30 protein-coding genes and 1 tRNA gene are annotated in these 52,446 nt (G+C 43.2%); 17 read left to right on the top strand and 14 right to left on the bottom strand.

Features of this window, described 5'->3' with window-relative positions; all coding sequences use genetic code 11:
- From H524_RS17575 to H524_RS0105245, 4 genes are all read right to left on the bottom strand, one after another.
- Window positions 1-221: hypothetical protein (locus H524_RS17575; RefSeq protein WP_027939467.1), on the bottom strand; the 221-nt coding region annotated here is incomplete at its 3' end.
- Window positions 222-341: 120 nt separating this feature from the next.
- Entirely contained in the window at window positions 342-554 is a 213-nt protein-coding gene (locus tag H524_RS0105255) for a DUF805 domain-containing protein (protein WP_027939466.1), read from the bottom strand.
- Between the two features lie 524 nt (window positions 555-1,078).
- Window positions 1,079-1,153: transfer RNA gene (locus H524_RS0105250), tRNA-Arg, on the bottom strand.
- Window positions 1,154-1,297: 144 nt separating this feature from the next.
- Window positions 1,298-2,476 (bottom strand): flagellar assembly protein T N-terminal domain-containing protein, encoded by a 1,179-nt coding sequence (locus H524_RS0105245; RefSeq protein WP_027939465.1) that lies wholly within the window; start codon window positions 2,474-2,476, stop codon window positions 1,298-1,300.
- Between the two features lie 445 nt (window positions 2,477-2,921).
- On the opposite strand from H524_RS0105245, the gene H524_RS16425 reads away from it, so the two are divergent.
- From H524_RS16425 to H524_RS0105210, 6 genes are all read left to right on the top strand, one after another.
- On the top strand, window positions 2,922-4,268 hold the full coding sequence (locus tag H524_RS16425) for a FlgO family outer membrane protein (protein ID WP_156907547.1): 1,347 nt from the start codon (window positions 2,922-2,924) through the stop codon (window positions 4,266-4,268).
- A 26-nt stretch (window positions 4,269-4,294) separates the two neighbouring features.
- The gene (locus H524_RS0105235) at window positions 4,295-4,753 is read left to right on the top strand and encodes an LPP20 family lipoprotein (RefSeq protein WP_027939464.1); all 459 of its coding nucleotides are present in this window, start codon (window positions 4,295-4,297) and stop codon (window positions 4,751-4,753) included.
- A 278-nt stretch (window positions 4,754-5,031) separates the two neighbouring features.
- Window positions 5,032-5,502: a flagellar protein FlgN gene (locus H524_RS16420; protein WP_052338925.1), complete on the top strand. Its 471-nt coding sequence runs from the start codon at window positions 5,032-5,034 to the stop codon at window positions 5,500-5,502.
- Window positions 5,503-6,398: 896 nt separating this feature from the next.
- Entirely contained in the window at window positions 6,399-8,903 is a 2,505-nt protein-coding gene (locus tag H524_RS0105220; RefSeq protein WP_027939462.1) for a hypothetical protein, read from the top strand.
- Between the two features lie 102 nt (window positions 8,904-9,005).
- Window positions 9,006-16,082, top strand: a complete 7,077-nt coding sequence (locus H524_RS14370; RefSeq protein ID WP_044121540.1) for an AAA family ATPase — start codon at window positions 9,006-9,008, stop codon at window positions 16,080-16,082.
- Between the two features lie 729 nt (window positions 16,083-16,811).
- Complete coding sequence (locus H524_RS0105210; protein ID WP_027939461.1) at window positions 16,812-18,386, top strand: methyl-accepting chemotaxis protein; 1,575 nt, start codon at window positions 16,812-16,814, stop codon at window positions 18,384-18,386.
- A gap of 511 nt (window positions 18,387-18,897) precedes the next feature.
- On the opposite strand, the gene flgM is transcribed toward H524_RS0105210, so the two are convergent.
- Together flgM and flgA are read right to left on the bottom strand one after the other, a co-directional pair.
- A complete protein-coding gene (gene flgM / locus H524_RS0105205) occupies window positions 18,898-19,227 on the bottom strand; it encodes a flagellar biosynthesis anti-sigma factor FlgM (RefSeq protein WP_027939460.1) in 330 nt (109 codons plus the stop codon).
- A gap of 1,108 nt (window positions 19,228-20,335) precedes the next feature.
- Window positions 20,336-21,094 (bottom strand): flagellar basal body P-ring formation chaperone FlgA, encoded by a 759-nt coding sequence (gene flgA, locus H524_RS0105200; protein ID WP_027939459.1) that lies wholly within the window; start codon window positions 21,092-21,094, stop codon window positions 20,336-20,338.
- A gap of 1,094 nt (window positions 21,095-22,188) precedes the next feature.
- On the opposite strand from flgA, the gene H524_RS14365 reads away from it, so the two are divergent.
- The 4 genes from H524_RS14365 to flgC all read left to right on the top strand — a co-directional run bounded on the left by H524_RS14365 (window position 22,189) and on the right by flgC (window position 27,931).
- On the top strand, window positions 22,189-23,157 hold the full coding sequence (locus H524_RS14365) for a chemotaxis protein (protein WP_044121539.1): 969 nt from the start codon (window positions 22,189-22,191) through the stop codon (window positions 23,155-23,157).
- A 1,450-nt stretch (window positions 23,158-24,607) separates the two neighbouring features.
- Window positions 24,608-25,918, top strand: coding sequence for a CheR family methyltransferase (locus tag H524_RS14360; protein WP_245580442.1), 1,311 nt, complete (start codon window positions 24,608-24,610; stop codon window positions 25,916-25,918).
- Window positions 25,919-26,870: 952 nt separating this feature from the next.
- On the top strand, window positions 26,871-27,299 hold the full coding sequence (gene flgB / locus H524_RS0105180) for a flagellar basal body rod protein FlgB (protein WP_027939458.1): 429 nt from the start codon (window positions 26,871-26,873) through the stop codon (window positions 27,297-27,299).
- 173 nt (window positions 27,300-27,472) lie between these two features.
- Window positions 27,473-27,931 carry a flagellar basal body rod protein FlgC gene (gene flgC, locus H524_RS0105175; RefSeq protein WP_027939457.1) on the top strand — a complete coding sequence of 153 codons (459 nt, stop codon included), beginning with the start codon at window positions 27,473-27,475 and terminating at the stop codon, window positions 27,929-27,931.
- Window positions 27,932-28,012: 81 nt separating this feature from the next.
- On the opposite strand, the gene H524_RS0105170 is transcribed toward flgC, so the two are convergent.
- On the bottom strand, window positions 28,013-28,198 hold the full coding sequence (locus tag H524_RS0105170; RefSeq protein ID WP_027939456.1) for a hypothetical protein: 186 nt from the start codon (window positions 28,196-28,198) through the stop codon (window positions 28,013-28,015).
- Window positions 28,199-28,464: 266 nt separating this feature from the next.
- A complete protein-coding gene (locus tag H524_RS0105165) occupies window positions 28,465-29,043 on the bottom strand; it encodes a flavin reductase family protein (RefSeq protein WP_027939455.1) in 579 nt (192 codons plus the stop codon).
- A gap of 432 nt (window positions 29,044-29,475) precedes the next feature.
- Between H524_RS0105165 and H524_RS0105160 the strand changes: the two genes are divergently transcribed.
- The 5 genes from H524_RS0105160 to H524_RS0105140 all read left to right on the top strand — a co-directional run bounded on the left by H524_RS0105160 (window position 29,476) and on the right by H524_RS0105140 (window position 35,751).
- Window positions 29,476-30,618 (top strand): flagellar hook assembly protein FlgD, encoded by a 1,143-nt coding sequence (locus tag H524_RS0105160; protein ID WP_169726131.1) that lies wholly within the window; start codon window positions 29,476-29,478, stop codon window positions 30,616-30,618.
- A gap of 1,429 nt (window positions 30,619-32,047) precedes the next feature.
- Window positions 32,048-32,794, top strand: coding sequence for a flagellar basal-body rod protein FlgF (locus tag H524_RS0105155; protein WP_027939453.1), 747 nt, complete (start codon window positions 32,048-32,050; stop codon window positions 32,792-32,794).
- Window positions 32,795-32,809: 15 nt separating this feature from the next.
- A complete protein-coding gene (flgG, locus tag H524_RS0105150; RefSeq protein ID WP_027939452.1) occupies window positions 32,810-33,595 on the top strand; it encodes a flagellar basal-body rod protein FlgG in 786 nt (261 codons plus the stop codon).
- A gap of 229 nt (window positions 33,596-33,824) precedes the next feature.
- Window positions 33,825-34,517: a flagellar basal body L-ring protein FlgH gene (gene flgH / locus H524_RS0105145; RefSeq protein WP_052338924.1), complete on the top strand. Its 693-nt coding sequence runs from the start codon at window positions 33,825-33,827 to the stop codon at window positions 34,515-34,517.
- A gap of 130 nt (window positions 34,518-34,647) precedes the next feature.
- Window positions 34,648-35,751, top strand: coding sequence for a flagellar basal body P-ring protein FlgI (locus H524_RS0105140; RefSeq protein WP_027939450.1), 1,104 nt, complete (start codon window positions 34,648-34,650; stop codon window positions 35,749-35,751).
- Window positions 35,752-36,425: 674 nt separating this feature from the next.
- Here H524_RS0105140 and H524_RS0105130 read toward each other — a convergent pair.
- Window positions 36,426-36,788, bottom strand: a complete 363-nt coding sequence (locus H524_RS0105130; protein ID WP_027939449.1) for a MarR family winged helix-turn-helix transcriptional regulator — start codon at window positions 36,786-36,788, stop codon at window positions 36,426-36,428.
- A gap of 619 nt (window positions 36,789-37,407) precedes the next feature.
- On the bottom strand, window positions 37,408-39,921 hold the full coding sequence (locus H524_RS0105125; RefSeq protein ID WP_027939448.1) for an FAD-dependent oxidoreductase: 2,514 nt from the start codon (window positions 39,919-39,921) through the stop codon (window positions 37,408-37,410).
- A 702-nt stretch (window positions 39,922-40,623) separates the two neighbouring features.
- Between H524_RS0105125 and H524_RS0105120 the strand changes: the two genes are divergently transcribed.
- Window positions 40,624-41,391 (top strand): basic amino acid ABC transporter substrate-binding protein, encoded by a 768-nt coding sequence (locus H524_RS0105120; RefSeq protein WP_245580441.1) that lies wholly within the window; start codon window positions 40,624-40,626, stop codon window positions 41,389-41,391.
- A gap of 808 nt (window positions 41,392-42,199) precedes the next feature.
- On the opposite strand, the gene H524_RS0105115 is transcribed toward H524_RS0105120, so the two are convergent.
- The 4 genes from H524_RS0105115 to H524_RS0105085 all read right to left on the bottom strand — a co-directional run bounded on the left by H524_RS0105115 (window position 42,200) and on the right by H524_RS0105085 (window position 50,254).
- Window positions 42,200-43,420: a galactose/methyl galactoside ABC transporter permease MglC gene (locus H524_RS0105115; RefSeq protein WP_027939446.1), complete on the bottom strand. Its 1,221-nt coding sequence runs from the start codon at window positions 43,418-43,420 to the stop codon at window positions 42,200-42,202.
- 10 nt (window positions 43,421-43,430) lie between these two features.
- Entirely contained in the window at window positions 43,431-44,933 is a 1,503-nt protein-coding gene (locus tag H524_RS0105110; protein ID WP_027939445.1) for a sugar ABC transporter ATP-binding protein, read from the bottom strand.
- 941 nt (window positions 44,934-45,874) lie between these two features.
- Entirely contained in the window at window positions 45,875-46,903 is a 1,029-nt protein-coding gene (locus H524_RS0105100; RefSeq protein WP_027939444.1) for a galactose ABC transporter substrate-binding protein, read from the bottom strand.
- Between the two features lie 1,623 nt (window positions 46,904-48,526).
- Entirely contained in the window at window positions 48,527-50,254 is a 1,728-nt protein-coding gene (locus tag H524_RS0105085; protein ID WP_027939443.1) for a proline--tRNA ligase, read from the bottom strand.
- Window positions 50,255-50,649: 395 nt separating this feature from the next.
- Between H524_RS0105085 and H524_RS0105080 the strand changes: the two genes are divergently transcribed.
- The coding region (locus H524_RS0105080; RefSeq protein WP_027939442.1) for a transposase at window positions 50,650-52,446 on the top strand (1,797 nt) is incomplete at its 3' end.

The raw sequence follows: 52,446 nt of genomic DNA, 5'->3' as shown, positions 1-52,446 counted from the left end.
TCAGCAATGTGCTGCGTGTCATGTGGTTGGGCATCATCGCTTACATTTGACTGTTGCTTTCTAAAGGCTTTCAGGTTGTCCTCGATATAACCACGCAAACTTTCAAAGTCGAAGTTTTGGTCGAGTGCTAGCAGAATAGGTTCATTTGCTAGTATTTCCTCTCTGGAAGATGGAATAAGTTTAGTTGCATTTGGGTGATTAAAAATGTATACTGTTGACATGTTTTTGTTATCCTTGGGGTAATGTTTTTTGTTTGTTATTAATGATGTATTATATCATTGTACCCCAAGGTTTTCAAGCAAAATATCACGCCTCCGCCTGATATATATCATGTTTTTGATTTATAGAAGTTCCCTAAAGAGAAAGATTACTACAGTACCCATCCAAGCGACTAAAGCACCGTAGCTGCCAAACATAGCGCCACCTCTGCCTAAAACGCCCATGGCAATGACGCAAACAGGGTAAACAAACCAAAACTCAGAGCGTATGGCTCGACCTTCCATAGAGATGCCTTTACTAAAAGCACGTGAAAAGGCTTCGTTAATACTGAGCATGACGCCTCCTAAATACAGCAAAGTAAGTTAATTATAAGGCAGAGCATGGCTAAAAGTAGGCTTTGTATAGACCACAGTGCTCACATAATTGTAAAAGACTTAATAGTTGCACTTAGTTTGGATAGATTTAGTTAAGGGGCTAGCTGCAATCTTAAAGTTGAACTTAGCTTGGATAGATTTAGTTAAGGGGCTAGCTGCAATCTTAAAGTTGCACTTAGTTTGGATAAGTTTTTGTTAGGCGGCTAGCTGCAATCGAGAGTAGGCAAATTTAGCAGCATACAAAAAAGCAAGACGTTTTATGGGGATGTGGATTGACGATCTAACGCAAGCATAGACTAAGCATACATGAAAGTCAGTGTCGCGAAATTGTCAGATCGTGGTGCTAACGCGGTATGAAAAGCTTGCTTAGGGGTGGAGTACTTGTCTTTGCAGATGAGCAAATGTGTGGCGCGCTTAAGGCTTTAAGAAGTGATGATGGGGATATTGGTAAGAAGATATATACATGAGTATATAAAGGATGAAGGTGGCGCCCCCAGTAGGAATCGAACCTACAACTAGCCCTTAGGAGGGGCTTGTTATATCCATTTAACTATGGGGACACGGCGCATATTATATGCAAAAACACGACACGTTGAAAGTGTTATGCGTGCATGGTTTATAAGCCTTAACAAGGAGTGCAAAAGAAAAGAGCTGATCTAAGATCAGCTCTTTTCAATAGCCTAAATAAAGCTTAATAACTTAAATTACATCTCTTCTTTTAACACTACTAGGTCGTCGAGCATTACGTTAATTAAGGATTTGTTCATATCAACAGGTGCTAAGGTAGCAGCATTTGGAGATACGTCGATTACCTTGTAAGTGCTCTTAGTGGTGTTGTTCTGGAAGTAGGTCATAGAGTGACGATCGGTGTAATCAGTGCGGTGAATTACACTAAATTTCATACCAGGCTTGATATTAGCACCTTCACCGAGGTTGATACGGATTAGCTCGTCATTAATTTGTACAACACGTGCGTATGGAACCTGGCAACGTAACTTAGAAACGATGTCAGCAATCGCGTACTTGGCGATCTGATTAACTCTCTGACCGTAGTCAGATGAGGCAAAACGATCAGTACGAATGTTTACAGCACCCTTAAGATTCCACTCAGCATCTCCGGTGTATTCCTTATTTAAGATCTGGCGGCCGTTGTAGACGTCATAAACCTGAACGTTAAAACGAATGGTACGTACAGGGCTGAACCACATCTTAGTTAACTCATTATTGCCGGTATCGGACTTAGCAATAGAGCTAATATTGCCAACAACGATGAACTGAGCCTGAGTACGACGAGAGATAGAGTCTAAAGTACGCTGTAAGTTGTAATCTGGACCTGATGAGCCTTGATGAGTCAGAAGTCGGGATTTATCAGCAGGTAAAATGGTTAAAGCAGGGCTTTGTGCGATACCAGCGTAGATGATCTTACTTAAGTACTCATCAAAGTCCTCTAAACCTGCTGCACTTGCTGAAGCCTCAGGATCTTGATAGCGGAACTTAAAAGGTAAGATAGTCTTCTTAATGTTGCCTGCATAGCAGTCTAAAACTGAATCATCATCAATGAGAGCCTTAACTAATACGGTGATAACCTTGCCGTTTTCTTGCTCTTCAACTACCTGCATACGGCGGATAGGTGACTTAGCCTTAATACGGAGCTTTTCATCAAGTAAGGTACCGTTTTCTAAAACCTGCTCGATGCTGATGTCAGCACCTGCTTGTAACGAGGCATTGCGTAATGCATCGTCAATAGCAGCGCGACGTGCTGCAGCTCGATCTCCATTAATAATGGCTGCTGATCCATGGGATGTATACCAACCTGCAAATGCTGATTGGCTAAACAGAGCCATAAACAGAGCAATACATAAAGCTTTTAAAGAAGCTCGCATTTTAATCTCTCCGATGATTACGAGATTGCCTCATGATCCTGCAGCATTGGATCAGACATAAAGCCTGTGCCCATCTGACATCAAAAGATCATTGCTGATCGGGTCATTGTTTGAATAGAAGGTGCAAGTGAGTAACAGCAAAGTTATCTACAACACATTCTTGCTCAAGTACGACAACTATATGCAGTGATATTACAAAATGTAAGATACGCTGTACAAAAGATGTTGCAAGACAACAAATTTTTGTCTGAGCACAGTTTGTCATATTTACTGCTATACCCACGCAATGGCTCATAAAAAAGCCATTGAAGCGGCAATACACTCAACTAGCTTTGGTATAGAGCAAGAAATATGCAAACATTTGTAAGATGAACACAATAGTGCAATGACGCGAATTAGGCGATCGTAATCGTCAAAAGATCTGCTAGACAGTTGTCATCGTATCATGGCACTGTTATTGCACCTTGTCGCAATATTCATTTATAGATGCGGCGGATATAATGCTATCCGCAGCTATGTGCTGCTCAAAGAGATTGAGGTTCAGGAGATGCAATTTAAGTCATCATTGCTCGTAGCTTTATGTGCGAGCTTATTACTTCCTGGCTGTGTTGCGGTTAGTAATAATCAATCAAACATACCGTCTAACGCTCGTATTCAGGGAGTTAGCTCCGTTCAAAGCGATAAGTCTGTATACCAGCAAAAGGGTATGGAGATCAGTGCTGTTACCTCTCGTATGGCTACCACCATGCAAGAGCACATGCTCCACTATCTGCTCCCATATGCTCCAGTAGATCGCACTTCTGAGAAAGGCGATGTCAAAATTGTGACCATGCCACGCATCGCTGTTACCTCATTTGTAGATACTGATACTTTTGAAAATGCAGGCTACTTAGGTCGTGCATTAGCTGAGTTCTTCACCCATGAGATGTCATCACGTGGTTTTGAAGTAACTGAGTACAAGTTAACTGGCAGCCTTTCTGTTACTAAGGATGGCGATTTCATTCTGTCTCGTAACTGGAAGAAGATTGCTAAGGATACCAATGTTAAGTATCTGCTTGGCGGTACCATCACCCGTAACAACTCAGGTGTGGTTTTAGTGTCTCGTGTAATTAACATGCAGACTCGCCAGGTCATCTCTTCAGCAACAGATTTCATCCCATACAATCTGTTACCAGCTTGCTATCGTACTGTAACTAAGCAGTGTGATTTTGCTGGTGCTGGCGGCTATCTGTCAAAAGAGCAGATTCGTGAGGCCAACTACTACAAGACTAAGTATGTCGAGGCACAGAGCAAGCTTGATGCTTTAACTGCTAATAGCGCTGCTGTTAAGGCAGAACGCGCCCGTGCTCAAAAGGCTATTACCAAGGCTCAGATTGTTTCTTCTAATGGCAAGCCATTAGGCGGTGTATACCTTTCTGCTGATGCTGCTCCCAGTGTGGCAATGACCACAACTTCAAGCGCTAACGGTTCTAAGGCAACCACCAGCTCAGGTACTACTGGTTTTACCGCTACCCCAGAAGAGCGTAAGAACTACAATTTCTTTGACAGCTCTGATGAGGGCCCAAAGACCAAGCCTGATCCACGTTTCAAGGATAATGTTGTTGTAGGCGCTACTTCACGCGGTAACTACGATGTATATCTTGAGGATACTGCCTCAGATAATGTTATGCCTACCTGTATCTTAGGTAAGTGTAAGGATCCAGTTGTTTATCCTGCTAACACTTATCTGCACAACACTATGTTAGTTCGCGATACTGCTGATGAAAGCGGTTATAGACGCGTTAGCAAGTAATGTAGGGCATTAAGGTAGATTGAATTATGAATAAGTTTCTAAAAGCATCACTTTTATGCGCCGCATTAGTAATGAGCACCACTGGCTGCAGCACTATTATGAAGAATGCATCCATGGTTGTTCACTACACTGACACTGGTGTTAATGAATTAGACGACTTCCCAATTTTACGTGCTACAGGCTATGCTCCTTTATCACGTCAAAAGGGTGCAACCTTAGCTGAGAAGCAGATTAATGCCATGAGAGCTTCTAAGATTGAAGCATATCGCGAGTTAACCGAGCAGGTCTCTGGCGTATATATCAAGGCTATGAATCGCAATTCTGACAACATCGAGCGCGAAGATCGTTTAAGCGCTGAAGTTGAAGGCTTAATTCATGGTGCACGTGTAGTTCGTCAGTATCCACTGGGTGACACTTATGTTACCGAGCTTGAGATGGATACCAAGCGCATTTACGAACTGTACCAAATCCGTGGCGCACTCTAATTGCCACTGATTTTGCAGAGCACATAGCATTAATGGCAGAGCTTCGGCTCTGCCTTTTGCGTTTATGGGCCTTTCCATGTATCATATTTCACGCTGTCTTTTGTAATTGACAGTGCGTGATTTGCTAACAAGGTTGGATGTATTGTTACTTTTAGCGAGCAGTTTGTTTGGCATTAAGATCAAACACTCAGGCTCACTAAAATCATTGTCTGCCTTTGTTTGACTGTTCACGATAGGTTTCTTTTTGGCACTTTTCGGCCATAGTCATAGGTACTCTCATGATTACACGTCGTTCAATCAATAAAGCAAAACCTGTATCAGCAATTAAGTCATTAGAAGACTACTTAACTGAGCAGGATGCAATATTAGATGCCGTAATCCGTATCCTCGGACGTGAGTACACCGCGATTAAAGATCGTCGTTTAGAAGATCTCGAGACCATTGCTGAAGATAAGTCATCATTCATGTTAAAGCTTCAGGCCAATGATCAACGCCTTAAGCTGCATCCTGATGCTCCAATGCTCAAGACCGTATATGCAGATCGTGTCAATGCATTAAAAGAGAAGCTCAATCAGTGCAAGACCATGAATGAGACCAACGGCAAGCTCATTTCCTTATGCTTAGCTGCAAACCGTCGCTTAACCTCAGTGCTCATGTCAGCACGTGATCGTATGTCACGTAACATGACTTACAACGACAAGGGCAACACTGTAGCTACAGGACCACTGCGCGTTAACATCAATGCCTAAGATAGCGATCTTCTTTCACTCAAGATTCTCATACAAGGCCAGCATCATGCTGGCCTTCGTTTTTCTATCCTGCCATAACGATAACAGCCATCAAAAAGAGTTTATAACCCACCTCTCGCCGCATTTAGGTATCAATCTAACTAAAAGCTGCTCATCATCTCTGTCCAAGCAATCTCGTTTAGCGCCACCAACCAACCAACCAACCAACCAACCAACCAACGAGCAAACTAAGCAGTCCCAACTCATTGCAGCCAACCAAGCGAGCAACCGATCGAGCAACCAACCAATCAATCCACAGCATTAATATCGCTTCCGTCGTGGTTTTATTGTGAGGGCACTAGCCTCAGTTAAAAGTTGTTACATAAGAGTGGCTTATTTATGGGTTTTTTGTGTCTAACAGTAGTTTGATTTTGCAGATCCCTTTTTTGCAAATAAGTCAAATCGTTATCTTGGAACCATCACTGAGATTAATAGCATCAGCATTAAACGCATTTTTTAGCATTAGTTTAATGATTATGCTAAAAATTGCGATTTTTGCCACTTTTAGTACATTTTCGTGGAAATTGTGAGTATTTCATTTCTAATGGTCAAACTTTATGAGGCGAAAATGTGTGCGTCTCAGACCTAAAAAAGATCGAAATTTACCAATTCAATTTTTAAATTACCAAATTTTTACGTACAAAAATACATGATCAATATCGCAAAAATTTTGTAAAAGTTGATAAACATCAGCTTTACAAATGCAAAAAATCGCGCTTTAAATAAGTATAATTTATAGTTTAATTCTGCCATCAATTGAAAGGTGCAAGATAAAAGGCACGAGCTGATAGCAAGGTGCTTATACCTTGATAGCAGCTCAGGACCTAAATCTTAATTCTGAGTTCGATGGTATAGGCATGTCTTGTAACAATACTTCTACTCAGTGCGGCGTTGTAACCTCTGCACCGAAGATCAAGCGCGATAGTAAAGGCAGAATCTATGCTGAAGTACATGTGCGCTTTTTAAGTTATGAAGAGGGATCTCTGCATAGCACCTTAGTTGATAGTGGCTTTGAACTTAAGCCAGCAGAGTTCTTTGAAAACTACTCGCTCAACGCTACAGCTAAGATTAAAGACGACTTATCAGTAAAAGATCAGAGCACTAAGAGCCAAGATAGTAATGCACTCATATTGCCTTTAGCAGAGTCACAAAAGAAAGCGTGTGCATCCAATAAAGCTAAGCAAAGATCATTAGATAAAAGCGGTGATCTCGAGCTCTTCGATCGTGCACAAAAGCTCACTGAAAGCTACTCAAAGCTTATGCTCAGTCATGGTGTGTTACCTCATGATCTGATGGATAAACTTATTGAGGCAGCCAAGCTTGATGAGAAAAGTGCAGCGGCATATCGACGCCCGCGCCACAACGGCAAAGATAGTGATGCTACTAAGACAACTAAGAGTGCTGCCAACACAAAAGATCTCTATGCTAACAGCAATGCCTTGGCATCGGCTCTTGCTAGTGCTTATAGTGCTTCAACTTTCATTCCCAATAATCGCTACCACGCTTTAGATAGCTGCGATCTTAAGGATGAGGGCAAGTCATCTGCACTTGTTGAAGAGCTTGATGCGCTCAGCTCAGTAGCGCCATCTAAATTTAGCTTGGGGTCTAATAATCTAGATAAGCTCTCATATCTCAAATTCTTAAGAGATACCAAGGATAGTATTGCCTCGGTGCGCTCGCAGAAGTCTAAAAAAGCCTCTGATCTTGTCCAGATCTCAAGTGAGCTTAATGCTATAGAGAAGAACCTTGAAGATGAGATTACTAAGTGCGAGTACTCCTTAGAGCACGCAAGAGCTACAGACTTACTTCTAGACTACGCCAAGAGCACTACTGATGCTCAAAGACTTAAGCCTAATTGCGATAAGAATCAGGTAGTTACTGAGCGCTACTTGCGTTATTACGGCAGCAAGGACGAGCTTGAGAGACTACGTAATGTCATAAGCTCACTCCTGCCTTGCCAGATAGTCGCTTTGTGCAAGCTCAATAGTGTACTGCCATATGGTCAAGACAATAGAGATAACCCTTACTACGATGCTGTTGTAAATGTCATTGTGAAGCTCTACATCAAGTCGGCCTCCCCATGCTCACTTACATCATATGTCTACGACACTAGCGGCATGCTCAGCAATACCAGCACAAGCACCATGCTCAGTTCTAGCCGTGCCGCAACATCATCAGACTCATCAACTAGCACCTGTGTCTCTACATCATCATTTGTAGAGTCAAAGGACTCTAGAGCAAGCAGCGCCTCTCAGGTGAGCAGCGCTACATATTCTCTTGATGAAGAAGAGATAGTGCCTGCTAAGCTGCTTGGGCTTGATGCTCTTGTTCCAATGCCTTGTGTAGCTGCTACAAACAGTGATCAAAGCATCTTGGATAAGGATTTGACTGCATCTAAGAGTGCTAATTGTGAAGGTACTAATCAAGCTAGCCTCAACCTTAGTTGCGATCTTCCTAGCTTAGTTAAAGAGATTGATGCCAAGAGCGGCCAAACTGAAGATGACACAACGTTAGAGCAAGACACAAATAGCAATGGTGATCGTAAAAATGACCCACTATGCGTATCTTTAGGGGAAGAAAAATTTAGATCTTGTGATCGTGTTGGCAAAAATCAAGAGTCATCAAAAAAAGTTTTTAGCGCTCCTAAAGATGATAAACACCAGTTTTTAGATGCAAATGAACGAGCTGAGAATACCTCTGAGCATAGCGCCGCTATCGCAGCTGCTGATCACAAAGTATTCGTAGATGATTCATATAACACTTCTAAAAATTTATCAGACCAAGAGAAAAATAACAGCTCACAGACTAAGCAAACCTCCACTGATGTAGCTGCAGCTACTAAAGCAAGTGCTAGAGAGCTAAGCAGCACTCAGTTAGCCACAACCTCAACAGCAGTAGATGCTAATGCTTGTGAAGTCTCAAGTGCTGATGGTGCTATGAGCTCTTCAAGTGTAGAGCATGTATCTGTAGATGCATGCAAGGAGAAAGCAGTTGCTGCAAATACTGCTATTAGGCTTGCTGATCAGCTCATTCTCTCTGCTGATCTTAAGGGCGCTTTAGCTGAGTTACTTGCCAAGGAGTTAAGAGAGCCTCCGGTTAAACCAGAGGTTTTTAAACAGTCATTAGACAGCATTGTCGATTGTGAGGCCTTATATAAGTCACAGCATGACAGCCAATGCCATCATGGCTGTACTGTAGCTGCTAGCGACGATGCGATTAGTAAACGTCTACAGAGCATAGGTTTAAGCCCTCAGCCGCTTAAGAGTGTGCTCATAAGTAAGATTCACGAGCAAATAGCAACCCAAGAACAGCCTCCTACCCAGACTGCTCGGCAGATAAGTGCATCCCAAGCTACTCCGTAGTCATGAGGCGCAAAGTTATCTAGCTGTATCTGAGAAGAGTGCTTGGCTTAGTCAGTTCAGCACTTAGTAGAAAACATCGTTGTTCTTGAGGTTTGTTTATTCATGTTACGCGTTTTACCAACAACTGTTGCATCAATTACCACTAGCTCTGTAGGTACGGAGATCTTTTACAAATTTGCCGCCAAAGATCTATTAGAGGATGCTGCTGTCGCTGCTGATCCCGAGCTCTTGGCTCTAGCTGATAATCAGGCTACACATAAGGTCAACATTAGTGATCTCTATATGCCGCTCTTTACTCATGATGAAGGTAAAGAAGCCGCTACAAGCAATCCTGCGAGTGCCACCAAGATCGCTGCTACTAGCTCATCCATGAGTGATCCTGCTAGTGCCACCAAGATCGCTGCTACTAGAACATCCATCAGTGATCCTGCGAGTGCCACCAAGATCGCTGCTACTAGAACATCCATGAGTGATCCTACTAGTGGCACCAAGATCGCTGCTACTAGTTCATCCATCAGTGATCCTGCTAGTGCCACCAAGAGCGCTCAGAGCAGCCTATCAATTAGCGATCAAGCTGATATGGCAAGCGATGCTCAACGACGTGCAAGTGATCTTAATGTAATTAATGCAGATCACGATCTAAGCAATCTTGTTGAAGATCTTAAGATCGCAGCTAGTGATGAAACTAAGTGCACTTCATTAGATGCTGATAATAGCGCTTATGTGTCTCCATATGATCTTATGCCTAACGAGTCTGAGCTTATTGATCTTGCCTTGTTTGCAGCGCCCGCTCCAAAACAGAGATCGCATGAAGCTCATCTTGATGCTCCTTGTGTGTTTGACAGTACCAAGTACATTCATCTGCCAAATGAAGGTGACTATCCATATTTTGCATACGCTGATTTGTTACTAAATGCAGAGCAGCAAAGCTTATACAGAACTGTAGTAGATCAGCATGATTGCTTTAGACCATGCGTTGATGTTCAAAGGCATGGTGGTAGTGGCTGGTATCTGCAGGCAGGTTCATATGTCATAGCCATGCCTAAAGATAAGCGTCCGTTAACCTTCGGTATTTATCAGTACTTAGCTAAAAGTACTGCTGTACAGCGTTGTTGTGATCTTGAGGATTTGCATATTGCGCCACGTGCATTGTCATTGCAGAGCTGTTCTTATGCATATGCAGTAGCTAATGCCCGCTTTGAGTGTGTGTTTGAAGATAAGACGGTAGATCAGCACACCCTTAACCTGCATACAGACCTGAGCTTGTCCTTTAGAGACTTTATGCTGCGCTATAGCGGTGTGTTCTTAAATGATCTCGACTCTATCAGCAGTGCCTATAAACCTTATGTAATCACATCAAAGGAAACTACATCTACTGATCTTAGCTATGGCGATGTTGAACTTGGTAAAGAACTTACTGATCCAGATCAAAGCATAAACCTGATCTCTAATGAGTACGGTGATTTTAATCATGTGTATGCAACCTCACTTAAGAATCGCTCTTGGTGTGTGCAGGATGATTTTGAACGCGTCTTACTACAGTGCTTGAAGGTACCAGCATCTCAAGTGACTGCTAACTCAGAGGCATTGTTCTATGAGGAGCTCTTAGATATCAATCCTTATGCCCAAGTAATTGAGAGAGCGCCTGAGGATAAGACTAGTGCTAGTGCAGAAAAGCATCTTGCAGATAGGCCTCGTGCTGCAGTGAACATATTTGCTGATGAAGATGGCGATCTTAATGACTTTATAGCAGGTGTGCAGGTTAAAGAAGTAGCAGGACGCGACGCGGGCTATGACTTTGGCCTGGTAGCTAAGGATCGTGATCTTTTGGGCCGCCCAAAGTTTTTTAATGCAGCAGCTTGTGTTGCTACTTGTTGTTCATTTGATGACTTATCTGACTCTTCTATCTATGGCTTAGTTGCTAGCAGAAAGGTTAATGCCGCCATTCTAGGCATGCATAGAGGTGATCTTAAAAATGATTCATTTCCACTAAGAGCGGGCGCTGCTGAGCGATCTTCCATCTTTAGTCAATTAGATATCTCAAATAGCTTATGTCCCAGTCTAGGTTCATTAGCCTCTCATGATTTGAGTACCGACCATAGCACTAGCGTGCTGTTAATCATTCCTCTAGTTAGATCCACTAATGATGAGCAGCAACCTGACAATGAGTCTATTACTGATATCGATAAGCAGCTAGCTAAGTCACTCAAGGCACAAGCTTTACTGAGTGTGGATAACTCACTAAACGAGGGTAGGCATGAGCAGCTCAAAAGAGAGCTCGTAGCTTTAAGTGCTACAAGTGATAAGCCACAGAGCGTTGCTGCTAATAACGATCTTAGTTCGTTTGAGCCGTGCTCCATACCCGTCATTTTGGCAGGTAATAGCCAGGTTAACTCAGATAGTAATGCAGCTAGAGCCTGGGGCTATGGACAGAGTGATGACTCTATACAAGCTCATGATGAGCAGCTCGTTGGCAAGGATGTCACTTTTGAGATCTTAAAAGAACTACAAGAGGATCACATCAAAGATGTTCCTCTGTTACAAGCGGCTAGAGCAATTGAGAAAACCCATGATGTAGAGGCAAAACCACCTCCCATAAATTCAAAAGCAATTGCGCCCATGAATACGCGAGCTAGTGCTCCTTTAAATGTGAGGGCTAGTGCTCCTTTAAATATGGGGGCTAGTGCTCTTATACCGACAGAGGCTAGTGAGCATAAACAGCAGGCAGCAAACGATAGCTTTACATATGTGGGTAAGTCAGTCACTACAACAGTTGAAACACAAAGGAGCTTAGAAGACAGCAAATTTAAACACATATTGACCATTACACCGTATAGCGGTGCTGATCAAGAACGGCACTCAAATGAGAGTGTCACTTTTTTAGAGTGCCAAGCACTCTACGGCTATAACCTCACTAATCTTCTGATCACTAACACTAATCGCCTCAAGCGTCTTGCAGATATCTGTGCCATTGGTCCTAGTGAACAGTTCATTCCTGAGCGGCCGCGTTTCTACGACAGAAAGAGCCTCATGTGGGCTGTTATGCCGGTCGAGAAAGAACGCAAATCAATTGAAGAGATCAGAGTCAGTGCCTTTGAATACTTTTTGAGGACACTGCTCAGGGAGACATATATGAAACTTGAATCTACCTCCAATGGCATGGGCGTAAACAGCACTGCTAGTGCTGAAGAGCTTGCTTTTATGAGCGACGTTAAGCGCATGCAGGTATGCAACTCATCTTTAGCTGATGAGGTAAACCCATCCTCAGCTTCTAATGCAGACAGCGTAACTTTAGCTTCTAATGCAGGCAGCTCAAATTTTGTTGATGAGAAGTCTACTCATGCTTTGCATGGTGATGTATATGGAGCTGATGCTTCTAATTGCAAGACAGTGGCTGCTGCCCCTCAGGATAGTAAGAGCAACTATGCTCAAGATCTTGAGGAGAGCATAGCTTCAACCTTTGGTGCGGGCGTTGATTTATCTGATTTTGATGACCACGTGAAAGTCTCATTAGAAGATGATCTTAATGATGAAATCAACGTTGGTGAGCTTGAAGAGTTTGAGCTAGATGAAATGGAGCTTGAAGCGGAGCTTTCTGGCGAGTCTGATCTTGATGAAGAGGGATCAGGCAAACACTGGTATGAGGACGACGAGGTTAGTGAGCGTTTTTATAACCAGGCTATGGAGCGCATTGCTAATGCAACTTTCCATGAAAGTAAGCGTCATCAGATGGTCGGTGCATTAATGGATAAGCACTCTGATAAGACCTCCAAGTGCAATTGCGATCGTCGTGAGATGGATGAAATTAGCATCACTAACGAAGCGGGCGCTCCATGCTTTGGCATGGCTATCTTTAACCAAACTCCTAATGCTGCCATGAATAACTTTACTCAAGGACAGACTATGGATCCTCGTACCATGGCTTACTCTCCACTGCCAAAGGGAATGAACTCCAATAATTCTGCACGTCCTCTAAATAACTATGTTACCGGCTATGCTCGTCCTAATGCTCCTTACAGCCAGGATCGTCAGATAATGATGAACCGACCTGACATGGCTGCAAGCAATTCAAAGTGGAATGAGCCAGCGATACAAATGCGTAACACTCCTGCTGTAAACAATAACTATCAGCAAATGCCAAAAGGTAGAGCACAAGCTCCATATGGCAACGTGCCACAGCAAGTAAACCAGCCTCAAACAGCAAATCAGCCTCAAACATCAAATCAGATGAGTCCAAAAAACTATGGCCCATCTGCAGTTTATATGAATCCTTATGCTTGTATGCCTCAGGCTCAGCATTACGACTGCACTGCTGACTACAGTGTTAACAGCTCATTTAAAGACGGCATGAGCGCAAGTAATTCTGCCAATGCATGGAATTACCCTCAGGGTGGTGCCCAATACAAAGGTGCACAAAACAGCGCCTGCATGAACAACACCATGCAGCAGCACCCAGTTCCACAGCAGCCACGTGTTGCAGAGCCAGTACAGCAGCCACAAGTTGCAGCTTCAGCGCAGCTGCAGCCACAAGTTGCAGATCCAGTACAGCAGCAGTCACGTGTTGCAGAGCCCGTACAGCAGCCACGTGTTGCAGCTCAGCCTCAGCAGAGATCACAAGAACTACAGCAGCAGCCCCAGCTTGCAGCTACCACCTCTACAGCTTCAGTGGTAAGCCAAGTTACTGCTCAAGTTCCAGTGCCCGTTCAAGCATCAGCTCAAATGCCAGCAGCTAATGCTGCAGCAATTGGTGCAGCAAGTGTTGCTCAAGCCAATGCTGGTGTAGTTGCTGATGGTGATTGTGCAGATCAGGGCCTGTTAGATGCTAATAGCACTTTAGCTCATGCCAATAACGAGTATTTAAACAAGCTCAACGCAAAGATTCAGTCACACGCTACCGTGCATAAGATGCAAGAGCTTAAGGCTCAAAATGCAGCCTATGTACAGGAGCACATGAATGAGACTAATAAAGCCGATGCTGATCTTGTAGCTGTTTCAAATGAACATCAGAATACTCATTCAAGTGTTAATGCAGATCCTGATGACAAGAGTGCTACTCATAGCGCTAGTGTCGCAGTTTGTAATGAGCATATGGATGACAAGGCTTGCGGTGCTGCAGTGTTGTCTGGTGATCTAAAGGCCTGTGAGGTAGCTGATACTGCTGATACTGCTAAGGCTGATCTTAAGGAACTGGGCAAAGATGTAGCAAGCACTGATAGTGCTGCATCAGAGGTTTATCAAGGCCGTAGCGTGAAGAGCCTTCTTTCCAAGAAAGTAGAGAGCGTGCTTAAGAGTGGTGCCATGTCCTCAGAAAGTGAGAGCGAGGAGCAAAAGCCAAAGCTTGTCGACTGTAATGCAGCCTTTGGTATGTTCGATGGCAAGCTGCCTATGGTTAAAGTCCCACACCATGCTCCTGAGTGCTTAAGTAATGTGCCTCTTATTAACCACAGCTATGTCTTTGAGCCTGAGTTACTTACCAACATCTTAATGTTCTTAGACAATCCAGGTCATGACTCCTTGTACTTAGCAGGTCCATCAGGTTGTGGTAAGACCTCAGTCGTGTTTGAAATTGCTGCGCGTTTAAAGTGGCCTTTAGAGTCCATCACTTTATCGCAAAGAACTGAGGTGGCTGACTTAATTGGCCGCAATGTGCTGCGTAACGGCGAGCTTACTTATGAGTATGGCCCACTAGCTAAAGCCATGATTTATGGTGAGATCTTATTACTCAACGAAATTGACTTACTTTCTCCAGGTGAGCTCTCTGCTCTCAATGATGTGCTTGAAGGTAAGACTTTAACTGTAGTTGGTAATGGTGGCGAGAAGCTCTATCCAGGTGAGGGCTTTAGAATTATTGCCACTGCAAATACCAAAGGCTTTGGTGATGACACTGGCTTTTATCAGGGCGCAAGATCTCAAAATCAGGCTTTCTTAGATCGCTGGCATTTTATTGAGTGCAATTACTCAAGCAACAAGCAAGAGTTTGCCATGATCAGCGCTGCATTCCCTTCTATCAATCAGGATTTTGTGAAGCTGTTATTACGCTGGGCAAATGTAATTCGTTACGGCAGTGACACCATTCCGCACAGCGCTCGTAACTCAGTGTTAAAGACCTTCATGATCTATGATCGCTTCTTAACTGAGAAGAGAGCAAACCAGAGCAAGAGTAGTGATCTTTTAACTGAGGACTTACCGGACATTGCTGCAGCTATACGTAATGCCGTAAATAGCAGCAACGAGGAAGAGGAGGCTAACAAGCAAGAGGATCAAGAGTACTTAAAGCTCTTACGTGAAAAGGGTGGTCCTAGCAAGGTAAAGGGCAAGCGCAAGAAGTTATCTGATGATGAGAGCGCTTCAAGCAACGAGAGTACTGATCTTAGTGATGCTGAGATCTCAGCAACTCAAGAGAGTGAGCTTACTGTTGATGTAGTTAAGCGTGCCATGAACATGACCTTGCATGAGTCAGTTAACTACTCGGGTAATCAGATCTCAGCTCCTTTATCTGAGCGTTCATTACTGCGTATCTGCCGTTTCTATGTCAATTACCCTCATATGTGCGTACAAGAGTGCATTGATGCTGGCTTTGCTTCTCGTCTCCCTCCTGATGAGTATGAGTTTGTACTGCGTCTTAGCTACGACATCTTTGGTTATGGCTCTGGCTTTAATCAGCTGCCACACAATGTTGCCATGGATGACAAGTACTTAGCTTTACGTGCTAATTATCCTGCTATAGATCAGGCTATGCGTAACTTTGAGGACTTTGATGGCGAGCATAAGAGCGCAAAGGATGACAAGATCACCTCAAGCAAGGCTAAAAAGTCAAAAGCCAAGTCCAAGAAGACAGACTCCAAGTGCGTATCTGAAACATCAGACCAGTGCTCTGATGACACTGCCTCAACTAGTGCGGGCGCTGATGTCGCTGCTACTTGTGTAGCAACTGCTAGCGCTGATGGTTCAGCTAAAGTAGCCGATAGTGCTGCTCAAGCTAGCAATGAAGTAGCAGCCAAGCCAAAGCGTACTCGTAGAACTAAGAGCGCCAAAGCAAAAGAGGCTCAGCTTGAGGAGAGTGTTGAGTCCTCAGCTGCAGCATCTGAAGTATCTGCAGCTGCCTTTGCAGAGCCTGACTCAACAGCATCGACCGCTCTTTTATCTGATGCATCCGAGGAGACTGAAAAGACAGAGTAGGTTTAATTAGAACATTGGGCTTTTGTGCCTATAGCAAGCGCTAGTTAACGTACATCTGCTTTATCTATGACTAAGTAAGCTGTCATCTTGAGTAGAAAGTGTGTTGTTTTCTAGCGCCTGCTATGTGGATCACAACGGCATTGTGAATCTTAGTAAGGTCTTGTGAGAAGCAAGAGGCTTTGCATATAGCTTTGCTAAGAAATAGTGAATGTTTTGGACGGAGATTTTGATATTTATGGACTTGCTTAATTTTTTATTAACTCACAAACAAAGTGTCATGTTACCTGCTAAAGACGAGTGTTTGGCAGTATAGAGGCGGTTATTACATACAAATCTGCTGTATCTAGATCACATCTTGAAAAATAATTATGTTTGTAATGTTTTGCCAGCAAAATAACTAAGTCTAAGCTAAGTTTACGCAATTATACTCACACCATTCGATGGCATAGATACATAATGCAGTATCTTATGAGTGGAGAGTTGTTAAAAATCTCTGCATCTAAGTGTGTGAATTGGAATTTGATGCTCAATTTTTAGTTAATTGTGCTCAATTAGAATCGCCATCTTGAACCCGATTAGAGGATAAGATGGTCGACTCTCGACACAATAGATCTGATCTCATTGTCAGTTGGGGGATTGACCTTATTGATGCGAAGTGCCCGTCTATATTTGCAGGCTTGTGTTAAGGCCTGATATCCCATACTTTTTGCGCTGCTGTGAGTTCGATAAATGAAAAATAATGGCCCTGTAACAGATTTTGAGCACAAGTTTCCTAGCGACCCCAACGCTAAGATCATTTCGGTGACGGATAGAGAGGGTATTATCACTGAGGTTAATGATACTTTTGTACAAATGAGTGGATTCTCTCGCGAGGAACTCATTGGTCAACCTCAAAACATTGTGCGTCATCCTGACATGCCTGCTCTGATCTTCGCAGATTTGTGGAAGACCATCAAATCTGGTCGTCTATTCATGGGCATCATCAAGAACCGCTGCAAAGACGGTAGCTATTACTGGGTTAACGCCATGATCATGCCGATTATTCAAAATGGCGAGATCGTTGGCTATGAATCAGTGAGAACTGCAGCTAGTGAAACTCAAATTGCTCGTGCAAAGCATTACTACAAGATGATTAATGAAGGTAAGGTTCCAACTAGCTTACGCTTTGAAATCCCATCTTGGTGTTTCTATGTCTTCTTTGCACTAGCCTATATCTTAACTATCGTGATGCACGATCAGTATGTGACCACTGCAAGCTTTGTGGTCTTATTTGGCCTGCTCATCTACGGCTCTTATCGTCGCCGCTCTATCTTAGATTTCATCACGCGTGTTTTCCCAGCTGAGCCTAATGTCATTAATACATTGATCTATACCAATCGTGCCGGTAAAGAATCAGAGCGCGTTTACAACGTCATGTATAGGCTTAAAGAGATTGATACGATCTTAACTCGAGTACGAAGCTCGGCTATGCATATCAATCAGGTAGCTCAAGATCGATTAGAAGATCAGTCCAATAGCTTAAGCGAGGCACAAAGACGTAGTCGTTTTACCACTGATCTTATGAATGAGATGAAAGACATTGGTCAGAACATCTCCCACATGGTTTTTGATATTAGCTCTTTAGCTAGAGAGACTGCTAACAATACCACTGCCGCCCGTGATCTTGTGGGTTCAGGCAAAGAGGTAGCCTTTGCCACTAAGGATGCTATTAATGACCTACAAGAAGTATCCGATCAAATTCGTACCTTAATTAACACTCTGGCAGCCCACGTGGATGATATTGAAAAAGCCTCAGCCTTAATTAAGGGTATTGCAAGTCAAACCAATCTCTTAGCTTTAAATGCATCCATTGAGGCAGCTCGTGCTGGTGAGGCTGGTCGCGGCTTTGCTGTGGTTGCTGATGAGGTGCGCTCCCTCTCCTTACGCACTGAGAGCACCACCGTTCAAATCCATGATCTTATTAATGAGTTTAAGGTCATTGCAGGCAAGACTGTCGCTATGGTGGAGTCAGGGCACGAGCATGTTAACAATGGTGTTGAGCAGGTAGCGCTTACCAATCAAAAGCTCGATGAGATCTTAGATGCGATTAGTAATATTCAACGATTAGCTAATGAAGTAGCTACACGAACCCAAGATCAGTCCTCAACTGCACAAGAGGTGAATATTAAAGTTCAGCATATCTTGTCTATTACGGAGGACAACCTCAATAGCTCAGAAGAAAGCTTTGATGGCTCGCATATGATCAGTAGTTACACTAGCGATTTAACCTCTATGGTTGATCGCTTCTCCAATCGTCACAACTAAGCTTCGATAGCCACAAAGTGGCAAATAAGCACGTCATGCGCTAAGACATACAAGAGCACCCCATGCATTCGTTTAAGGCACAAGCTCATTGTCCTGGCGCATACCATAAGTACGTTTAGCCTGGTCTTTGGCTAGACGTACTTTTATCTTTGTATACGCAGAGCCGAACTACAAGGCTTGCTTATGATCTTATCTTTTATATGTTGCGGTAAAGATGCCAAGGCGTCGAGTGCAGAGAGGCTAAGTAAATGCATCAGACATTGCGGGTAAGTGCGCAGTAATGGCATTTAAATGCATCAGAGATAGCTGGTAAATGCTGCAGTGATGGCGGGTAAATGCATCAGTGATTGCGGTAAATACTGCAGTGATGGCGGGTAAATGCATCAAAGATTGCGGGTAAATGCTGCAGTGATGGTGGGTAAATTTTGGGCACAAAAAAACCGTCTGCTATAACACAGCCGGTTTTTTCGCTGATAGCGCAGGGGCTACCACATTGACCTGTAAGACGAGTCTAGCCCTCGAACATCTCAAGAGAAGTTTCGATAATGCTATCTGCCATACGATCGTAATCGAACTCTAAGGTGCCGTCGAGAAATTGCTGGCGTAAGAGTGCTACCTTCTCAGCATCAACACCGCTAGAGGACATAGCTACTTCAGTAGCCTTAGCATAGAGCTTTGCCTCAGGAGTAAGAGATACGTCAGTATCTGCTACCTTAGGTGCTTCAGCCTTAGTTACAGCTGCGCTTTCGCTAGCTGCCTTAGCGGCCTTGATTTTTTGGGCATAGGCCAGGTTCTCGGGCATGGCCTTAACTGCGCGATCACGCAAAAAGTCGATTGCCATGGTTGTATCCCTCACGAATCAAACGTTACAAGCATTACAAAAGCCGCAATCTATGGCTACAAGTGACTGTTTCACTAAAGTAAATGCTTAATAGAAATTGATTGAGAGTCAGCTAATTTATGAACTCTTATTATTCAGCAGTTATAAGCTAAGGATTAATCTCTTGCTTAGTTACGACCTTCAAGCTTTAAAACAAACTTCAAGGCGCTGCTGCGCTGATTTATTCTCTCTCTTTGCTTTCTTATACGGTCTGAAAATATATTTGTTGAGGAACAATGGCTAAAAAACTAGATCCTTGATCACAAAAATGGTGCAAATCTTATTTCTTACCCCCATCATAAAACTCCCCTCTAACTAAGCATTTTCCAATGCATAGTGTATGTAAAGCCCATATATAAGCGTTTGCACAATGCCATCCTATCTCAAAAATCGCCTCTTCTAACTCCTGAGAGTACCTAAGTTAATCCTCTATGGTTTTGTTGAATAGTAATGAAAAATGTGTTTTAAACACTGTGAAACATTTATCTAACTCTAGTTACAACATTCATTGACTACAAATGTGATTGTTATATAGATACAACACTGAAATGTAAGTATCTATACATGCCGCGTATAAATCGTGTTTAAGCTAATTTACACATGTATTCATACAGGTGGGTAATTAAGCTTAAAAGCGATACCATAGATACAACATTTTGTACTTAAAAATGCTTACAAAAATGGCTATTACGTATGGTTAAAATTTAAAAAAATAAGACATAAAAGCAATCACAATTCACGCAGCATACGGAGTCATCTAGTTTGAGCCCATGTATAAAATCTTGGTGAATAAACCATCATAGAATTTGGCTTGAGTTGTAACTATATGCTTAAGGTTGTAAGGCCATAGCAGATTGTGCCTCAACCAAATGCATCTATTTGAACCCTTAGATAATAGATATCCAAAGTGAATTAATGGCTTTTTGGCAAAAGATAGAAAGTGTGCTCAATAAAAGGGGGCAACGCTACAGGACTAGCTTTTAAAGGGTAGGTCGTGGATGTTGGTTTGAGCCTGACAGAGCGCCAGGCTCGAAAAGGGTATGAGTGTTTCAAAAGGGTAGCAGTGTTTTTAGAACACTACTTCAACTTCAGCAGGTGCAGAAACTACAGCTGAAATGATCTTTTGGGTCTTGAGATTCTTAACACGAACTGACTGATTGACGGTGCCATCATCTAATGCGATGCCACTGGTCTTTAAAGAAAGACCGCCGCTTCTAGCAATGATATTAATCTTGTCGTTCTTGCAGACTACGCAAAATGAGTTGGAGCGAATCTGATCGCCTTGTTTAACATCACGCTTGAGGCGGGAGCCTACGAGCATGTCAGCATCTGAGACTGCAGTAGTAAGATTAGTATCTTCATTTAGATAAATTGTTTCTAAATCTGAAGGGGCAATAACTTGGCCTCGGCTTAGGTTACGAGAGGCAACTAAAGCAGGGCTTAAAATAGAGACCTTTACCGGGATGTAGAGGGTGTACTGATTGCCAGGCTTAGAGCAGGTGATCTTAACTTGTGAGGTGCTCTTAATCTCAGAGCCTCTTAATTCTGCAGTTAAATAGTCGGTGCAGCGGCCACCATAGTTACGTCTATCATCAAGCTTGCCTGCAGTTACAGAAATCTTTTTGTTGCCCATGTCCTGATGTTCAAACTGAGCCAAGATATATTGCTCTGCTACAGTACGTAAGAACTCTGCCTCTTGTGGAGTAGCCATGGCATTAGGAGTTGTGGCTGAGAAAGCTACTGCGCCCATAACAACAGCACCTACAGATCTCTTAGCTGAGTGTGCGGCGGCTCTGAGTTTTGTTGCAAAGCCTGTATTCTTAATCATGTTAACAACGAGCTCCTAATACTAATGCCCATTTAGGTAGGGCTAATATAGCTAGTCTTAAGATAGACGGGCCAAAAAGGCTAGGGTGCCAAATACGCTTAAGATAAAGCGCAATGCTCTAGAGCGTATGGTGCTGTACTGCTTTAGATTGGTAATAACGCAAGTTAACTACAGCGCGTCACTAAGTATGCATACAAACGTTAAGACATGCAAACCATGAAACAAAGTACTTAGTGCGCTGCCACGATTTGGGTCAGTAGCGCAGCACCAAGCAAGATTTAGGTTGGAATGCAGCTTAAAGGTTTGTGTTGGGAATGCATCGGTACGATTTGTGTCAGTAGCGCAGCACCAAGATTTGTGTTGGTAATGAAGCGTATGCTGCTCTATTGCTGTTAGCATTATCGCGCTATTAACTTATCTGAAGCTTAGGAAATTGCTCGCGGCGGCTAAAAGTTCTTGTAGAGCAATTAACAGTATAAAGTCAGGTAAATTATTAAGTTTTGCTCTTTTATCCACGAGACGAGGTTAGTTGCTAAGAGGTTAGCTGCTAATAAGTGGGCAAAGTTGCGACTTTAGATGGTTATTGCCCCATAAAAACGCGTAACTGTCATACATTTTGTGCAGAAAAACTAGGATTTCTTATCATTTTGTATCTAGATTGTAAGTTTGTAACTTTAAGCTAACACTTTATGTAGATTGCCTTGTTTATCGTATCTTTAAAAGATGTGACCTAGGCAACGTTGCATGATTTCTGTTATACCAAAAGTGTAATCTAAGGCCAGTTTTGTGCGCTAAAGCATCAGTTGTGTTTGTCAAATAATAGTGCTTTTGCAATAATACTTACTCTACTAAGTAAGATGAGCGTGTTGTGTTCATATTGCTTTACTTGTTTCTGATAAGCTCCTTACCTAAGGCTAAAGCTGAAATCTGCCGCATCGGCTTTTGACATGCTATCAGTAGGTGCTTCTAAGCGGATGCCCGCTTGGGAGCTGTAAGCCCATGGTCGCATCTAACGGGCATGCGCTTACAGCTTCTTTCGGGCTTGGTTGTTTTGCTGATGACCTAAGTCAGTCATTGCAAATATAGGGGAATGTATGGCAGGCGTAATGGATAAAGTCAATCAGCTCACTGAGCTGGTTGGTCAAAACCGTATGGAGCTTTTGCTCTTTAAGTTGTCAGGTCTTTCACAGCGTTACGGTATTAACGTGTTCAAGGTACGTGAAGTTTTACCTTGTCCAAAGCTGACTGTAATGCCACGTCTTCACCAGTTCGTTATTGGTGTAGCTCACATCCGTGGTAGTACTTTAAGTGTTATCGATCTGGCTTATGCTATTGGTGGTCGTCCAACCAAGAACTACGAAAAGTGCTACATCATTATTGCTGAGTACAATCGTTCTACCCACGCCTTCCTCGTTTCAAGTGTTGAACGCATCATCAACATGAACTGGAATAAGATCATGCCTCCTCCAAAGGGTGCTGGTCATTCCAATTACATGACTGCTGTTACCGAAATCGATAACGAGCTCATCGAGATCTTAGACGTAGAAAAGATCTTAGACGAAATTGCTCCTATTAGTGGAGCTTTAGAGTCCGACGCTATTAAGAAGCTGTCAGTACCTGAAGGTACCCGCGTATTGGTTGCTGATGACTCTAAGATCGCTTTAAAGCAGATCAAGCGTGCATTAGTTGAAATCGGTGTTGATGTTATCGAGTGCCACGACGGTAAGGAAGCTCTTGATACTCTGCACGATATGGTTAGAAACGGCCACAACATTAAAGAGACCCTTACTCTGATCATTTCAGACGTTGAAATGCCTGAGATGGATGGTTACACCTTGTGTGCCAACATCCGTAACGATCCAAACCTCCGTGATCTTTACGTGATCCTCCACACCTCCTTATCAGGTGTCTTCAATGAGTCAATGGTATCTAAGGCTGGTGCTAACGACTTCATTCCTAAGTTCAACCCAGAAGAGCTTGCAGGTGCTGTAGAAAGAGGCCTGGAATTAACTGCCAGTGGTGTATCAGGTGCTGACTGCGGAATGCGTCGTAAGTCTAATTAATCGTATCTAGCGATCGTTAGAAATTGAAAAAAAGCCCTGTGATGCTCAGCATCGCATGGCTTTTTTTGTGCCTAAAGATCACGGCTGCTATAGCGATAGTTTGAAGTCGCTTTTTCTAAGTGCTCCTTCATAAAGGTTAATTTTGTGTAGAAATTTAAGCTGTGATTAAGGTGAACGTTACCTTGCTAAGTGCACATCTGTAAAATTTGGAAAAAAAATTTTATCTTTGCTTTATCTAGTGTTGGTTGAAGTGATTAACGGTGCAATTGGTAGTTTTTTGCAAAACTTTGCAAGAATGTCTATTTTAATATGTATTGTCATAGGGCAAAATTTGTAAAAATAGCTATTTTGCCAAGCTACTTGACGGTCGTCATATAAGTTAAAAGGCTTGCAAAGTAGGTATATATCGTACTTATGCATAAAGTCTTTTCTAGATACAGAAAAATATTTCCAAAACAGGTATACTATAGCCCGTATTAGGGTATGTCTTTAGACAGACAAGTGAACTAGTCTAGCCATTGATAATACATATGCTCACAAGCGTGTGCTATGTCAAATTAATTTGCTTTGATTAGTGACTTGATATGGAAAAAAGTATCCTTTTGGGCTATATTCAATCATTGCAAAGCACACTTTCATTTAGATATTGCGAGCATTTATTAAGATGCAAGTGCTTACTTTTAGTAAGCTTCACTGAAAGTTAGTGTGTAGAATGGTTGTAATCTCACATGTCAATGCCTATTGTTAACCAATTCTACTGTGCTTTAGCACTGATAGAACGGCTATAAAGTTTGTGTTGTTAAGTTAGATTTAACAAATAGGCGTAATTCTCCACCTATAACTCGAAGAGTTTAGGTGGAGATGTAAGCCTAGTATCTTTCTAACGTTAATATCATTAGAAAAGTATTCAAAATGCTTCTGTAAAGAAGCTATTTGATAGCGGCTGCGTGTTTCAGCCGATATGGGTAACTTGTTAACCGTATGAGATTTGGCGCAACGACGCCATGAAGCTCACGCCATAATCGTAAGATTTGGCCGAAGCAATTCACATCTAACTAAGTCTAAGTTTTGTCAGTGTCTATATAGGCTAAACTTGAACTTTGCATTTGCTAGCAAGCATATAACTAAAGTTCGCCACCTTGAGTGCATGAACTAACGCAGCTAGCTTAACTAAAGTTCATCTTCGAAGCTTAAATGTAGTTTGACAGTCAACAGATGTCAGTTGGTTATTGATTCTGTACTGCTTAAGTATCTTTGATACTTGCCCTTACAGGTGTGATTGAAGATTCTTTGTGCTTTAGCAATGCATAAGGACTATGAGAACGACAATCAAAGGGATTAAGCGTATTTAGTTAATGAGATGTACTGATCTTCTCAACTTAATGTGTATAAGTAGTCAGAATAATGAAAAGACAAAGTTAAGCACATTGTCTTTTCTATCGAGGTAAGTATGTCTGATAATACGCGTAATCGTTTCAGTAGCGATCGTCCTAGTTCTTTTTCAAGAACCGACGGGTCTTTATACTCCAGTAGCAGATCACCATCATCAACAAGTGATCTTCAGGATAGCTCCATAGGAGCCGCTCGCTCTATTTCATCATCAGCAACAGCTGCTTCAAACAACAGCAACGCTTCAAGTTTTAGAACCACGAGTTACATGCAAAACAATAATTCTCCTTTTTCACGTTCCCGCACTTCGGGTTCATCTGCATTCAGCAGTAGTTCTACCTCTCGTCACAGCGGCAACGCTATTGCTTCCGTTCTGAAGAAAACTGCTGATGTGCCAAACCGTGCTCAGTTCACTCCTAGCACCTACCCAGGCGCAGGTCGTCTGGCTATCGCATCACAGCGTGCAGGTTACGACTCTGTTGCAGCTCGAAACCCTGGTTTCGTTCCTACTACTACTGATCGCCTCAATGTTAAGTCACGTAGTGTTTCTGATGAGCAGTACAAGCGTTTTGCTCAGTATGTTGAAGAGCAAAGCGGTATCGTATTAGGCGATAACAAGCATTACTTAGTAAACAGCCGTTTATCATCACTGCTGCTCCGTTTTAAGGTGCCAACCATTGATGAGCTCATTAACCGTGCAATGCAGCCAAACATCTACAAAGAGATCAGTGGTGCTGTAATTGACGCAATGACCACCAATGAGACCTTATGGTTCCGTGATACCTATCCATATGTAGCATTAAAGAACATGATTCTTCCTGAGCTGGCAAAGGCTAACAAGAATCCAGTTCGTATTTGGTCTGCAGCATGTTCATCAGGTCAGGAGCCTTACTCTATCGCTATGGTCGTACGTGAGCAGGCTACCTCTGTTGTACGTGTAAATCCTGATTCATGTCAGATTATCGGCACCGACATCTCCCCTGAGATGCTCGAGCGCTCCCGTTTTGCCCACTATGACAACCATGCTCTTGCCCGTGGCTTAAGTGCTGAGCGTAAGGCTAAGTTCTTCAAGCCAACTGAAGATCCAAACGTAATGCGCGTGGATGACGTAGTTAAGAACATGGTTACCTTCAAGCAGATGAACCTCTTAGGTTCATACAGCTTATTAGGCAAGTTCGATGTTATCTTCTGCCGTAACGTGCTCATTTACTTCTCTAATGAAGTTAAGGCACAGATCTTAGAGAAGTTCTCAGCTTGCTTAAACCCAGGTGGTTACCTAATCTTAGGTTCTTCAGAGTCTATTCAGGGTCTGTCAGATAAGTACGAAATGGTACGCTGCAACCCAGGTATCGCTTACCGCCTGAAGTCATAATTACATTTTAAGAACACAAACTTACCTCACGTTCAGCTGTATGTCTGAACACCCACAGCTCGCCAGGTCACCTCCTTGCGGGCTGTTATTATTTTACCCCACCACTTTTGCTCACGCAAAACCAAAGCCCCAGCTCAGCCTAAGCCTTATCATCATCCTCCGCAGCAGTCAGAGCCACAGCCTTAACCTCATCTGCAACCTTAGACTTTGCCTTTCCAACTGAGCACCCACCTAGAATTCGCAAAGCTTTCAAGCTTTTTAGGTTTATCTCAAAATCTTTCTGGATTGTTCATAGCTTCTATATGATCTTTCTTTTTGCTACACACTAAGCATCTTGGCACCTCACCTTTTAAGATCGCAAGATCAGTTGTAGCAACACGAGAAGGTACGTCATAAGATCGCCAAAAGCCAGGATCACAAGTGTCTACTATAAGAGCTTAAAGCCAAGATCTAGCAAGTAAAAGCGTGATCTTAAGATCTCACGATCTTGTTTTTGACGATCGTAAGATCTCAAGATCTTGAGATCTCATATTCTTGCGATCTGACAATCTTGAGATCTCATGATCATGCGATCTGACGATCTGTCGACAGTCTTGCGTGTTGCATAAATACCACTAAGTGAGATCTTTTGGCTTAAGATCGCGAAAGTTTTAAAGATCTGAAAGCATGTGTGAGATTGGTTGATGAGTAGCAGTTAACAGTATGGCGTCTAAAAAGTGGGGTAGGTGTTACTTTTTACTTCGTTCGATATTACTTTTCTGTTTAAGTGAGAAGGGTTTTTAAAATTATTAGTGGCGTCCTTTTTCGGGTGTTAAAAAGTCGTCAAAAGCCTTAAATATTGCTTGATAAATGGCCTATATATCGGCTTTGTATGACATGGCACGCCTTTTGATACTTATGGGTCATATGCTTGTACGCGTTCAGAAAGTTTGACGCGTCTTTGGAGGTTTAAATGGCTCTTAGTTTCGATCAAGTATTCGGTGTTCATCAGCACACCATGCGCGTACGTAACAATCGCGCAGAAGTACTTGCAGGTAACCTTGCAAATGCTGATACTCCAGGCTTCAAAGCTCGTGATCTCGACTTTGCTGAAGCTCTGACTCAACAGTCAAAGTATCTTCAGACTGTCAACAACAATGCACCTATGACCAAGACTACTGCTGGTCATATGGATCTCTCTGATTTGGATGCCTTAAAGGATCCAAAGCTGACCTTAAAGTACCGTAATCCATTCCAGCCAGATACTGGTAACGGTAACACCGTAGAAGTCAGCACCGAGCGTATGAACTACGTTAGCAACAATATTGAATACCAGGCCACTATGCAGTTCTTAAACGGCCGTATTTCAAAGCTGCGTTCTGCTCTCAAGGGCGGTCAGTAATCGAGCCCAATTAGCTAAGTACTTTTTGCTTAGTGCTTAAAACAGGCTTAAAACTCTAAGTAGAGTTGAGCTTAAACAGAATTTTGGCCCGCTAGTGCTATGCGATGTCACAAAAGTGACAAGGTAAGACTACAGCACAGCAACTAGGCCACGACAGATTTTTAGAGTGCATCATGAGTGTTTTCAGAATTTTAGATATCGCTGGTACTTCAATGAACGCCCAATCAGTTCGTCTGAATGCTACTGCTTCTAACTTAGCCAACGCCGAGTCCGTTAGTTCTTCAGTTGAGACTACTTATAAGGCTCGTCGCCCACTGTTCTCTGCAGCTTGGGAAGAGGCTATTGCACGTAACAACCAGCAAGGTGAGCCAGTAGATCCAGTTTCAGGTGAGCCATACGGTATTGGTGTTTCCTTAAAGGGCATCATTGAGTCTGACGCTCCAACCATTAAAGAATACAACCCAAGCCATCCTTTAGCTGATGCTGATGGTTACATTTACCGTCCAAACATCAATCCGGTTGAAGAAATGGCCGATATGATGAGTGCCCAGCGTTCTTATCAGACCGCTGTTCAGGTAGCAGACTCTGCTAAGAGCATGCTCCTGCAGACCTTACGTTTAGGTCAGAGCTAAAACCAGTTTTTGATAGCAATTGCTGTCAATTCCTCCAAGCATATACAAATACAAAGCCCAGCCTTGTGCTGGGCTTTTTTTTTAGCGCAAGACAAAAATGGGGCACATAAAGCCCCAAATGAAAGTGTTGATGATTTCAAGCATCTCATCAACATCCTTATCGCCGCGATCGTAGCTTACTAATTCACACCACTTATCTACAACATCCTCAAGATAGTCGCACATCAAGAGCTTGACGCCCATTTCATCTAGAGCTTCAACTGACAAATAGCCAATTTGCCTATCATAGATCACGGCTGAGTAATTAAATAATCACTGTAAATAGCGGATGTACAGCTATTAATATTCAGGATGGGCTTGCAATAACGTGGCGAAAATAGGCCAGGTTATTTAGGCAATGCATGGCGCTACAGTGTAGCGCCACGTTGTGATCTTTTGCGATCTGGAGAGTTTAAATCCTCGAGCTCATGACAATAACAGCTCGGATTCAATCAAGAGCTGCTTGTGCTTCATGATTGAAGATATTGATATCATTAGTCACCATATTGAGGGAGCACAAGCTCCTTGCCGATGGTGTAGAAATGGCCACCTGCTACGTAGTGCAGGGTACGCAGCTCATCTGGAGCGCTATCAAAGTGCCAGTGGTTATCGCGATAAACACGTGAGTCTGTAACTACACGTAAGCACTTACCAAAGAACATGTCGTACTCATCTTCCATATGAGGCTCTTTAATTACCTCATACTCTAAGTAAGCTGAGCAGCCTTTGATCAGTGGCAGAGAAAAGCCTTCTTGCTCGATGAACTGAGCACCTGAAAGCTCAAGCTTTTTGCTCTCATCATTCTTTGAGACAGTGCCGAGCTTCATGACTGTTTCAACAATGCCAGCACCAGGGTAGCAAAGTAAGAAGCGGCCTGACTTTTCGATGAGCTTACGAGTGTAGTGATCTTTTGCCACTACAACGTAGCCCTTATCAAAGTCACTGACGCCAGCCCAGGCTGCAGCCATGTAGTTAACATCGCCATCAAGCGCAGCACCAACTAAGGTAGTAGCGCCTAAACCTAAAATACGATATGACTTGGCAACGTCCTGTTCTTGTAAAAGCTCTGACATATAAACTCCTTAATACCTAGTTTTGATGATGATTCTAGGCAAATCGTTTTTGTTTGATTATAGCCTCGTAATTTAAGATCTGTGCCTAAATAGCCGCATGAATATGCTTGTGTGAAAAATATACTTGTTTGAAAAATGTCTAGAGATCAGATTGTGGCTACATGTATGGCCGTGTTTTTGACAGATCGTATTAGCATGAGTAAACACATATAAAGCTGAGACACAGACGCTGAGTTTAAGGAAAATTGATGAGGCTTAAGTCTATGTGCGAGGCTTATCTATCAGGATTGTTTGCAAGGTTAGGTGTTAGGGCATAATTTGGCACAAAAAGTGTATATAACTGAGTAATCGTATTGGCTAAAGCTATGTCAGATCATCTGTTGCAAATCGATCTATTACTTAGCTTGGGCACAACAATGCTTTGCTATGTTCATGAGGCATAGCTTACGCGCAGAATTTATTAGCGAGGAAATCATGCCAGGCTTTAATCCATTAAGTAGTGGCCAAAACGGCGGATCCGCATGGGATCCATACAATCTTGCTAGAAACACCTTAAACAATGCAGGTGCTAAAGCAGATACTGGCTTTAACCCAATGGGCCGCACTTCTAGTACTAACGGTGGTGCCACTGCACCAGCTCCTGACCAGAGCCAGGGCGGCAATGGTAACTTTGATTACGGTTCTGCTGGTCTTAAGCCACAAGAGGACATCAAAGACGCTGCTAGTAAGGTAAAGGATCAAGTCCTTACCCAGAAAGACTTCTTATTACTTCTGACTACCCAGCTTCAGGCTCAGGATCCTACCAAGCCTGCCGATAACAACCAGCTGGTTTCTCAGATGTCACAGTTATCCATGGTTGAGAGCTTAAACTCCATTAACAGCAACATGGATAATGTGCTTTCATCTGTAGGTGCTTCATCTGCAATGAACGCAACTAACCTTATCGGTACTTACGTTTACACCGATAAGAACCAGGGCTACTTCGGTGGTTCCCCATCATCACCTGCCTTATGGTCAATTGACGCAGGCGATGAGACTTACTCCGATGTTAAGCTCACTATTAAAGATTCTGTTACTGGTCAGGTTGTTTATACTGATACTGCTGAGTCCATTACCGGCGAAATCAAGTATGCATGGCCAGGCATTTTATCTCCGGATGGTCCTGTTAAGCCTGAGGGTAAGCCAGAGGGCAAGCCTGATGGTGGTACTACCGAAGGCGGTACTACTGGTGGCACCACTGGTGGCGATAAGGATCCAGCTACCAAGCTTGCTGCAAACGGTTCAGGTACCGATGCTGATGGCAAGCCAACTGATCCAAATGCAAAGCCAGAAAGTAAGCCAGATGGCGAGACCAAGCCAGAAGGTGAAGAGAACAAGTACACCTACTGTAACCCAGGTCGCTATGTAATCGAAGTAACTGGTACCGCAAGCAACGGCCAGTCAGTTAACTTAAAGACCAAGGGCTTAGGCTTCGTATCCTCAGTTACCCTTGGCAAGACCTTAAAGGACACCATGCTCAACCTGTCAGGTTTAGGCGAAATGTCCTTCGAAAAGGCAAACCGCGTTACCCTGTAGTCTTATCTTATTTGATAGACAAGGCTATTGTTTGCAACGCAGTAGCCCTTGCACAGGGCTTCACGCCACTATCCTCGCACAAGGCCAGCTCATGCTGGCCTTTGTTTTTTGAGCGCAACCAAAACACCCACTAACTGCAACTACTGCTCACCTAACTAAGCTAAGCTAAGCTAAGCTAAGCTAAGCTCATGCTCATGCTCACGCTAACGCTAACGCTGAGGCTTTCGCTTACATCCCACCTTTCCAAGCCTAGCATCAGGCTCTCTAAAGCTCTCGAAGCACACTTCTAACCATTAATGTCATGAACATAAGATCATTGACCAGCTCTTCGACAAAGTAACACTATCAAGCCCTAAGCAAGATCGCGTCATCGGTAATGAATAAGATCACGGCCTTTATAGCGTCATGCCTGTCTAATTGAGCTTATTGACTCACGATCTGAAAATACAGTCGTATAGCTATTTCTTCATAAGATCTCACTAGGTATAGACGAAGTGGTGATCTTAAGATTGCTAGCAGCTATCGGTATAGGCGATCTTAAGATCTCTTTTAGCCGACTTATTGGCGATCTTAAGATCTTATGTAGAGTTTAGTAGTAGTCACTCCTAAGATCTTATTTTGAATTGGTGGTGACCTGTGATCTTGAGATCTTATGTGGAGTTTAGTAGTCATTCCTAAGATCTTATTTTGAATTGGTGGTGACCTGTGATCTTGAGATCTTATGGAGAGTTTTGTAGTAGGTATTCCTAAGATCTTATTTGAACTGGTGGCAGGCAGTGAACTTGAGATCTTAGAGAGAGTAGGGTTGTGACGGTTTTTAAGATCGCCAAGGGTGAATGGCTGTGATCTTTTGAGTGGATGTGATCGCTTTCTTGACACTCATAAACCTAAGCGTGGTCTAGTGTCGAGGGCCAAAATGTTGGCACTAGTGATTTGCAGATCAAAGATCTTAACTAAGCTTTGGGTCGCTATTAGAGATCTTTTCTACCTGGCCGTATGGAGATGCGCTGTAAACACGAAATTTATGGGATCTTCTCTCGTGGATAAAGCTTTAGTTGTTAAGTGAGCTTAGATGTGAATATTGATCTTGGGAGTTGCGCTGTAGCTGTAGCAGTGTGCTTGTGAGTTTGGGATTGTCATCTTACTAGTGGTCAAGATCTTAACAATGATCGAGTGATCAGCGTTAAGGATGATCTTTTTGAAGAAGTTTGATATTCGAGATGGATGCGATATTTATCATGTTTTAGTGGTGGCTGTGGGGCGGTGGTGAGAATATTTTTAAAATGTTGTGAAAAGTATGAGTTTTGGGGTGTTTTAGATTCAAAAAAATGACTTTTTATGCCTCATAAACGGCTTATATATGCTGTTTAACAAGTATGGCACATCAGTTGCACAATTAGGTGTGATCTAATGTTTTTCGGAGGTCCAAATGGATAATTTGTTATGGGTCGCAATGGCCGGAGCCAAGGAAAATTTCCATTCCTTGTCCGTACGTTCAAATAACCTTGCTAACGCTAACACTACTGGCTTCAAGGCAGAGTTTGAAAATACCCGTGCAATGAGCGTCTTTGGTGATGCTTATCCTACTCGTGCCTTTGCTATGACCGAGTTGCCTGGTTACAACTTTGACGGTGGTGCCATGCAGACTACTGGTCGTACATTGGATATCGCACTGCAAGGTGATGGTTTTATTGCAGTTCGCGATAAGACTGGTGGTGAGGCATACACACGCTACGGTAACTTATCTTTAGGTTCCGACGGTGTGCTGCGTACCTCTAACGGTCTTGACGTTCTTGATGAGGACGGCAATCAGATCGTACTCCCAGCTCCATTAGATCAGATCGATATTAACTCTGATGGCTATATCACTGGCAAGCCAATGGGCGCAGATGCCAACGTGGTAGAAACCTATCAGCGTATCAAGCTTGTAAACCCTGACGTTCGTAGCATTGAAAAGGGCTATGACGGTCTGTTCCGTGGTCGCAATGGCGCACCTTTAGATCAGGACGACACAGTAGCAATTCGCAGCGGTATGCTCGAAGCTTCTAACGTTAATCCTGTCGAAGAATTGACTAGTCTTATCCGTATTCAGCGTCAATACGATACTCAGGTAAAGATGATGCAGTCTGCCGGTGAGATGGACGACGCGCAGAACCGTTTATTAAGCTATGATTAAAGAGGCTATGTAATCATGATCCCAGCTTTATGGATTTGTAAGACTGGTTTAGATTCACAGCAGACCAATATCTCTGTGACTTCTAACAACCTTGCTAACGCATCAACTGTCGGCTTTAAAAAGTCACGTGCAATTTTCGAAGATCTGCTCTACCAAAAGGTAAATCAGCCAGGTGGTCGTTCCACTGCTGACGCTTTCTTACCTGAAGGCTTAATGGTAGGTGCAGGTTCCCGTGTAGTTGCAACTCAGAAGAACTTCGCTCAGGGTGACGTAGAGTCAACTGATAACGTTCTTGACATTATGATCAACGGCTCTGGCTTCTTCGAGATCGAAATGCCGGACGGCACCACTGCCTATACCCGTAATGGTCAGTTCACCAAGAACGAAGAAGGCACCATTGTAACTGCCGAGGGTTATACCCTTTTACCTCAGATCACCATTCCTGAGGACGCTACCGGTATTAGTATTTCTATCGATGGTCAGGTTTCTGTTCAGACTGCAGGTCAGACTCAGTCTCAGGACATCGGCCAGATTACCGTAACCAACTTCATCAATCCGAGCGGTCTTGAGCCAATCGGTAACAACCTCTACTTAGAGACCTCAGCATCTGGTAACCCAATTCAGGGTGTAGCAGGCGAAAACGGTATTGGTACCATTCGTCAGGGCCAGCTCGAGACTTCTAACGTAAAGGTTACCGAAGAACTCGTTAACCTGATTCAGGCTCAGCGTGTTTACGAAATGAACTCCAAGGTTCTGACCACCGTAGACACTATGATGGGTTCTTTAATCCAGTCAGTTTAAAGCTTAGTAAGTGCTTAAAGCTAAGCTTTATATGGCTTAGCTTAACTTGCAAACTAAAGCATAGCCTCCAAAACTTAGGCTCAGTGTTAATAAATCTGGGCCTAGTTAGAGGCGCTTTTTAGTTTATATGCTAAGAAACCAAGCTAAAGATTTGCTGCCACTAAACAGCAACGCTGTAGTGGGGATCTTTGGATTTGGAAAAACTGATAGTTTACCGATGGTGAAAGCTATGACGAATATTAAGGTATGCGCTATTGCTGCGCTCATGCCATTCATCCTGACAGGCTGTGCACTCGATGCTATGGGGCCTCAGCCAGATGATCCTGACTTTGCTCCTGCTCTCCCTGAAGAGGACTACACCACTGCTGTGCCTACAGGAAGTCTGTTCAATCCATATTCGTCGAATAATGGCTTATACACAGATACCCGTGCGCATAAAGTTGGTGACTTAATCTCTGTAGTATTAGAAGAGCGTACTAGCGCCTCTAAGAATGCAGGTACCACTTTAGGCAAAGAGAATAACGTAAACATCGGCGCAGTTACTGTGGGCGGTCGTCCAATTACTGCAGGTGGTTACGATACTTCTTTAGGTCTCTCTAACTCATCCGATTTCAACGGTACTTCAGATGCTAACCAGTCAAATAGCTTGAAGGGTAACATCTCCGTAAGTGTCGTAAAGGTTTTAGCTAACGGCAACCTCGTAGTACGCGGTGAAAAGTGGCTGATGCTTAACAATGGTAACGAGTACATCCGTGTAACCGGAATTATTCGTGCTGAAGACGTAAGCTCAGACAACACTGTTTCATCACAGCGTATTGCTAACGCTCGTATTCAGTACGGTGGCACTGGTGACTTTGCTAACACCCAAGAGCGTGGTTGGTTAAGCCGCTTCTTTAACAGTGCATTCAACATCTTCTTCTAGTTTTGTTTTGTAGCTACTTTATGATGATGCAAGAGCGCATCATCTAGAGGATGTTGTGAAGCGCTGACAAAACTCATTTGCACAGATGAATCAATTTGCATGACAGCTTTTGTGGCTGCAAGGATTCAATATGCGTCTTTTTAAGATTTTAGTCGCCCTTACTTGTATAGTTGGTCTGGCTATGACTGCAGCTCAGTCTGCACGTTTAAAGGATCTGGCCTCTGTACAAGGCGTAAGAAGCAACCAGCTGGTAGGTTACGGTCTGGTAGCTGGTCTTACTGGAACTGGTGAGAGTAACTCAAAGTTCACTGAGCAGTCTTTCCGTTCCATGCTCAACAATTTCGGCATTAAGATTCCTGATAACACCAGTATCAAGATCTCTGACGTAGCTCCGGTAGTAGTTCACGCTGAAATGCCTCCATTTTCAAAGCCTGGTCAGACTATTGATGTAACAGTATCTGCCATTGGTGAAGCCGATTCCTTACGTGGTGGCTCACTCTTGCAGACCATGCTGCGTGGTATTGACGGCAACGTTTACGCTATCGCTCAGGGCTCCTTAGTTGTAGGTGGTCTTGGTGTTGAAGGTGCTGACGGTTCTCGTGTAACTGTAAACACTCCAACTGTTGGTCGTATCGTAAATGGCGCTACCGTTGAGCGTGAAATCCCTAACGATTTCAACCTCACCGACTCCATTACCTTTAACCTTGACCGTGCTGATTTCACCACTGCTAAGAATGTAGCTGATACTATCAATTCTATTTATGGTACCGGCTCAGCTTTAGCTCAGGACGCTGTATCCATCCGCGTAAGCGCTCCACGTGATCCAGCTAAGCGTGTTGAGTTCCTTTCAGCTTTAGAGAATCTCGACATCACTGAGGGTAAGGAAGAGGCCCGTATCGTAGTTAACTCTCGTACTGGCACCATCGTAGTTGGCGCATCAGTTAGACTGCGTCCAGTTGCAGTTACCCACGGTGGCTTAACTGTTACTGTAAACGAAGATCCGCAAGTTTCTCAGCCTGCACCTTTCTCAGGAGGCCGTACCGCTGTTGTTCCTAACTCAGGTATCGCTGTTGAAGAAAAGCAGGGCCGTATGTTCAAGTTTGACACTGGCACCACTCTTGATGACCTCGTAAGAGCTATCAATGAAGTTGGTCTGGCTCCAGGTGATCTCATGTCAGTCTTAGAGGCACTTGATCAAGCAGGTGCTATCGAAGGTCGTCTCGTGATCATCTAATCGATTACCATCACTTAATCCTGCAACAGCCCATAGCCTCATATTTGGCTGTTGGCAGCAGTATTCCAAACGCGAGCATTAGCTCGCGTTTTTTTTGTCTAAAGCATGCCAACACACGCTCACTCCAGCTCCTGCCTGACAAACTAAGCTAAGTTAAGTTAAGCTAATCTTTCTAAGCTGCAATTCCATCTCATTAGCCAATTAAGTGCAAGCAAAACGTCCTTCAAAAGAACGCGTTTGGTCGAGTAGCACCATATCAAGTAACAGCATCTTGAGTAGCACCGTCGGTGTTCTTAGCTTTCGTCGTGCGCCTGATGATTATGAGGTTAATCTTGCAGTGTTTTTAAAGGCTTCTGTGCTTTGTTAGAGCAATTAACAGTAAAGATCATTGGTCCACTCTAGAGAAGTGAAGATTTGCAGTGGTATAAGAAAAGGTGATAGCAGTAGCCTGATTGGGGCTAATACGCTAAGAGGTCCAAGAGCTAATATGAGTGCTTGGAGCGAGACTGGTTCTTTTAGCGTAGATGGGGCCTTTAAGCGTAATGCGTGCTTGGCGGCAATGCGCTTGCAGGTGAGTTATTTTGGTGTGGGAAAATATTTCTCGGGAAAAATATCTGGGGACAATATATCGAGGGGAGATGTATCAGGCCGTGAAGCCTGATAGCAAAGGTAATTTAGTGGCTGTCGAAGAGAGGCTGAAGCATTTCTGGGATTTCAACGCCTTGATTACGAATCTTTTCTAAGATGGCCTTAGCTTCGTCAGTTAAAGAAAAGTACATCTTACGTTTATCTTCATCACACAGGCTACGGACTAGTAAGCCCTTTTCCTCTGCTGAACGGATTACTTTAGAAGTGTGAGAGGCGGTAAGGCCGGTGCGCTCAGAGATAGTGCTAGCAGCAATATACTCTTTACCAATAGAACACATAACCATAGCCTCATTGAGACTTACGCCGTAAGCTTGAGTTAAGCGCTCTTCAAAAACTGATAGAGCCCTAAACAGGTCTCGCATGAGACAAATGCACTTGATCTTTTCCATCGATTCGAGGCTCCAGTTACATTGTGGCGAAAGTATTTGATAGTTCGACATATGCTAAACCATTACGCGAGCACTTAAAAGCTAAAAGATGCAACAAGCAATAAAGCTTAGAAAAATATGCGCTATTTTAAGAGCAAATAATTTTGGGCTTATGTTTGTTGTATATGTTCCTAGATAAGGCCAAATCGCTCTTTTCTAGGCAATAGTTGCTGATAGCTGCGCAGTTAGCACAGAAACTAAGGTTATAAACTCACCTCATGTACCAATCATGAAAGAGCACAGGCTAAGGTGCTGCCCCCATAAGTAAGCAGGTGTCAAATAGCAAGTGTCAAAAATCTACTGTATACCATACAAATAGGAACAGGCGGTAGCAACTAGCTCCCGCCTGCAGATTGCGCTTGCTTTGTTGAAAACTTTTTACTCTTTAATACATCTTGAAACTGCAGGCCACTTGTCAGTGTTAGGTGAACTTTTGCCTAAAGATGCGTCACTTAGCTGCAATTGCAAGATGTCTTTGTAAAGAGGAATTAAAACTTTTTAATAAGCGGTAGAGGTTATTTGCTCTACCGCTTTAAGGTATGCAGTTTTAAGCGACTTTTAGCTGCATACACTTTAGTTGCTAGATGAAGAGGTTTACGTTAGCGTGGTCAGCGCGTTCCATGTAAGTAGCAACGCCGCCTAAGGTAACGTTATCGAGTAACTCTTCCTTCTTAACGCCCATAACATCCATGGACATCTCGCAGGCGATGAACTCAACGCCATTGTCGATAGCCTGTTGACGTAAGGACTCAAGTGACTCAATACCCTTCTTGTTCATGAGGTAACGCATCATCTTAGTTCCAGCGCCCATCATGTGCATCTTAGAGAGCTTGAGGCCGTGAGTGCTTGATGGCAGCATCATGCCGAACATCTTGCCAAAGAAGTCCTTCTCAACGGCTGGCTTATCAATCTTCTTGATAGCGTTTAAGCCCCAGAATGTGAAGAAGATGGTTACCTTCTTACCAGTTGCTGCTGCGCCGTTAGCAAGAACAAAGGTAGCTAATGCCTTATCCAGATCATCTGAGAACATGATGAAGGTCTTGCCATCATTCTTTGGGGCTAAAGCAGTTGCTGCACAGGCGCTCATTGAGCCTTGAGCCTCGGCAAGTGCAGTGGTGCCACCCTTACGGATAAATACCTGCCATGCGCCGTCCTTGTTCTCGGCCTTGATGAAGGTGTTACCAGTGGACTTACACCATGACTCAGCATCACGAGTAAAGGAAACCTCACCAGCGGTGATCTGAACTACTTGGCCGTCTTGTAACTCCTCAATGCCCTTTTTGAGCTTAAGGATAGGGCCTGGACACTGCAGACCACGGGCATCAATGACCTTCTCTACATTGCTTAAATCAACCTCACCTGATGCTACTGGAGCTAAGGCGGTGGAGCAGCCGGAGCTGCAGTTAGATGCTTTAGTTACGGATGAGCTACTACTGGGCATAGGAACTTTCGCATTTGCAATACTGTAAGTACGTAAACCACCACAGAGGTTAACAACGTTGTTAAAGCCATGACCCTTGAGGATACAAGAGGCCACATAGCCACGCAGGCCAACACCGCAGTAAAGAACTACCTTCTTATCACGTGGGATCTCACTGAGGCGATCACGCAGGCTATCAAGAGGAATATTTACATCACCTGGAATATGACCTACAGAGTGCTCTTCTTGGGTACGTACGTCGATAAGAGCGATAGAGTCTCTATCGATGTCTCTAAGTTCACGCCAACCGATGCCTTCAAAACAACCCTCAATCAGGTTAGAAGCAACGTAGCCAGCAATAGCTACAGGATCCTTTGCTGATGAGAATGGTGGAGCATAAGCATGTTCTAACTCCATCAGGTCATAGATGGTGCCCTTGTGCTTGATGACCATAGCAAACTCATCAATGCGCTTGTCTACGCCCTCAGGGCCAACAACCTGTGCACCATAAAGCTGACCAGTCTTCTTATCAAAGGTGATCTTGATGTCGAGCATGCCGCCACCTGGGTAGTAAGAGGCATGAGCTGCGCTGTGGGTATATGAACTGATGTGGTCAATGCCCATTAAATCAAGACGCTTTGATGGCAGACCGGTAGAGGCTACAGTAAGGCCAAAGACCTTGGCTACTGCAGTACCAATTGAACCTTCATAAACTACTTTATCGCCGAAGATAATGTTATCGGCAACAATGCGGGCCTGACGATTAGCAGGGCCTGCTAAGAAATTGAGCCATGGCTTGCCGGTAATTGGGTGTGGGTACTCAATAGCATCACCAACTGCATAAACATCATTTGCAGAAGTCTTTAAGTACTTATCTACCTTAATGCCACGCATCTCGCCTAATTCGATGCCAGCATCAACAGCCAGCTTGGTCTCAGCGCGAACACCAATAGAGAGAATAACGAGCTGAGCTTGAGTCTTGATGCCTGACTTGAAGTTAACTTGTAAACCTGCATCAACCTTTTCAAAGGACTCGACAGCCTGCTCTAAGTAGAGCTTAACGCCGTTATTTACGAGCTCTTGGTGAACAATGGCAGCCATGGAGTAGTCGATAGGGCTCATAACTTGGTTGGCCATTTCAACTACAGAAACCTCTACACCTGAGTGAACTAAGTTTTCAGCCATTTCAAGGCCGATGAAGCCACCACCAACGATAACAGCCTGCTGTACATCGTGAGTCTGCATGTATGACTTGATAGCATCAGTATCGTGTACGTTACGCAGGGTGAAGATACCCTCGTTGTCGATGCCTGGAAGTGGTGGACGAACTGGAGCGGCACCAGGGGAGAGTAAGAGCTTGTCATAGCTCTCGGTGTATTCTTTGCCGTCACGAGTGCGGATGGTTAAGCTCTTGACGTCCTTGTCAATTGCTGTAACTTCCTGCTGTACACGAACGTCAACATTAAAGCGCTTACCAAAGCTTGCTGGGGTCTGAACAAAAAGGTCGTCACGATCGGAAATCACGCCGCCTAAATAGTATGGAAGACCACAGTTGGCGTAAGAGATGTAATCACCTCGCTCAATTAAGACGATTTCTGCATCTTCACAATTACGACGCATACGGGCTGCAGCTGTTGCACCGCCTGCTACACCACCGATAATTACAACCTTCATGTTTAGTTCCTTATTGCAAAAGTTTCTAATGGAAATTAAGTTTGCTAAAAAAATTGGCTCTATGGCCAACTAGTAATCAAAGTCGAACTCTTCTAATAGAAGAATTATGACTCGTTGATTATTATTTCCAATGGAAATTTTTAACACAACAAATTATTGATATTAAGAATAATTGTGACTCGGGATAAAGTCAAACATTAAAACAGTGAAAGATCGATAAATAATATCCATCTCACACTTTGTATTTATAAATCCTATAAATATCAGCTTTTGCTAAAAGTGAGATCGCCAAAACCTCAGAAAAGACATCACTAATACATGCGATTCATCATGCAAAAGTAAAGATCTCAGAGCACAGACAAGGAATAAACAGATAGCCCCTTAGAGAGTGCACCCATTGCTTGCACAGTGTCTTAGCTTGCTCACGAGTAGGGCTAATTCACCTGAGAATTATGTATTTGCTAGTTTTTGCTTAGTCCATAACAGTGCATATATAGACGATTGTGCATGCAATAGGTGCATTTATGCCCTCACATGTACACTTTTAAAGCAGCACGGTTTGTGGGTGCTACAATCCGATACATTCAGCTGTTTGGTGCATGATAGTTTAGCTATTAAAAATAGTTCTTGGTTAGTATCAGCTCCATAAACGAGATAGACCTCGGCAGCTCAACCTATTTATTGAACATTTGGAGTTTTATCTTGTTTAAGAAGACCTTAGTAGCCTTAACTTTAGGCGCAGCTTTATGTGGTTTTACCTCTACTGCCTCTGCAGACACCATTAAGGTTGGTACTCACCCAACTTTCGCTCCTTTTGAGTTTGTAGATAAGGACGGTAATGTAGTTGGCTTTGATATCGATCTTATCAATGCTATTGCTAAGGCAAATGGTGATACTGTTCAGATCGAGTCCATGCCATTTGATGGTCTGATTCCATCAATGATTACTGGCAACATTGACGCTATCATCTCTGGCATGACCATTACTGAGGCTCGTCAGAAGCGTGTAGACTTCACTGATGGCTATTACAACTCAAACCTTTCTATCCTCATTAAGAAGGACAAGGAGGCTGAGTACACTTCTGCTGATGCACTTAAGGGTAAGACTCTGTGCGTGCAAATCGGTACCACTGGCCACGCTTTTGCTGAGACTATCTCCAAAGATAACATCAAGGCTTTAAACAATGAGTCCGACGCGATTATGGAGTTATCTAACGGCGGTTGTGAGGCTGTGATTAACGATCGTCCAGTTAACCTTTACTATCTGCAGAAGTCTAACTTAAAAGACATTGTTGAGTTTGTTGATCCTAAGTTCAAGGACAATGTCGATCAGTTCGGTGTTGCTGTAAGTAAGGGCAATGAAGAGCTGTTAAAGAAGCTCAATGAAGGCTTTGAGAAGATTTCTGCATCTGGCGAGCTTGATGCCCTGCACGTTAAGTGGTTCGGCAAGGGCCTTGAAAATACCAAGTAATCTCAAACGCCACTCAATCATTTGGCGATAAGCCATTCAAAAGTACCGCAGCAGCTTTACAGCCCTGCGGTATTTTTTTGTCTTTTACTTATCAGGCAAAACTCAAATGGCCTAAGAGACAGAGGGAGACAGTAGAGAAGCTTCGGGGCGGGCGCTCTAAAGAGCTGCACTAGCAAAGCAATTACACGCTTAGCTTTAGCATAAGAAATAATGGGCGCTGATGTAGAAGGAAAGATAGTTTTAGTTAAAGCACCAGATGGAACGGGTGGCTGACAGATAAATGAAGACAGATTGCGAAGCGTGGATTGATGAGTATTTGAGTGAAAACAGCTTGGGTAGCGTGGATTGATGAGTATTTGAGTGAAAACTGCTTGGGTAGAGTGGATTGATGCAGACTTGAGTGAAAACAGCTTGGGTAGCGTAGATTGATGAAGACTTGAGTAAAAGAGCTTGATGGAGTGAATTGATGAGGATTTGAGTGAAAAGATATGGGGAGTAGCTAGAGGAGGGAGCACAAAAAAGGGCGTAGAGAAGACTACACCCCTGGTGACATCACATGCATGTGTGACATCTATAAGACAAGGTTTAAACGGTGTCTTACTTTACAAGCTTAGGCATAGGCTTTTGAGTACATGCTTTTGCCTTACAAGGTCACAAGCATTGAGCATGAAAAGCGCTTTGCTAAAGCTTGGAGTAACTAACTAAAGGCACTATCGTAAAGTCGATTGTGCCTTTAGCTAAGAGATTTGGTTTTAAAGAAGACGCCCTTTTATAAAGGACGCCTCTTTTTAATAAGAGAACTAAATGATTAGTTCTTCTTACGATACTTACCCATATCGATAGCAACAGCGGTGGCAATAATGATGCCCTTAATAACCTGCTGCCACATTGGGGATACGGAGATGAACTGCAGACCGTAAGTAATAATGGTGAATACGAATACACCAGTGATAATGCCTGATACGGTTGCGATACCACCCATCAGAGATACACCACCTACTACGCAAGCTGCGATGGCGTCAAGCTCGTAACCCATACCGTACTGGTTAGTAGCACCAGCGGTACGTGCTGCTTCGAGCACGCCAGCGATACCATAGAGGCCAGCTGCGAGGATGAAGATGAAGAGGTTGGTAGCGTAAACGTTAACACCAGCAACAACAGCTGCTTCACGGTTACCGCCTAATGCGTATACGTTCTTACCGAAGATGGTCTTGTTCAGTACGAACCAGATAGCAACGGTGATAACAGCAGCAATAGGAATCAGAATGGATACGCCTGGGAAGCCGCCGCCCTGGAAGAACTTAGTCTGACCTAAAGCTGCGAAGTCTGGACGTACACCACCAATTGGCTGTGAGTTGTTAGGTGGTAAGTCGAAGTACAGTGAGCAAGAACCGTAAACGATAACAGAAGTTGCCAGAGTTGCAATGAATGGGTGCATCTCATACTGTGCTACTAAGAAGCCGTTCAAGGCACCGAAGCACATACAGATACATACAGCTACAAGAATTGGGATGAATAATGGTAACTGAGCTAATTCAGGGAAGAAGCGGTTGCCATAATCAGCTGTCTGTAACATGGAAGTTGAGATAACTGCAGCTAAACCTACAATACGACCAGCTGAAAGGTCACAGCCTGCGATTACTAAGGTAAAGCAGATACCCAGTGCAATAATCAACTTGGTGGATGACTGAGTCATAATGTCGAGTACCACACGGATCTGCATGAAGCGAGGCTGCATGATACAGATGATTAAGACCAGCACAACCATCGCGATGATGATGGCGTAGTTGGTTAAAACGTTATTCAGCGTTTTAGAGTTAATAATAATGTCTGCAGCACCTGCACGTGGGTGGGTTAATCTCCAACCATTTTGCAGGGTCATCCAAGCACCGATGATCATCAGGATGATTGGAAGATCATATAAAGTCTTGATATGAGCGAAGAAAAGAATTGCGCCCAGAACAACGACAGCAACTCCCAGGCCGGTCAGAGCCTTGTAGTAAGAGTTCTGTGAAATAGTATTAGCCATAAAGCCCTCTCTACTTCTTAAAGCTTGAAGCCAAGCGCATGATTTCTACTTGGTCAAAGTTTTCTTTATCAACAAATCCAGTTACGTGGCCTTCGCACATAACCATGATTCGATCAGACATACCCATAAGTTCAGGCATTTCAGAGGAAATCATGATGATTGACTTGCCCTGCTTAACCTGATCAAGCATTAAGGTATAGATTTCGTACTTAGCACCTACGTCGATACCACGAGTTGGTTCGTCGAAGATGATGATGTCAGAGTTGGTTAAGAGCCAACGAGCAATCAGAACCTTCTGCTGGTTACCACCAGATAAGTTCTTAATTGGAGTATCTAAGTTAGGGGTCTTAACGCGCAGTTCTTTACATGAGGCCTCAGCAGCTGGAATACGCTTAGCATCATCAAGAACACCCATCTTGGCAAAGGTGCTTTGAGCTGCAATAAGGGTATTGTCAAGAATTGACAGAATGCCGAAGATACCGTTTTGACGACGCTCTTCAGTGAGCAGCGCAATACCATTACGCTTAGCGTCACGAACAGACTTAACGTTGATCTTCTGTCCATTCTTGTAAAGTTCGCCACCAGCTAAAGCTCTCAGACCGAAGATGGCCTCAACCAGCTCGGTACGCTGAGCACCAACCAGACCACCGATACCTAAGATCTCGCCTTTGTGCAGCTGGAAGTTAACATCCTTGAAAGAACGCTTATCTTCAGCAGTGAAGTGCTTAACCTCAAGAATAACTTCTTCAGATGGAGCTGTATCACGTATAGGGAAACGGTTGGACATATCACGACCCACCATCTTCTTGATGATGAAGTCTTGATCAATATCTTTAGCTAAGTAAGTGCCGATAAATTTACCGTCTCGCATGATGGTTACGTCATCAGAAATGCGTAAAATTTCTTCCATCTTGTGAGAGATATAGATGATAGAACGGCCTTCGTCTCTTAACTTGTTGATAATCTTGAACAGATACTCAACTTCGTTCTCGGTAAGAGAAGAGGTTGGCTCGTCCATGATGATGATCTTAGCGTCGTAGGAGATAGCGCGAGCAATTTCCACCAGCTGTAAATTAGAGGCAGAAACCTTACCTGCGTTAACTGCTGGATCTACGTCCAAACCGATGCTCTTGAAGAGCTCAACGGTTTGATCGTACATAGCTTTGTGATCAACGAAGCCAAACTTGGTAGGGAAACGACCAATCCAAACGTTTTCCATAACGGAACGGAAACGGATTGGGTGAAGCTCCTGGTGAATCATGGAGATACCCATGGCCAGAGCTGCTTTGGTGTTCGGAATATCATTGATGCTCTTACCATTGTATAAAATGGTGCCCTCATCAGGATGATACAGTCCGAACAGACATTTCATGAGCGTAGACTTACCTGCACCATTCTCACCCATAAGAGCGTGAACAGTACCAGGTCTTACCTTTAGATTGGCATGATCGAGTGCCAATACACCAGGGAAGCGCTTCACAATGTCGTTCATCTCAAGGACGTACTGACTCATGAAAAAAGATCCTCTTACTGCAACCAGACTGAAAATCTTAAGAGGATAGCTTGAGTAGTTCCACTAGCTTGGCAATCTTGTCACCTTGTAACCACGGTAAACCATGACAATAGATGCTTAAGATGGCGACTAATAGTAATCACGTTCAATTAGTTTTCTTGTCTTAGCCCTTACCAACATCGTCATTGTTAAGCACTTTGGTAAATCGTAATATTCACCAAAATGCTACGATGTCTTGCATGCATGCGGTTTTTTTCGGCTTAGGAGCTTTTAAAAAACCACCTTGTAAGAGCATTTTTGAGCCTCTTAAGAAAAAGTATCAAGTATCGATACTACAAAATGACTTAAGATACTGACTAACAAGTAGTATTGTCAGAACTGTATCTTCATGTCTAAGAGGTTCTAATGCTTGCAGGCTATGATTCAGCGCAATGCTGAAAGTTAAAAGCGCTACAAGTGAAGAAAAGATGTGGGCTTATCTTTAGATAGAGTCCACATTAAAAAACTTTGAACCTTATCTTCTGAAAAGCAAATGAACGAATGTCTATTAGTGCTTGAAAGTTCTACATCTTGCTATAGAAGAACTAACTAAAGCGAGTGTCGCTGTAGTTAACCCCTCATTTACATATCTAAAACTTCAGTCTTTTACCCAGTGGCTGTATGAATTACTGCCACTATCCAAAGGCACGTTAGCTATCGTTGGGCAAAACCTTAAATAACTTTATGAACCTTTGAGCGAGTGAAAACTCACCCGCTTCTACGCACTCAGCCCCATGACCCAAAGGATCATGAGGCGCAGCGTGAAAACAGATAGATTGTATTTTGCACTAAGAACAAGGGCCTACTCAGGACAGGCCTGAGTAGGCCCCGTTTTGAAGTACAGATTGGTTACTCAGCTAAAGCAAAGTCCTATCTGCTTAGCTTAACTTCTGAGAGAAGGATTATTGGAAGTCCTTGTAGTTCTCAGCAGTTACACGTACGTATGGAATCCAAACGTACTTGCCGTCGGTTACGGTGTAGCCGATTGAAGCCTCGTCAACTGGCTTGCCCTGAGCAACCTGGTTAGCGATACGAACAGCAGCAGTACCCTGGTTAACAGCGTCGTTTAAGGAAGTACCTAAGAGCTGACCCTTAGAAATAGCCTGAAGAGCTGGAGCGGTAGCGTCAACACCAACAACTGGGATGAACTTAGAAGGATCCTTGCCATCGGTACCTAAGTTGTAGCCTTCTGACTTGAGAGCCTCAACTACGCCTAAAGCCATGTCGTCGTTGTTGCAAAGAACAGCTTCGATTGATTCAACGCCTAAAGAGGTGATGAAGTTCTTCATCTTGTCGTGGCCCTGAACCTTATCCCAGTTAGCGTTGTCAGAACCAATCTCAACGATGTCAAGACCAGCGTCCTTCATTGCCTTTACGCAGTACTCAGAACGTAAGGTAGCGTCCTGGTGACCCTGCTCGCCCTTGATTAAGATGTACTGTAACTTGCCATCCTTGTTCTTGTCTGCCTCTGGGTGGCCCTTGAAGTATTCAGCGATTAACTGACCACCGATAGTGCCAGACTCTTCAGCACGAGCGCCTACGTAGAAGGCCTTATCGTAGCCCTTTAATACCTTTGCATCAGGCTCACGGTTGATGTAAACGATAGCAACGTCAGCAGCCTTAGCCTTGTCAGCTAAAGGACCAGCAGCAGAACGGTCTACTGGGTTGATGATCAGAGCGTTAACGCCCTTGGTGATGAAGGTATCAACCTGGTCATTCTGCATTGGCTGGCGGTTCTGTGAGTCTACTAACTCAATCTCTGCGCCTACAGCCTCAGCTGCTTTTTGCATGTTGTTACGAACGCCAGTCATAAAGGTGTCGTCGAACTTGTAAATGCATGAGCCGATAAGGACGTCTTCAGCCTGGGCGGTGCCAACAGCGGCGGTTGCAAATAAAGCGGCAGCGGCGATAGCAGTAAGAGACTTCTTCATATGGATTTAATCCTCCAAAGGAAACAAAGATTTCTTAAGGCACTAACAACAGTCGATGCAAATGAAGCGTTGAAGATAAAGTGCTTCACTATCCGCTTAAGAATCCTCAAATGAGGTAGCAAAGTTAAGCGGTGCATCTTTTCGTGCCCTAAGTTCTCTAACTTTTAGCAGCTGTGTGAGACAAACATAAGCACAGATGCATCAAGTCAGGGAGTTTTGAAGCCAAGGCACAAAGAACCTTAAGTTCGATACCATGATAGTGATTTGTCTAGATAAAAAGTGAGAGGCCTCTCCCACTTTCAATATGTGGCTTTTGTTATACAAATAGCTAAGTTTGCTATTAAAACTATGGTTTTGTCCGATAAATAAGCTAGTGTTACAAATTTTCATAGGTCAAAATGGTAACGTTTACACACTAGTTTCAATTAAAAAATGTGAGGCAACTCACCAAAAGTATTGCCAAATAAGTTGTGTATAAACAAACATATCTTAACGATTAAGCTGGTTTAAGTGATCGCCGAATAGATGCGTGCTCTTTAAGCACTAAAACAGTGCTGTGTAAAATTTGCCGTAGATAAGCCAATCTTTAAAAGTGTGTTCGTGCACGGAAATTGGCGCATTTCTGTCAAACTGAAAATATTACCAATACAGTGCAATATCGTACATTTATGACAACTTAATTATATCTTGTTGGTATGACTGGTTTTTAACATAAATACGATATATAAGGCATTTGTTGAGTGTGATAAAAATGAAAATGATTAACAAATTAGTAACACTTTGTTGTACATCTCATTATTAACATTCAAAAAGCTACAGTCTGTATCGTTAAATTATGTCGATTTTAAGATGTAGATCCAAAATATACAGGGTTTAAAGACTGTGTAAACGTTTACATAAGTAAAACTTATGCATTCTCTTGAGAATTTCCTATAAATAAGAGATATATGCGGTTTATAACAAAAAATATAGTAATGATATGTTTGGTATAGATGCCATTTTTGTTACACAAACACGTCACAATTAGCCAAGCAAACTTTGCCTTAGTGTCTGATCTAGCTTTTTCTACTCTCAAGATCTCAGCATCTGTCAAAGAAAGTGCAAGAGATCAACATTTGTAACCCATTAAGTAGAAACGATGCACTGCTGATCTTTGTGATTGCATGATGGGCACTTTTAAGTATGAAATGATTCACTAATGATCTGGGCGATCTTTGTTGTTGCAGCTCTAAATAATGTGGTGATCTTATGGTGCTGCAGATAAGCGTGCAGATCGTGGGATGATTGATTTTATGGGGGTTTGAACGTTCAAAGCGATCGTGTGTAAGCTGCGTTCAGTCAAGAGTATATGCATGCTCGAGGCATTAGCGATCTTAGTTTTGAACAGCTATATATATTTTGAGAGATCGTGAGTGAGATGGGGTGAGCATGAGATCATGCGTGATCTTATAGAGGGATTTGTCTGGTGTGATCTTATTGCTGTTAAAGAAAAAAGCCCGCATAAAGCGGGCTTTGTGAGTATACATAGTGATCTTAAGATCGCCATGTGAGATCTTATAATTCTAGGCGATGCTTATGCATTACCTGAGTTCTGATAATGCAGCTATATATAAGTTGGAGATCTTAGTTAAGGCCAAGCTTAGCCTTGATTGATGCAACAGCATCAGCAACAGCAAAGCTTTCCTTTTCCATAGTACGACGGTTCTTGTACTCAATAACGCCCTGATCTAAGCCCTTAGCACCAACAGTAATAATGTGTGGAATACCAATGAGCTCCATATCAGAGAACATAACGCCAGCACGCTCATCGCGATCGTCATAAAGAACTTCAATACCAAGAGACTCAAGCTCGTTATAGAGCTTCTCGGCAGCTTCTTTAACTTTCTCAGACTTGCCAAGACCTAAAGCTACAATGGCAACAGAGAATGGAGCCATAGAGTCAGGCCATACGATACCGTAGTCATCGTGGTGCTGCTCAATAGCTGCAGCAACTACACGGGTAACACCGATACCATAGCAGCCCATCAGCATAGGGATGTTCTTACCATCCTTATCGGTAACAGTTGCGCCCATAGCCTCAGAGTACTTAGTGCCAAGCATGAAGACTTGACCAACCTCAATACCCTTGCGTAGGTGCAGAGTGCCTTGACCATCTGGGCTTGGATCGCCTTCTTCAACATTACGCAGATCAGCAACCTCGTATGTTGGAACATCACGATCCCAGTTAACACTCTTTAAGTGGAAGCCATCTTCATTAGCACCGCAAGCAAAGTTGCTCATAACATTGGCGTTGCGATCTACTACGATACGACCCTTGAAGCCAACAGGACCTAATGAACCGGTGTGAGAACCAGTGAAAGCAAAGATCTGCTCATCAGTTGCAAACTCAACTGGATCAGCAACACCGTTAAGCTTGCCAGCCTTGATCTCGTTTAACTCTTGGTTGCCGCGTAAACAGAGCATGATGAGCTCGCGTGAGCCATCTTCTTTCTCTTCGCCTAAAACAATTAAGCTCTTAAGTACATTGTTAGCATCTAAGGATAAAGCTTGAGCGGCCTCATCTACAGTGTGGCAACCTGGGGTTGGAACCTTAGTGTATGGATCCTTAGCCTCACCACGCTGCTCGTTCGGAGCTAAAGCCTCAGCCATTTCGATGTTGGCTGCATAGTTTGAGGTATCAGAGTAAGCGATTGTATCCTCGCCAGCGTCTGCTAATACCTGGAACTCGTGAGAGTGGTTACCACCGATTGAACCAGTGTCAGCCTCTACGGCGCGGAAAGTAAGACCTAAACGTGTAAATACGCGTGAATAAGCATCGTACATGTCATTGTAGGTCTGAGTTAAAGACTCGTGATCCATGTGGAAAGAGTATGCGTCCTTCATGATGAACTCACGGCCACGCATTACACCGAAACGTGGACGTACTTCATCACGGAACTTAGTCTGAATCTGATAGAGATTCATAGGCAGCATACGAGGAGACTTGATCTCATAACGGCATAAAGCAGTGATGACCTCCTCGTGGGTTGGGCCTAATACGAACTCGTTGTCCTTTCTGTCCTTTAAACGGCACAGCTCAGGACCGTATTTTACGTAACGGCCAGACTCACGCCACAGGTCAGCAGGCTGAACTACAGGCATGGAAACTTCAATAGCGCCCTTTGCGTTCATCTCCTCACGGATGATGGCTTCTACTTTCTGTAAGACGCGAAGGCCGGTCGGTAACCAAGTGTAAATACCAGAGGCAACCTGGCGGATTAAACCGGCACGTAACATCAGACGATGAGAATCAACAGCTGCTTCAACTGGATTCTCTTTTAAGGTTGCGAGCATGTAACGACTAGTGCGCATTGAAAATCAAACCTTTAAAAAAGTAACTACAAGAGCGCTCTTTAATCATTTGCTTGTAGCAGTTTGCTTAAGCTTGTTAAGAGAGCTCTTAACAAGAGCAATCTGATTTTACGAACCATTGGCACGTTAAATCAGATTACTCGTTAAGTGATCTTGGTCATTGTAGTAGTCGAACGGCATACATTCAATTAAAACTTTACCAAGTTCATGAACTATGTAACTAGAACATCTATAGAGTACTATAAAACGAGAACCCTGTAAAATAACGCTTTCTGGCTTTTAATTGCTAAATTTATTAAGATAAAATAGATAGTTCAATTAGCTTTACAGATGAACTATCATGTGCTAATATAAACCTTGATTATTTATCCGAAATTTTAATGAGGATTATAACCATGGTGCCAGAGCATGTAAGAGCAGTTAGCCGACCTGTAAACACAGTTGTTGTTGACTCAAAATCAAAAGGTGCTAAGCGTTATCTAGTTAGAGAAAGGGCGGGGTACAAAACTTCAAAAGGACATTACTCTGGACCTAGGAATGGCAAAGTCATTGGATACATAATCGATGGTGCGTATGTTCCTAGACAAGAGGAGATAAAGCGAGTAACACAAAGCTCTCGCTCAGTTATGCAGTATGGAGCCCCAGCGTTCGTAGCAAACAAGTGCAAGGATATACATCAAGACTTGCTCTTATGCTTTGATCCTGAAGATGCTAACCGCATTATGACCATTTCCTCATTGAGAGTAATTGACCCAGGTATAGCTTGTAATCGTTACCTTTCAAAAAGTCAGGGCTCATTCTTGTCGGTCTTCTATCCTTGCGTGGGACTCACAAAGAACGCGGTATCTCAGTTTATACAGCATCTTGGCATGAGTATTGAGGCACAGAAGAATTTCTATGGTTACAGACTTGCTCATGTTGCAGAGAGCCAGAATATCTTTATTGATGGTGTCCTAAAACAAGATACTGGTAATAATGACCTCTCTAGAGATTCTGCTAAGACACACCTTAAAGGTCATAAAGAAATCTCTGTAATCTATGCATATAGCCACGATATGCAGGAGGTAATTTGCTCAAAAGCTTACCAAGGCAACATGCTTGACTCTAAAGCGTTCAGAGACTTTGTTAAGAGCAACAACGTCACCAAAGGAGTTCTTGTCTGTGATAAAGGCTTTCCTGTAAGTAAGATTAGGAATCTCCTTGAACAATACCCTGATCTGCACTACATCTCACCGTACAGACGCAATGCCAAGGTGATTGATGAGCTTAACTTGTGTTCATATGAACAATGCGCAACATTGTCTAGTGGCGTGAATGTCCTTTGTAAGAAGGTATCTTTGCCTAATGGTAAGTACCTCTTCAGCATAAGAGATATGTCACGAGCATCGTTAGAACAGAATGGCATGATTCATAAAGGACTTAAGAACAATGGTACTTTCGATGGTGAAGAGTACTCAAAGAAGCTACTTAAGATGGGAATGATTGTGTTTGAGTCTGACCTTGACTTATCGCCTCTAGATATTCTTAATCATTACGATAATAGATGGTGGTTAGAGACCGTATTCGACTTATACAAGAACACATTAGACCTCGATATTACTAGAGTTCAGTCACGTGAATCTGTCATAGGTAATGAGTTCATTAACTTTGTTGCAACACTCATAGCATGCAAGTTAAGAAATGCCATGAATGACATGGATAAGCTATACGGCAACGACGGTTCTACATTTGCCTCTAGAATGTCTGACCTTAGAGATGTCTACAGGGCGGTCAATGCCCCGGCTAACGTTTTCATAGATGATGGTCACTGGGTTTTGCCTGCATCAAATGCCTCATTTACACTTATGGCAAGGCTTGGCTTAGTTGATGACCCTTCTGGAGAACTAACTAAACTTCCAAAGAATCGTGAGTCAAAAGCGCAAAGTAGCAAGAATGAATCACCGTCAACTAATGTCACAGACAATCAACATGAGGCTAATAACGTCTATGCAGTCTTAAAAGACAATGCTCATCAAACCATAGTGTCTGATGGTATTGAAACTGCAAAGGATAGCGGCGCAAAAAGAGGCAGAGGACGACCTAAAGGCAGTCTAAACAAGAAAACCATCGAGGCTATGAAACAAGGCCTTATAGTACAGGATGCTCCTAAAAGAGGTCGTGGACGACCAAAAGGCAGTCTAAACAAGAAAACC

Source organism: Anaerobiospirillum succiniciproducens DSM 6400, from assembly GCF_000482845.1.
Classification (GTDB): Bacteria; Pseudomonadota; Gammaproteobacteria; order Enterobacterales; family Succinivibrionaceae; genus Anaerobiospirillum; species Anaerobiospirillum succiniciproducens.
This window is presented reverse-complemented; position numbering and strand designations above follow the sequence as displayed.

Excerpts from the sequence above, each read along its gene's own strand:
- H524_RS14370 (WP_044121540.1), top strand. The coding sequence starts at position 9,006 with ATGTTACGCGTTTTACCAACAACTGTTGCATCAATTACCACTAGCTCT.
- H524_RS0105210 (WP_027939461.1), top strand. The coding sequence starts at position 16,812 with ATGAAAAATAATGGCCCTGTAACAGATTTTGAGCACAAGTTTCCTAGC.
- H524_RS16425 (WP_156907547.1), top strand. The coding sequence starts at position 2,922 with ATGGCACTGTTATTGCACCTTGTCGCAATATTCATTTATAGATGCGGC.
- H524_RS0105245 (WP_027939465.1), bottom strand. The coding sequence starts at position 2,476 with ATGCGAGCTTCTTTAAAAGCTTTATGTATTGCTCTGTTTATGGCTCTG.
- flgM (WP_027939460.1), bottom strand. The coding sequence starts at position 19,227 with ATGGCAATCGACTTTTTGCGTGATCGCGCAGTTAAGGCCATGCCCGAG.
- H524_RS0105125 (WP_027939448.1), bottom strand. The coding sequence starts at position 39,921 with ATGAAGGTTGTAATTATCGGTGGTGTAGCAGGCGGTGCAACAGCTGCA.
- H524_RS0105155 (WP_027939453.1), top strand. The coding sequence starts at position 32,048 with ATGGATAATTTGTTATGGGTCGCAATGGCCGGAGCCAAGGAAAATTTC.
- H524_RS0105165 (WP_027939455.1), bottom strand. The coding sequence starts at position 29,043 with ATGTCAGAGCTTTTACAAGAACAGGACGTTGCCAAGTCATATCGTATT.
- H524_RS0105160 (WP_169726131.1), top strand. The coding sequence starts at position 29,476 with ATGAGGCATAGCTTACGCGCAGAATTTATTAGCGAGGAAATCATGCCA.
- H524_RS0105100 (WP_027939444.1), bottom strand. The coding sequence starts at position 46,903 with ATGAAGAAGTCTCTTACTGCTATCGCCGCTGCCGCTTTATTTGCAACC.
- flgG (WP_027939452.1), top strand. The coding sequence starts at position 32,810 with ATGATCCCAGCTTTATGGATTTGTAAGACTGGTTTAGATTCACAGCAG.
- H524_RS14365 (WP_044121539.1), top strand. The coding sequence starts at position 22,189 with ATGGCAGGCGTAATGGATAAAGTCAATCAGCTCACTGAGCTGGTTGGT.
- H524_RS0105130 (WP_027939449.1), bottom strand. The coding sequence starts at position 36,788 with ATGGAAAAGATCAAGTGCATTTGTCTCATGCGAGACCTGTTTAGGGCT.
- H524_RS0105115 (WP_027939446.1), bottom strand. The coding sequence starts at position 43,420 with ATGGCTAATACTATTTCACAGAACTCTTACTACAAGGCTCTGACCGGC.
- flgC (WP_027939457.1), top strand. The coding sequence starts at position 27,473 with ATGAGTGTTTTCAGAATTTTAGATATCGCTGGTACTTCAATGAACGCC.
- H524_RS14360 (WP_245580442.1), top strand. The coding sequence starts at position 24,608 with ATGTCTGATAATACGCGTAATCGTTTCAGTAGCGATCGTCCTAGTTCT.
- H524_RS16420 (WP_052338925.1), top strand. The coding sequence starts at position 5,032 with ATGATTACACGTCGTTCAATCAATAAAGCAAAACCTGTATCAGCAATT.
- H524_RS0105220 (WP_027939462.1), top strand. The coding sequence starts at position 6,399 with ATGTCTTGTAACAATACTTCTACTCAGTGCGGCGTTGTAACCTCTGCA.
- H524_RS0105085 (WP_027939443.1), bottom strand. The coding sequence starts at position 50,254 with ATGCGCACTAGTCGTTACATGCTCGCAACCTTAAAAGAGAATCCAGTT.
- flgB (WP_027939458.1), top strand. The coding sequence starts at position 26,871 with ATGGCTCTTAGTTTCGATCAAGTATTCGGTGTTCATCAGCACACCATG.
- flgH (WP_052338924.1), top strand. The coding sequence starts at position 33,825 with ATGACGAATATTAAGGTATGCGCTATTGCTGCGCTCATGCCATTCATC.
- flgA (WP_027939459.1), bottom strand. The coding sequence starts at position 21,094 with ATGATTAAGAATACAGGCTTTGCAACAAAACTCAGAGCCGCCGCACAC.
- H524_RS0105235 (WP_027939464.1), top strand. The coding sequence starts at position 4,295 with ATGAATAAGTTTCTAAAAGCATCACTTTTATGCGCCGCATTAGTAATG.
- H524_RS0105255 (WP_027939466.1), bottom strand. The coding sequence starts at position 554 with ATGCTCAGTATTAACGAAGCCTTTTCACGTGCTTTTAGTAAAGGCATC.
- H524_RS0105140 (WP_027939450.1), top strand. The coding sequence starts at position 34,648 with ATGCGTCTTTTTAAGATTTTAGTCGCCCTTACTTGTATAGTTGGTCTG.
- H524_RS0105110 (WP_027939445.1), bottom strand. The coding sequence starts at position 44,933 with ATGAGTCAGTACGTCCTTGAGATGAACGACATTGTGAAGCGCTTCCCT.